This window comes from Pseudomonas putida, assembly GCF_028682395.1.
Classification (GTDB): Bacteria; Pseudomonadota; Gammaproteobacteria; order Pseudomonadales; family Pseudomonadaceae; genus Aquipseudomonas; species Aquipseudomonas putida_AB.
Genome location: NZ_JANHLC010000004.1, coordinates 1 through 56,391 on the forward strand (window position 1 = coordinate 1; position 56,391 = coordinate 56,391).

General features: G+C 63.1%; 54 protein-coding genes and 1 pseudogene (1 of these 55 only partly in view). 32 read left to right on the top strand and 23 right to left on the bottom strand.

What is annotated here, in order from left to right:
• Positions 1–138: 138 nt before the first annotated feature.
• Entirely contained in the window at positions 139–1,632 is a 1,494-nt protein-coding gene (locus tag NPS46_RS11320; RefSeq protein ID WP_274107140.1) for a CoA-acylating methylmalonate-semialdehyde dehydrogenase, read from the bottom strand.
• An 81-nt stretch (positions 1,633–1,713) separates the two neighbouring features.
• Complete coding sequence (locus NPS46_RS11325; protein WP_274107142.1) at positions 1,714–3,060, bottom strand: aspartate aminotransferase family protein; 1,347 nt, start codon at positions 3,058–3,060, stop codon at positions 1,714–1,716.
• 139 nt (positions 3,061–3,199) lie between these two features.
• Between NPS46_RS11325 and NPS46_RS11330 the strand changes: the two genes are divergently transcribed.
• The 6 genes from NPS46_RS11330 (at position 3,200) to NPS46_RS11355 (ending at position 9,611) form a co-directional block, all read left to right on the top strand.
• A complete protein-coding gene (locus NPS46_RS11330; protein WP_274107144.1) occupies positions 3,200–4,120 on the top strand; it encodes a LysR family transcriptional regulator in 921 nt (306 codons plus the stop codon).
• 131 nt (positions 4,121–4,251) lie between these two features.
• A complete protein-coding gene (locus tag NPS46_RS11335) occupies positions 4,252–4,908 on the top strand; it encodes a TetR/AcrR family transcriptional regulator (protein ID WP_274107146.1) in 657 nt (218 codons plus the stop codon).
• Positions 4,909–4,916: 8 nt separating this feature from the next.
• Entirely contained in the window at positions 4,917–5,498 is a 582-nt protein-coding gene (locus NPS46_RS11340; protein ID WP_274107148.1) for an IMPACT family protein, read from the top strand.
• Between the two features lie 514 nt (positions 5,499–6,012).
• Positions 6,013–7,563, top strand: a complete 1,551-nt coding sequence (locus NPS46_RS11345; RefSeq protein WP_274107150.1) for an ABC transporter ATP-binding protein — start codon at positions 6,013–6,015, stop codon at positions 7,561–7,563.
• Positions 7,564–7,581: 18 nt separating this feature from the next.
• Positions 7,582–8,685, top strand: a complete 1,104-nt coding sequence (locus NPS46_RS11350; RefSeq protein ID WP_274107152.1) for an ABC transporter permease — start codon at positions 7,582–7,584, stop codon at positions 8,683–8,685.
• The gene (locus NPS46_RS11355) at positions 8,685–9,611 is read left to right on the top strand and encodes an ABC transporter permease (protein WP_274107154.1); all 927 of its coding nucleotides are present in this window, start codon (positions 8,685–8,687) and stop codon (positions 9,609–9,611) included. Before NPS46_RS11350 ends, NPS46_RS11355 begins: the two co-directional genes overlap by 1 nt.
• On the opposite strand, the gene NPS46_RS11360 is transcribed toward NPS46_RS11355, so the two are convergent.
• Entirely contained in the window at positions 9,608–10,027 is a 420-nt protein-coding gene (locus NPS46_RS11360) for a hypothetical protein (protein WP_274107157.1), read from the bottom strand. The two genes, NPS46_RS11355 and NPS46_RS11360, sit on opposite strands and share 4 nt — an antisense overlap.
• A gap of 87 nt (positions 10,028–10,114) precedes the next feature.
• On the opposite strand from NPS46_RS11360, the gene NPS46_RS11365 reads away from it, so the two are divergent.
• Both NPS46_RS11365 and NPS46_RS11370 read left to right on the top strand, forming a co-directional pair.
• The gene (locus tag NPS46_RS11365; RefSeq protein ID WP_274107158.1) at positions 10,115–10,486 is read left to right on the top strand and encodes a MerR family transcriptional regulator; all 372 of its coding nucleotides are present in this window, start codon (positions 10,115–10,117) and stop codon (positions 10,484–10,486) included.
• Positions 10,483–11,169, top strand: coding sequence for an SDR family oxidoreductase (locus NPS46_RS11370; RefSeq protein WP_274107160.1), 687 nt, complete (start codon positions 10,483–10,485; stop codon positions 11,167–11,169). Before NPS46_RS11365 ends, NPS46_RS11370 begins: the two co-directional genes overlap by 4 nt.
• A gap of 103 nt (positions 11,170–11,272) precedes the next feature.
• On the opposite strand, the gene NPS46_RS11375 is transcribed toward NPS46_RS11370, so the two are convergent.
• Positions 11,273–12,358 (bottom strand): calcium:proton antiporter, encoded by a 1,086-nt coding sequence (locus NPS46_RS11375; protein ID WP_274107162.1) that lies wholly within the window; start codon positions 12,356–12,358, stop codon positions 11,273–11,275.
• Positions 12,359–12,621: 263 nt separating this feature from the next.
• Here NPS46_RS11375 and NPS46_RS11380 point away from each other — a divergent pair, with 263 nt between their 5' ends.
• From NPS46_RS11380 to NPS46_RS11390, 3 genes are all read left to right on the top strand, one after another.
• Entirely contained in the window at positions 12,622–13,704 is a 1,083-nt protein-coding gene (locus NPS46_RS11380) for a BMP family ABC transporter substrate-binding protein (RefSeq protein ID WP_274107164.1), read from the top strand.
• A gap of 56 nt (positions 13,705–13,760) precedes the next feature.
• The gene (locus NPS46_RS11385) at positions 13,761–14,726 is read left to right on the top strand and encodes a 2-oxoglutarate and iron-dependent oxygenase domain-containing protein (RefSeq protein WP_274107166.1); all 966 of its coding nucleotides are present in this window, start codon (positions 13,761–13,763) and stop codon (positions 14,724–14,726) included.
• Positions 14,727–14,840: 114 nt separating this feature from the next.
• Positions 14,841–15,794 (top strand): adenosine deaminase, encoded by a 954-nt coding sequence (locus NPS46_RS11390; protein WP_274107168.1) that lies wholly within the window; start codon positions 14,841–14,843, stop codon positions 15,792–15,794.
• Positions 15,795–15,807: 13 nt separating this feature from the next.
• On the opposite strand, the gene NPS46_RS11395 is transcribed toward NPS46_RS11390, so the two are convergent.
• Complete coding sequence (locus NPS46_RS11395) at positions 15,808–16,731, bottom strand: LysR family transcriptional regulator (RefSeq protein WP_274107170.1); 924 nt, start codon at positions 16,729–16,731, stop codon at positions 15,808–15,810.
• A 119-nt stretch (positions 16,732–16,850) separates the two neighbouring features.
• On the opposite strand from NPS46_RS11395, the gene NPS46_RS11400 reads away from it, so the two are divergent.
• Both NPS46_RS11400 and NPS46_RS11405 read left to right on the top strand, forming a co-directional pair.
• Positions 16,851–17,864, top strand: a complete 1,014-nt coding sequence (locus NPS46_RS11400; RefSeq protein ID WP_274107171.1) for a zinc-binding alcohol dehydrogenase family protein — start codon at positions 16,851–16,853, stop codon at positions 17,862–17,864.
• Positions 17,865–18,062: 198 nt separating this feature from the next.
• A complete protein-coding gene (locus tag NPS46_RS11405; RefSeq protein WP_274107172.1) occupies positions 18,063–18,242 on the top strand; it encodes a hypothetical protein in 180 nt (59 codons plus the stop codon).
• Positions 18,243–18,249: 7 nt separating this feature from the next.
• Here NPS46_RS11405 and NPS46_RS11410 read toward each other — a convergent pair whose 3' ends face one another.
• Positions 18,250–19,437: a multidrug effflux MFS transporter gene (locus NPS46_RS11410; RefSeq protein WP_274107173.1), complete on the bottom strand. Its 1,188-nt coding sequence runs from the start codon at positions 19,435–19,437 to the stop codon at positions 18,250–18,252.
• Positions 19,438–19,651: 214 nt separating this feature from the next.
• Positions 19,652–19,849 (bottom strand): heavy-metal-associated domain-containing protein, encoded by a 198-nt coding sequence (locus NPS46_RS11415; protein WP_274107174.1) that lies wholly within the window; start codon positions 19,847–19,849, stop codon positions 19,652–19,654.
• 146 nt (positions 19,850–19,995) lie between these two features.
• Here NPS46_RS11415 and NPS46_RS11420 point away from each other — a divergent pair, with 146 nt between their 5' ends.
• The 3 genes from NPS46_RS11420 (at position 19,996) to cueR (ending at position 23,248) form a co-directional block, all read left to right on the top strand.
• Positions 19,996–20,376, top strand: a complete 381-nt coding sequence (locus NPS46_RS11420; protein ID WP_274107175.1) for a hypothetical protein — start codon at positions 19,996–19,998, stop codon at positions 20,374–20,376.
• Positions 20,377–20,444: 68 nt separating this feature from the next.
• Entirely contained in the window at positions 20,445–22,841 is a 2,397-nt protein-coding gene (locus NPS46_RS11425) for a heavy metal translocating P-type ATPase (protein ID WP_274107176.1), read from the top strand.
• Entirely contained in the window at positions 22,838–23,248 is a 411-nt protein-coding gene (gene cueR / locus NPS46_RS11430) for a Cu(I)-responsive transcriptional regulator (RefSeq protein ID WP_274107178.1), read from the top strand. The genes NPS46_RS11425 and cueR overlap by 4 nt, the downstream gene beginning before the upstream one ends.
• A gap of 62 nt (positions 23,249–23,310) precedes the next feature.
• Here the strand turns inward: cueR and NPS46_RS11435 are convergent, their stop codons facing one another.
• On the bottom strand, positions 23,311–24,207 hold the full coding sequence (locus NPS46_RS11435) for a PA4780 family RIO1-like protein kinase (protein ID WP_274107179.1): 897 nt from the start codon (positions 24,205–24,207) through the stop codon (positions 23,311–23,313).
• A gap of 551 nt (positions 24,208–24,758) precedes the next feature.
• Here NPS46_RS11435 and NPS46_RS25335 point away from each other — a divergent pair.
• Both NPS46_RS25335 and NPS46_RS25340 read left to right on the top strand, forming a co-directional pair.
• Positions 24,759–25,691, top strand: a pseudogene (locus NPS46_RS25335) (cache domain-containing sensor histidine kinase); the annotation flags it as partial.
• A 129-nt stretch (positions 25,692–25,820) separates the two neighbouring features.
• The gene (locus NPS46_RS25340; protein WP_425312734.1) at positions 25,821–26,549 is read left to right on the top strand and encodes a methyl-accepting chemotaxis protein; all 729 of its coding nucleotides are present in this window, start codon (positions 25,821–25,823) and stop codon (positions 26,547–26,549) included.
• A 41-nt stretch (positions 26,550–26,590) separates the two neighbouring features.
• Here the strand turns inward: NPS46_RS25340 and NPS46_RS11445 are convergent, their stop codons facing one another.
• The gene (locus NPS46_RS11445; RefSeq protein WP_274107181.1) at positions 26,591–27,376 is read right to left on the bottom strand and encodes an AraC family transcriptional regulator; all 786 of its coding nucleotides are present in this window, start codon (positions 27,374–27,376) and stop codon (positions 26,591–26,593) included.
• Between the two features lie 83 nt (positions 27,377–27,459).
• On the opposite strand from NPS46_RS11445, the gene NPS46_RS11450 reads away from it, so the two are divergent.
• Positions 27,460–28,485, top strand: a complete 1,026-nt coding sequence (locus NPS46_RS11450) for a bile acid:sodium symporter family protein (protein ID WP_274107182.1) — start codon at positions 27,460–27,462, stop codon at positions 28,483–28,485.
• Here NPS46_RS11450 and NPS46_RS11455 read toward each other — a convergent pair.
• The gene (locus NPS46_RS11455; protein WP_274107183.1) at positions 28,472–29,749 is read right to left on the bottom strand and encodes an acetyl-CoA C-acetyltransferase; all 1,278 of its coding nucleotides are present in this window, start codon (positions 29,747–29,749) and stop codon (positions 28,472–28,474) included. The genes NPS46_RS11450 and NPS46_RS11455 overlap by 14 nt on opposite strands.
• Positions 29,750–29,869: 120 nt before the next feature.
• On the opposite strand from NPS46_RS11455, the gene NPS46_RS11460 reads away from it, so the two are divergent.
• The 7 genes from NPS46_RS11460 (at position 29,870) to NPS46_RS11490 (ending at position 36,651) form a co-directional block, all read left to right on the top strand.
• Positions 29,870–31,222: a 3-oxoacyl-ACP reductase gene (locus NPS46_RS11460; protein ID WP_274107184.1), complete on the top strand. Its 1,353-nt coding sequence runs from the start codon at positions 29,870–29,872 to the stop codon at positions 31,220–31,222.
• Positions 31,223–31,224: 2 nt separating this feature from the next.
• On the top strand, positions 31,225–32,079 hold the full coding sequence (locus NPS46_RS11465; protein WP_274107185.1) for a MaoC family dehydratase: 855 nt from the start codon (positions 31,225–31,227) through the stop codon (positions 32,077–32,079).
• A gap of 65 nt (positions 32,080–32,144) precedes the next feature.
• The gene (locus NPS46_RS11470; RefSeq protein WP_274107186.1) at positions 32,145–32,450 is read left to right on the top strand and encodes a MazG-like family protein; all 306 of its coding nucleotides are present in this window, start codon (positions 32,145–32,147) and stop codon (positions 32,448–32,450) included.
• Positions 32,447–33,196 (top strand): methyltransferase domain-containing protein, encoded by a 750-nt coding sequence (locus NPS46_RS11475; RefSeq protein WP_274107188.1) that lies wholly within the window; start codon positions 32,447–32,449, stop codon positions 33,194–33,196. Before NPS46_RS11470 ends, NPS46_RS11475 begins: the two co-directional genes overlap by 4 nt.
• A 24-nt stretch (positions 33,197–33,220) precedes the next feature.
• Complete coding sequence (locus tag NPS46_RS11480; protein WP_274107189.1) at positions 33,221–33,844, top strand: DUF4136 domain-containing protein; 624 nt, start codon at positions 33,221–33,223, stop codon at positions 33,842–33,844.
• Positions 33,845–33,871: 27 nt separating this feature from the next.
• Positions 33,872–34,423 (top strand): DUF4136 domain-containing protein, encoded by a 552-nt coding sequence (locus NPS46_RS11485; protein ID WP_274107190.1) that lies wholly within the window; start codon positions 33,872–33,874, stop codon positions 34,421–34,423.
• Between the two features lie 269 nt (positions 34,424–34,692).
• On the top strand, positions 34,693–36,651 hold the full coding sequence (locus NPS46_RS11490) for a pilus assembly protein TadG-related protein (RefSeq protein ID WP_274107191.1): 1,959 nt from the start codon (positions 34,693–34,695) through the stop codon (positions 36,649–36,651).
• On the opposite strand, the gene NPS46_RS11495 is transcribed toward NPS46_RS11490, so the two are convergent.
• Positions 36,648–39,377 carry a PAS domain-containing sensor histidine kinase gene (locus tag NPS46_RS11495; RefSeq protein ID WP_274107193.1) on the bottom strand — a complete coding sequence of 910 codons (2,730 nt, stop codon included), beginning with the start codon at positions 39,375–39,377 and terminating at the stop codon, positions 36,648–36,650. The genes NPS46_RS11490 and NPS46_RS11495 overlap by 4 nt on opposite strands.
• A complete protein-coding gene (locus NPS46_RS11500) occupies positions 39,374–39,817 on the bottom strand; it encodes a TadE/TadG family type IV pilus assembly protein (protein WP_274107194.1) in 444 nt (147 codons plus the stop codon). Before NPS46_RS11500 ends, NPS46_RS11495 begins: the two co-directional genes overlap by 4 nt.
• 75 nt (positions 39,818–39,892) lie before the next feature.
• Here NPS46_RS11500 and NPS46_RS11505 point away from each other — a divergent pair, with 75 nt between their 5' ends.
• Positions 39,893–40,363, top strand: coding sequence for a prepilin peptidase (locus tag NPS46_RS11505; protein ID WP_274107195.1), 471 nt, complete (start codon positions 39,893–39,895; stop codon positions 40,361–40,363).
• Between the two features lie 125 nt (positions 40,364–40,488).
• Complete coding sequence (locus NPS46_RS11510) at positions 40,489–41,277, top strand: response regulator transcription factor (RefSeq protein ID WP_274107196.1); 789 nt, start codon at positions 40,489–40,491, stop codon at positions 41,275–41,277.
• Positions 41,278–41,290: 13 nt separating this feature from the next.
• Here NPS46_RS11510 and NPS46_RS11515 read toward each other — a convergent pair whose 3' ends face one another.
• Genes NPS46_RS11515 through cpaB form a run of 8 tightly spaced genes read right to left on the bottom strand, consistent with a single transcriptional unit; the run spans position 41,291 to position 48,720 of the window.
• On the bottom strand, positions 41,291–41,563 hold the full coding sequence (locus NPS46_RS11515; protein ID WP_274107197.1) for a DUF3613 domain-containing protein: 273 nt from the start codon (positions 41,561–41,563) through the stop codon (positions 41,291–41,293).
• A gap of 18 nt (positions 41,564–41,581) precedes the next feature.
• Positions 41,582–42,304 carry a tetratricopeptide repeat protein gene (locus tag NPS46_RS11520; RefSeq protein ID WP_274107198.1) on the bottom strand — a complete coding sequence of 241 codons (723 nt, stop codon included), beginning with the start codon at positions 42,302–42,304 and terminating at the stop codon, positions 41,582–41,584.
• A 13-nt stretch (positions 42,305–42,317) separates the two neighbouring features.
• Complete coding sequence (locus tag NPS46_RS11525; RefSeq protein WP_274107200.1) at positions 42,318–43,205, bottom strand: type II secretion system F family protein; 888 nt, start codon at positions 43,203–43,205, stop codon at positions 42,318–42,320.
• Between the two features lies 1 nt (position 43,206).
• Positions 43,207–44,052: a type II secretion system F family protein gene (locus NPS46_RS11530; protein ID WP_274108053.1), complete on the bottom strand. Its 846-nt coding sequence runs from the start codon at positions 44,050–44,052 to the stop codon at positions 43,207–43,209.
• A 32-nt stretch (positions 44,053–44,084) separates the two neighbouring features.
• Positions 44,085–45,359 (bottom strand): CpaF family protein, encoded by a 1,275-nt coding sequence (locus tag NPS46_RS11535; protein ID WP_274107202.1) that lies wholly within the window; start codon positions 45,357–45,359, stop codon positions 44,085–44,087.
• Positions 45,356–46,543: an AAA family ATPase gene (locus NPS46_RS11540; protein ID WP_274107204.1), complete on the bottom strand. Its 1,188-nt coding sequence runs from the start codon at positions 46,541–46,543 to the stop codon at positions 45,356–45,358. Before NPS46_RS11540 ends, NPS46_RS11535 begins: the two co-directional genes overlap by 4 nt.
• The gene (locus tag NPS46_RS11545; RefSeq protein ID WP_274108055.1) at positions 46,540–47,751 is read right to left on the bottom strand and encodes a type II and III secretion system protein family protein; all 1,212 of its coding nucleotides are present in this window, start codon (positions 47,749–47,751) and stop codon (positions 46,540–46,542) included. The genes NPS46_RS11540 and NPS46_RS11545 overlap by 4 nt, the downstream gene beginning before the upstream one ends.
• Before the next feature lie 33 nt (positions 47,752–47,784).
• Complete coding sequence (gene cpaB, locus NPS46_RS11550) at positions 47,785–48,720, bottom strand: Flp pilus assembly protein CpaB (protein WP_274107206.1); 936 nt, start codon at positions 48,718–48,720, stop codon at positions 47,785–47,787.
• Between the two features lie 266 nt (positions 48,721–48,986).
• Between cpaB and NPS46_RS11555 the strand changes: the two genes are divergently transcribed.
• Together NPS46_RS11555 and NPS46_RS11560 are read left to right on the top strand one after the other, a co-directional pair.
• Entirely contained in the window at positions 48,987–49,232 is a 246-nt protein-coding gene (locus tag NPS46_RS11555) for a Flp family type IVb pilin (RefSeq protein ID WP_274107208.1), read from the top strand.
• A 61-nt stretch (positions 49,233–49,293) separates the two neighbouring features.
• Positions 49,294–49,710: a response regulator gene (locus tag NPS46_RS11560; RefSeq protein WP_274107210.1), complete on the top strand. Its 417-nt coding sequence runs from the start codon at positions 49,294–49,296 to the stop codon at positions 49,708–49,710.
• Between the two features lie 68 nt (positions 49,711–49,778).
• On the opposite strand, the gene NPS46_RS11565 is transcribed toward NPS46_RS11560, so the two are convergent.
• Both NPS46_RS11565 and NPS46_RS11570 read right to left on the bottom strand, forming a co-directional pair.
• Positions 49,779–51,449, bottom strand: coding sequence for a ShlB/FhaC/HecB family hemolysin secretion/activation protein (locus NPS46_RS11565; RefSeq protein ID WP_274107212.1), 1,671 nt, complete (start codon positions 51,447–51,449; stop codon positions 49,779–49,781).
• A 186-nt stretch (positions 51,450–51,635) separates the two neighbouring features.
• Positions 51,636–52,958, bottom strand: coding sequence for a collagen-like triple helix repeat-containing protein (locus NPS46_RS11570; protein WP_274107213.1), 1,323 nt, complete (start codon positions 52,956–52,958; stop codon positions 51,636–51,638).
• A 404-nt stretch (positions 52,959–53,362) separates the two neighbouring features.
• On the opposite strand from NPS46_RS11570, the gene NPS46_RS11575 reads away from it, so the two are divergent.
• Positions 53,363–53,812: a DMT family transporter gene (locus NPS46_RS11575; RefSeq protein WP_274107214.1), complete on the top strand. Its 450-nt coding sequence runs from the start codon at positions 53,363–53,365 to the stop codon at positions 53,810–53,812.
• An 18-nt stretch (positions 53,813–53,830) separates the two neighbouring features.
• Here NPS46_RS11575 and pbpC read toward each other — a convergent pair whose 3' ends face one another.
• Positions 53,831–56,143: a peptidoglycan glycosyltransferase PbpC gene (gene pbpC / locus NPS46_RS11580; protein WP_274107216.1), complete on the bottom strand. Its 2,313-nt coding sequence runs from the start codon at positions 56,141–56,143 to the stop codon at positions 53,831–53,833.
• Positions 56,144–56,253: 110 nt separating this feature from the next.
• Here pbpC and NPS46_RS11585 point away from each other — a divergent pair, with 110 nt between their 5' ends.
• On the top strand, positions 56,254–56,391 hold the start of the coding sequence (locus tag NPS46_RS11585; protein ID WP_274107218.1) for a hypothetical protein. 156 nt of this gene lie beyond the right edge of the window; 138 of the gene's 294 nt are visible here — the first part of the coding sequence; its start codon is at positions 56,254–56,256; its stop codon lies off the right edge, out of view.

Sequence of the window (56,391 nt, forward strand, 5' to 3'; positions counted from 1 at the left end):
CTGCGCCGGAAGTGGGGCGAATTATAGACTCACAGATTCTGCCGTCAACCCCTATTTTCATAATTCTGTCATATCGGTCAAATAAGCGCCTAAAAGCACAAGGCCGACCCTCCGGGCCGGCCTTGTGCTTTCTACTGCTTATAAGCTGGGAAACGCAAACTGCGAAGCTTCATGGCTTGCCCGTTGCGGCCAGCGCTGAGTAATCGCCTTGCGCCGCGTGTAGAAACGCACGCCATCGGGGCCGTAGGCGTGCAGGTCGCCAAACAGCGAACGCTTCCAGCCGCCAAAACTGTGATACGCCACAGGCACCGGCAACGGTACGTTGACGCCCACCATGCCGACTTCGATCTCGTCGCAGAACAACCGCGCTGCTTCACCGTCACGGGTAAAGATGCAGGTGCCATTGCCGTATTCGTGATCGTTGATCAACTGCATGGCCGCTTCCAGGCTGTTCACCCGCACGATGCACAGCACCGGGCCGAAGATCTCCTCTTTATAGATACGCATCTCGGGCGTCACGCGGTCGAACAGACAACCACCCAGGAAGAAGCCCTCTTCGTGGTCCTTGACGCTTAACCCGCGGCCATCGACCACCAGTTGCGCACCGGCACCCACGCCGTCTTCTATATAGCCACTGACCTTGTCGCGGTGCTGCCCCGTCACCAGCGGCCCCATATCCAGGCCGCAGGACGTACCCGCACCAATCTTCAAGGCCTCGATCTGCGGCACCAGCTTCGCCACCAGCGCATCGGCGACCTGGTCGCCCACACAGACCGCCACCGAAATCGCCATGCACCGCTCGCCGCACGAGCCATAAGCCGCGCCCATCAGGGCACTGACCGCATTGTCCAGGTCGGCATCCGGCATCAGTACCGCGTGGTTCTTCGCGCCGCCCAATGCCTGCACGCGCTTGCCACGCTTGGTACCTTCGGCATAGATGTATTCGGCAATCGGGGTCGAGCCGACAAAACTCAGCGCCTTCACTTCCGGCGCCTCGATCAGCGCATCCACTGCAGCCTTGTCACCGTGCACCACGTTCATTACGCCTTTGGGCAGCCCGGCCTCTTGCAGCAGTTGCGCAATCAGGAGCGTAGAACTTGGATCGCGCTCCGAAGGTTTGAGAATAAAGCAGTTGCCGCAAACGATCGCCAACGGGTACATCCACAGCGGAACCATCGCCGGAAAGTTAAATGGCGTGATACCCGCAACCACCCCCAACGGCTGAAAGTCAGACCAGGCATCGATGTTCGGCCCGACATTACGGCTGTACTCGCCCTTGAGCACTTGCGGCGCAGCACAGGCATACTCGACGTTCTCGATCCCACGCTTCAGTTCGCCCGCCGCATCTTCAAGCGTCTTGCCATGTTCTTCGCTGATCAACTGGGCGATCTGCGCTTCATTCTGCTCCAGCAGTTGCTTGAAGCGGAACATCACCTGGGCGCGCTTGGCCGCCGGCGTGTTGCGCCAGGCCGGGAAAGCGGCCTTGGCCGAATCAATGGCCTGTTGAATGGTCTCGCGGCTGGCCAACGGTACCTGATGAATAACCTGCCCCGTCGACGGGTTGTAGACGTCGGCCATACGACCATTATCGCTGACCAGTTGGCCATTGATCAGATGTTGAATTGCACTCATGCCACGCTCCTGAAAATGATCCACAGAGGCGAATGGCTTCGCCCCTGCCTAGAAAGAAGAGATTTCGCGACCCCGGCGACCTCAGTCGACCTGGTTCAGCGCTTCGCCGACCGCATCGAACATCCGATCCAGATCCTGCGGCTTGCTATTAAAGGTTGGCCCGAACTGAAGGGTGTCGCCGCCGAAGCGCACATAGAAGCCGGCCTTCCACAATTTCATCGCCGCCTCGAACGGACGCACGATGGCATCGCCGTCGCGCGGTGCGACCTGAATCGCACCGGCCAGGCCATAGTTGCGGATGTCGATGACGTTCTTCACGCCCTTGAGCCCGTGCAGCGCATTCTCGAAGTGCGGGGAAACTTCCGCGACCTGCTGCACCAGATTTTCCTTTTGCAGTAGGTCGAGTGCGGCCAGGCCTGCCGCGCAAGCCACCGGGTGCGCTGAATAGGTGTAGCCGTGGGGGAACTCCACCGCGTACTCAGGCGTAGGCTGGTTCATAAAGGTCTGATAGATCTCGCTGCTGGCAATCACCGCGCCCATCGGGATCGCGCCGTTGGTGACCTGCTTGGCGATGCACATCAAGTCCGGGGTCACGCCAAAACTGTCGGCGCCGAACATCGAGCCCGTACGACCAAACCCGGTGATCACTTCATCGAAGATCAGCAGGATATTGTGCTGGTCGCAGATTTCGCGCAGGCGCTTGAGATACCCCTGCGGAGGCACAAGTACACCGGCGGAACCGGCCATGGGTTCGACGATAACGGCGGCGATATTGGAGGCGTCGTGCAACTCGATCAACTTGAGCATCTCATCGGCCAGGGCAATACCACCCTGCTCCGGCATCCCCCGGGAAAACGCGTTGCTCGCCAACAGGGTGTGCGGCAAATGGTCGACATCCATCAGTTGGCCGAACATCTTGCGGTTGCCATTGACGCCACCCAGGCTGGTGCCTGCCACGTTCACCCCGTGATAGCCGCGTGCCCGGCCGATCAGCTTGGTCTTGGTCGCCTGGCCTTTTAGACGCCAGTAGGCGCGGACCATCTTCACTGCAGTGTCCGCGCACTCGGAACCGGAGTCGGTGTAGAACACGTGGTTGAGCGTTCCTGGCGTCAGATCGGTGATCTTTTCCGCCAGTTGGAACGACAGCGGGTGACCGAATTGGAACGCTGGCGAGTAGTCCAGTGTGCCCAGTTGCTTGGCCACGGCTTCCTGGATTTCCTTGCGGGTATGCCCGGCGCCACAGGTCCACAGACCGGACAGCCCATCATAGATTTGCCGCCCCTTGTCATCGGTCAGGTAGCTGCCCTGGGCCGCCACGATCAGCCGCGGATCGCGCTGGAAATTGCGGTTGGCGGTGTACGGCATCCAGTGGGCATCGAGCTTGAGTTGGCTGGCCAGAGAAATGTTGGCGGATTCAGGCAAGTTCATGGAGCAAACCTCGCAGGGCAATAAGCGGCGCAGGGATGGGAAAGCGTTCTTGCAGCTAAATTGCCACGGGGATAAAGTCGGTGAAATCCAACTCTTCTAACCTTCAGGCAGGCGATCACTAAACTATGAGCCACGCACAATGAGCAGTCGCCGTCCCGATCCCCTGGCCCAAGTCAGCGATTTTGATATCCGCCTGCTGCGCATCTTCCGCAGCGTGGTGGAGTGCGGCGGCTTTTCCGCCGCCGAGAGCGTGCTGGGCATCGGCCGCTCAGCAATCAGCCAGCAGATGAGTGATCTCGAACAGCGCCTGGGGCTGCGCCTGTGCCAGCGCGGACGGGCCGGTTTCTCACTGACCGAGGAAGGCCGCGAGGTCTATCAGTCTTCCTTGCAACTGCTCAGTGCCCTGGAGAGTTTTCGTACCGAGGTCAACGGACTGCACCAGCACCTGCGTGGCGAGCTGACCATTGGCCTGACCGATAACCTGGTCACTGTGCCCCATATGCGCATCACCCATGCCCTGGCGCAATTGAAGGAGCGTGGCCCGGATGTGCAGATTCAGATCCGCATGATCGCGCCCAATGAAGTCGAACAAGGGGTGCTCGACGGCCGCCTGCATGTCGGCGTCGTTCCCCAGGCCAGCGCCCTCTCGGGGCTCGAGTACCAGCCGCTCTACAGCGAGCGCTCATTGCTCTACTGCGCGGTCGGCCATCCGCTGTTCTATGTCGACGACCGGCAACTCGAAGACCAGCGCCTCAATAACCAGGACGCCATCGCCCCGACCTTCCGCCTGCCCGCCGAGATCCAGGCCCATTACCAGGCCCTGCGCTGCACGGCCAGCGCCTCGGACCGCGAAGGCATGGCCTTTCTGATTCTGACCGGGCGCTATATAGGCTACCTACCCGATCACTATGCCCAGCTCTGGGTCCAGCAAGGCCGCCTGCGTGCATTGAAGGCCGAGGAGCGCTTCTATGACCTGAGCCTGGCCTCGGTCACGCGCAAGGGGCGCCGCCCACACTTGGTGCTGGAGAGTTTTCTCGAAAGCCTTGCTGCCACCCGTTGACCTGCCAGGCACGCCAGCCATGCCGCCCCGCCGAACAGCCTTCGACCTTTTACAGCCTGCAGGCTTGTCGGATCAGCGCAGGTGCGTTATCTGTTCATCGGTTGCACCCACCGATCTGCACGGAATCATTTATGAGCCTTGAAGTCCCAGCCCACGCGGGCAAACCTGCCAGCCGCATTCGCCAGAAAAACGAAGAAGCGATCATTCGGGCCGCCGAGAACGAATTCGCGCGCCATGGCTTCAAGGGCACCAGCATGAACACCATCGCGCAGAATGCCGGGCTGCCCAAAGCCAACTTGCACTACTACTTCACCAACAAGCTTGGCCTGTATATCGCCGTGCTGAGCAATATCATCGAGCTGTGGGACAGCACCTTCAATCATCTGCGGGCCGAGGACGATCCGGCCACGGCACTGACGCACTACATCCGTGCCAAGATGGAGTTTTCCCGACGCCAGCCCCAGGCTTCGCGGATCTTCGCCATGGAGATCATCAGTGGCGGCGAGTGCCTGACCGAATACTTCAGCCAGGACTACCGCGCCTGGTTCCAGAGCCGCGCCGATGTGTTTCGCAGCTGGATTGCAGCGGGCAAGATGGACGACGTCGATCCGGTCCACCTGATTTTTCTGTTGTGGGGCAGCACCCAGCACTATGCCGACTTCGCCACGCAGATCTGCCGCGTGACCGGCCGCAGCAAGCTGACCAAACAGGACATGCAGGAGGCCGGTGACAACCTGATCCGCATCATCCTCAAAGGCTGTGGCCTGACACCTGCCACGACGAACTGATAACGGCCATGTCCTTTACCCTTGCCGGCCTTTGCGAGTACCGCGAAGACATTCGCAAAAGCCGCTTTGTCGCCCTGGCCGCGCCCATCGCCAGCGCGGCCGAAGCGCAGGCCTTTCTCGAGCGGCACAGCGACCTGGCGGCCTCACATAACTGTTGGGCCTGGAAACTCGCCGAGCAGTACCGCAGCAGCGACGATGGCGAGCCTGGCGGTACGGCCGGCCGGCCGATTCTGGCGGCTATCGAGGCGCAGGACTGCGACCAGGTCGCGGTGCTGGTGATCCGTTGGTACGGCGGCATCCAGCTCGGGACCGGCGGCCTGGCTCGGGCCTACGGCGGCAGCGCGAACAAGTGCCTGCAAGGTGCCGAGCGAGTGCCGCTGATCCATCGTGTGAACCTGACCTGCCAGTGCACCTTCAGTGAACTGGCACTGCTCAAGGTACGACTTGCCGATCTCGGCGGCCTGGTACTCGAGGAGCACTTTGGCGCCAACGGCGTTGAACTGCGCCTGGCCCTTGGCGAAGCTCAGATCGACACTCTGCAACAGCAACTGGCCGACCTTAGCCGTGGACGTATCCGTCTAACCCGTTAAGCGCCCCCGCCATCCCGCAGGCATTACCCACAATCGCTGTGACGCCGCCTGTGGATAAGCTGAGTACACCCCGCTACAGCCCTTGCACAGCAAGGCGTTGAGAAAACCGATCAATTTTTGATCAGCGCCCTTCAAAAACACCCATTTGCTAATTGAAACAGCCACATACGCGGCCTTTATCGCGAACGGAACATAGCCGCCCAGGGCTTTATGCCAGGAATTTGCACTTGCACACAGGAACTGTGGAATAACCTGTGGATAACCCGTAGATGCCTGGCGCGGTTGCAGGGACTGACACGCCTGCCGACATCTGTATGTTTTTTAACCAAGCGCCCTCCTGCACCGAAGCAGTGCCTAGTCCAGGCCATGCACTGTGCAGGAGCGAACCTACTCGCGATCCTTGCCCCACCAGAGGAATAGAAAGCACGCACCTACAGGGTCTGGATATTTTCCTGACCTGATGGCCAGGAAATTGCTTTAGCTGCGGTAACGCCCTTCGCCACCCGAGCCCGCGATGCCCACTCCAGACTCAACGCCGCGCCTGCAACTGCGCGCAATCACCAAGCGCTACCCCGGCTGCCTGGCCAATGACGGGATCGACCTGACGATCCAGCCCGGCGAGATCCATGCACTGCTCGGCGAAAACGGCGCCGGCAAAAGCACGCTGATGAAGATCATCTATGGTGTCACCGCCTGCGACTCAGGCGAGATGATCTGGCAGGGCCAGCGCCTGCAGATGCGCAACCCGGCCCAGGCCCGCAGCCTGGGGATCGGCATGGTGTTCCAGCACTTTTCGTTGTTCGAGACCCTGAGCGTCGCGCAGAACATCGCCCTGGCCATGGGCGCCGCGGCGGGCTCACCCAAGCAGCTGGAACCGCGAATCCGCGACGTCTCGCAGCGCTACGGCATGGCCCTGGAACCCGAGCGACTGGTCCATAGCCTGTCCATCGGCGAGCGCCAGCGGGTCGAAATCATCCGCTGCCTGATGCAGGACATTCGCCTGCTGATTCTCGACGAACCGACCTCGGTGCTCACACCCCGCGAAGCCGAGGAGCTGTTCGTAACCCTGCGCCGCCTCGCCAGCGAAGGCTGCAGCATCCTGTTTATCAGCCACAAGCTCGGTGAAGTGCGCGCCCTTTGCCATAGCGCCACGGTCCTGCGCGGCGGCCGGGTGGCGGGGCATTGCCAACCGGCGCACTGCACCGATCAACAATTGGCGCGCCTGATGGTCGGTGACGCCGCTGCGCTGATCGCCGACTACCCCAAGGCCGAAGGTGACGCGGCCTTTCTCGCGATTGAGCAGTTGTCCTGGCGCAATCCCGATCCCTTCGGCTGTTCCCTGGAAGGCATCGACCTACAGGTGCGCAGCGGCGAAATCGTCGGGATTGCCGGCGTCGCCGGCAATGGCCAGGACGAACTGCTAGCCCTGCTCAGTGGCGAGCAATTGCTCGCGGCAAGCGACGCAGAGGCCATCCGTTTTGCCGGCCAGCCTGTCGGCCATCTGCGCCCGGATGCCCGCCGCCAGCGCGGCCTGGCTTTTGTCCCCGCCGAGCGCCTGGGCCACGGCGCAGTACCGAGCATGAGCCTGACCGACAACACCCTGCTCACGGCCTTCCAGCAGGGCCTGGTCAGTCGGGGCCTGGTCCAGCGCGGCAAGGTGGTGCAATTGGCCGAGGAGATCATCCGCCGCTTCGGCGTGAAAACCCCGGATGCAGCGACCGCAGCACGCAGCCTCTCCGGCGGTAATCTGCAGAAATTCATCCTGGGTCGCGAAATCCTCCAGCAACCCCGTCTGCTGGTCGCAGCGCACCCGACCTGGGGCGTGGATGTGGGCGCGGCGGCCACTATCCACCGCGCGCTGATCGCGCTGCGCGACTCCGGGGCGGCCATCCTGGTGATCTCCGAAGACCTCGATGAGCTGTTCCAGATCGGCGACCGCCTCGCGGCCTTGTGCAGCGGGCGACTCTCTGCGCTCAAGCCAACCCTCGACACCCACCTGGTGGAAGTCGGCGCCTGGATGGCCGGGCAATTCTCTCCCACACACACGGTCCCGACCCAGGCCTGACTTGACGGAGTACTTCCCATGCTGCTTTCCCTCGAACCGCGCGGCCAGCAATCGCGGGTCATGCTCTGGTGTTCGCCGCTGCTGGCCGCTGGCCTGACCCTGGCCTGTGGCTCGCTACTGTTCATGCTCCTGGGGCATCCGCCGCTGCTGACCTTGCACACGCTGCTGATCGCCCCGATCAGCGACTTCTATGGCCTGGGCGAATGGCTGGTCAAGACACTGCCCATCCTGCTCTGCGCCCTCGGTCTGGCCGTGGCTTATCAAGCCCGGATCTGGAACATCGGCGCCGAAGGCCAACTGCTGCTGGGGGCCCTGGCCGGTAGCGCACTGGCGGTCAACCTGATCGATATGCAGAGCCGCTGGGCCCTGGTACTGGTCCTGTGCGGCGGAACCCTAGCCGGTGCCGCCTGGGCCGGGCTGACGGCGTGGCTGCGCACGCGTTTCAATGCCAATGAGATCCTGACCAGCATCATGCTCAACTACATCGCCCTGAACCTGCTGCTGTTCTGCGTACACGGTCCGCTGAAGGACCCGGCCGGCTTCAACTTCCCCGAATCGGCGATGTTTGGCGACGCCAGCCGCCTGCCTTTGCTCAGCGAAGAAGGCCGGGCCCATGCCGGGGTGTATTTCGCCCTGCTGGCCCTGATAGCGGTCTGGGTGTTGCTGCAACGTAGCTTTGTCGGTTTTCAGATCAAGGTGCTCGGCCTCGATCAGCGGGCCGCCGGGTTTGTCGGCTTTCGCCACAAGCGCCTGATCTGGCTGGCGCTGCTGATCAGCGGGGGCCTGGCCGGGCTCGCCGGCGCCTGCGAAGTCAGTGGTCCGATTGGTCAACTGGTACCCCAGGTTTCGCCAGGCTATGGCTATGCCGCCATTACCGTGGCCTTTCTCGGCCGCCTCAACCCCATTGGTATTCTGTTTTCCAGCCTGCTGATGGCACTGCTGTATCTGGGCGGCGAGCATGCGCAGATGAGTCTGAACCTGCCCCAGGCAATCACTCAGTTGTTCCAGGGCATGATGCTGTTCTTCCTCCTGGCCTGCGATGTCCTGATCCTCTATCGCCCTCGCCTGAAACTGCACTGGACGCGCCGCGCGCCGGTCGCCACCACCGTGGGAGCCCTGTGATGGACCTCGACCTGCTGAGCAATATTCTCTATGCCATGGTGCGCTGCGGTACGCCATTACTGCTGGTCGCCCTGGGCGAGCTGATCTGCGAAAAGAGCGGCGTCCTCAATCTGGGTCAGGAAGGCATGATGCTGTTTGGCGCAGTGATCGGGTTTATCGTCGCGCTCAACAGCGGCAATCTCTGGCTTGGCGTACTGCTGTCCATGGCGGCCGGGATGCTGTTGTCGGCGCTGTTTGCCCTGGTCGCACTGGTATTCAACGCCAACCAGGTCGCCACGGGGCTGGCCTTGACCATTTTCGGCGTAGGACTCTCCAGCTTTATCGGCGCCGCCTGGGTCGGCAAGCCCCTGGCCGGGTTCGAGCCGCTGGCGATTCCCCTGCTCAGTTCCATTCCGTTGATCGGACGCATGCTGTTTGCCCAGGACCTGCTGGTCTACCTGTCCTTCGTTCTGTTTGCACTGGTGGCCTGGGCACTGCTCAAAAGCCGGATCGGCCTGATTATCCAGGCGGTGGGCGAGAACCCCGATGCCGCCAGCGCCATGGGCTTGCCGGTGCTGCGCGTGCGCATGCTGGCGGTGCTGTTCGGCGGCGCCATGGCGGGGTTGGCCGGCGCCTACCTGTCCCTGGCCTACACACCGATGTGGGCGGAAAACATGAGCGCCGGGCGCGGCTGGATCGCCCTCGCGCTGGTGGTCTTCGCCAGTTGGCGCGTCTGGCGTCTATTGCTCGGGGCCTACCTGTTCGGCCTCGCCAGCATCCTGCACCTGGTCGCCCAGGGCCTGGGGCTGGCGGTGCCGTCCAGTCTGCTGGCCATGCTGCCGTATGTGGCGACCATCATGGTGCTGGTGCTGCTGTCACGGGATGCCTTGCGCACCCGGCTCTATGCACCGGTTTCCCTCGGCCAGCCCTGGCAGCCCGGGCACTAGGCCGTTGCCAGGCGCGCTGCCGGGCGGTCACGCACCGGCAGGCTCTGGGCAATCCCCCAGGCCAGTTCGAAGAACATAATCACCGCGATCAACGGGCTCGCCCCCTGGCTCAACGCATACAGCTGCCAGGTGGCGAACAAACCACGCCCAACCGCGTCATAGCGGCCAAATGCCTGCTGCGGATCACGGATACGCAACACCGACCAGACACAAACAATCGACCCCATCAGGTTGGCCATCAATCCATGAATAGGTTCGAATGCCGGCGGTGCTTCCAGGCCCAGGCTCAGCGACCACTGGCCCAGCCATCCGTAGACAGCGGCAAAGGTCCAGGGGGTGACAAAAGCTGCGGTGACGATCAGGTCATACCAACCACTGGCGCGGGTGAGCTGACGGTACTGGCGTGTAGTCCACATAGTTTGTGCTCCATCGGCATTTAGGAAGCACCTACGCTAAAGCCTGGAGTATGCTCCAAGGTCAAGCCCTCTCGGAGCTCCCTTCCCATGCGTATCGGCGAACTTGCCCAGGCCAGCGCCGTCAGCCGCGACACCCTGCGTTTCTATGAGCAACGCGGACTGATCGCCGCCCGACGCAGTGCCAACGGCTATCGCGACTATCCAGCCGAAATGCTGCAGTTGGTGCTCTATATCAAGACCGCCCAGCGCCTGGGCTTCAGCCTGGGCGAAATCGGCAACAGCGTGGCCGGGCTGTGGAACGCCCCGGACCCGGACCACGCTGTCAGCCAGTTGCTGCAAGACAAGTTGAACCTGATCGAAACCCGCATCGCCGAACTGAGCGAACTGCGCGGCGAACTGCAACGACGCCTGCAACAGAGTTGCCCCCTCAGCCCCACTTATCCAGGAGTTGCCCCATGAGCACTGTAAAAACCGCGTTGATTATCGGCGCCTCCCGTGGCCTAGGCCTGGGTTTGGTCAAGACCCTGTTGGCCGACGGCTGGAACGTCACCGCCACCGTGCGCAACCCGCAACACGCCGAGGCGCTGCAAGCGCTGGGCAAGGTGCGGATCGAAGCGCTGGAAATGAACGACCAACAGTCCGTAGCGGCCCTGAATCAGCGCCTGTCCGGGGAAGTTTTCGATCTTCTGTTCGTCAACGCCGGGGTCAAGGGCCCGGACGACCAGGCACCCGCCAAGGCCAGCCTGGCCGACGTCGGCCTATTGTTCCTGACCAATGCCGTCGCTCCCATCGCCCTGGCCCAGCGCTTTGTCGGGCAACTACGCAAGGACAGTGGCGTGTTGGCCTTCATGAGCTCCGTACTGGGCAGCGTCACCATGCCCGACGCGCCGGACCTGGCGCTCTACAAAGCGAGCAAGGCTGCGCTCAATTCCATGACCAACAGCTTTGTCTGCCAGTTGAACGACCCGCGCCTGACCGTGCTGTCCCTGCACCCGGGCTGGGTCAAGACCGATATGGGCGGCGATGGCGCGGACCTCGATGTCGCCACCAGCACCCGTGGCCTGATCGATCAGGTCAATGCCTACGCGGGTAAAGGCGGGCACTACTTCCTCAACTACAAGGGCGAAACGATCGCCTGGTAAAGCGGTAAACCGCAGCGGCAAGCTTGAAGCGTGATACCACGGCGCTTTTAGCGTGCCGCTTGCGCTGCTGCAGGCAGGGCAAAGCTGAATCTTCGGATCGCGCTTACAGACCCAGCAACGAGAGCATGATAAAGGTCGCGAACAGCACGAAATGGGTCATGCCTTCGATAGCATTGGTCTCGCCGTCGTTGAGGTTGATCGCACTGACCACCAGGGTTATCAGCACCATCACTGTCTGCACCGGCGTCATCGCCATCTGGAATGGCTGGCCGGTGTACAGGGCCATGGCCTCCATCACCGGCACCGTCAGAATAACCGTCGACAGCGACGCTCCCAGGGCGATATTGACCACCGACTGCATGCGATTGGCCAACGCTGCGCGTAACGCCGTCAGAATCTCCGGTGCGGCGGAAATCGCTGCCACCACAATAGCCGTCATCACCGGCGGCGCACCACTGCCTTCCAGGCCCAGGTCGAGAGCCTTGGACATCACCTCGGCCAGCGCACCAATCACGACGACCCCGAACACCAGGACCCCGACCGACAGGCCCAGGCTCTTTGACGTCTCTTGCGGCTGCCGCGGGTTGCGCTTTTTTTCCGAGTAGCTGTAGCTGAAAAAGTAACTGTGCGGCCCGACCTGCATCCGCAAAAACAGGGTGTACAACACCACCATCGCACCAATGGTGAAGGCTGAATACTTCTTCCAGTCCGCCTCGGGAATAAACTCCGGCACCACCATCGAAACCCCCATGGCGGTCAGGATCATGACGCTGTAGGTCCGCGCAGAATCGTCATTGTAAGACTGCTCGCCATGCTTGATCCCGCCCATCAGGGCCGCCAGGCCGAGGATGCCATTGATATCGAGCATCACCGCCGAATAGATGGTGTCGCGCACCAGGGTCGGCGAGGCTTCATTGCTCATCATGATCGCCAGGATCACCACCTCCACCAGCACCGCTGCCAGGGTCAGGATCATGGTGCCGTAGGGATCGCCAACTTTATGGGCCAGTGATTCAGCATGGTGGGCGACCCGCATCGACGCGCAGACGATCGCCGCGACCAACACCAGAGCCCCCACCAGCGCCACTATCTGGCCGTTATTGAGCAGCCAGTGCTCAAGCGCGAAGGCCGCACCGGCAACCAGCAGCGCCATCAGTAGCATTTTTTCCTGCCGCAGGAGTGTCAGCATCTCGGTTCCCTGGAAGACGACGGGCTCGCCGAGCCCGCCACAAAATATTTCGTTACACCTTAGCGCACCAGCGCCTGGCAGCGGTGGCTCGTATTGCACCGGATTGCAGCCTCATCAAGCCGCCGTCTCGATGACCACAGCAGCACCTGTAGGTATGAGCGCCTTTCCCCTCGGCTTGCTGTCCCATTGGTCAGCTTTTTGCATTGCCCTTCGAGCCCTTCAAGGCCAGCCGGCCCCGACAACAACATGGAGTTCGAACGTTCATGCATACACGTCCCTTGAAACAGCTGCTCTGCGGCCTTGCCGCCGCCATCGGCCTGAGTACCAGCCTGGGCGCCAGCGCCGCCGATCCGTTGAAGGTGGGCTTCGTCTATATCGGCCCCATCGGCGACCACGGCTGGACCTACCAGCATGAACAGGGCCGCAAGGCGTTGATGGAAAAACTCGGCGACAAGATCACCAGCAACTACGTCGAGAACGTCGCCGAAGGCGCCGACGCCGAGCGGGTGATTCGCAATATGGCCAAGGACAAGTACGACCTGATCTTCACCACGTCCTTTGGCTACATGAACCCGACCATCAAGGTCGCCAAGCAATTTCCCAAGGCCACCTTCGAGCACGCCACCGGCTACAAGCAGGACAAGAACGTCGGCACCTACCTGGCCCGAACCTATGAAGGCCGCTATGTCGGCGGTTTTCTTGCCGCCAAGATGACCAAGACCCGCAAGATCGGCTATGTCGCCTCCTTCCCGATCCCGGAAGTGATCCGCGATATCAACTCGATCCAGCTGGCCCTGAATAAATACAACCCCGGCACCGAGATCAAGGTGGTCTGGGTCAACTCCTGGTTCGACCCGGGCAAGGAAGCCGACGCCGCCAACGCGCTGATCGACCAGGGCGTCGACGTGGTGTTCCAGCACACCGACAGCCCGGCCCCGATCCAGGCTGCTGAACGGCGCGGGGTCTATGCCGTGGGCTACGCCTCGGACATGGCGCACTTCGGTCCCAAGGCCGTATTGACCTCCATCGTCAATAACTGGGCGCCGCACTATATCCAGGCCACCCAGGGTGTAATCGACGGCACCTGGAAATCCCAGGACTACTGGGGCGGGCTAAAGGAAGGCACGGTCCAGTTGCCGATCAGCCCCCTGGTACCTGCCGAAGTCAAAGCCGAGGCCGAGCAGATTATCGCCAGCATCGAGAGCGGCGCGTTCCACCCATTCACCGGGCCGATCAAGGATCAGGCCGGCGTCGAGAAAATCCCGGCCGGCGCCAGCGCGAGCAACGCCGAGCTGGCCTCGATGAACTATTACGTCGAAGGCATGAGCGCCGAGATGCCCAAGTAATCCGCTGCCCGGGGCCTGCCTGCACGCACGGCCCCCTCGACACTCAGGATCGGCCCATGAACACACTTCCCATCATTGATATCAGTGCCCTCTATCAGGAGGATCCCCAGGCCTGGAGCACGATTGCCGCCCAGATCGACCACGCCTGCCGGGTGTGGGGCTTCTTCTATATCAAGGGGCACCCCATCACCCCGACGCGCATCGAACAATTGCTCGAACAGGCGAAAACCTTTTTCGCCCTGCCCGACGCCCGCAAGTTGCAGATCGATATCACCCAGACCCGTCATCACCGTGGCTATGGCGCCATCGCCACCGAGCAGCTCGACCCGAACAAGCCCAGCGACCTGAAAGAAACCTTCGACATGGGCCTGCACCTGCCCGAGGATCACTCCGAAGTGATCGCCCGCAAACCGCTGCGCGGGCCCAATCGTCACCCCGACCTGCCTGGCTGGCAGCCCCTGCTGGAGCAGCACTACAGCGATATGCAGGCACTGGCCCAGACCCTGTTGCGCGCTATGACCCTGGCCCTGGGCATCGAGCGGGACTTCTTCGACCGGCGCTTCGACGAGCCGGTCAGCGTGCTGCGCATGATCCATTACCCACCGCGCCAGAACGCCAGTTCGGTGGAGCAGCAGGGGGCCGGCGCCCATACCGATTATGGCTGCATCACCCTGCTGTATCAGGACACGGCCGGCGGCCTGCAGGTCCGGAATGTCCAGGGCCAGTGGATCGATGCCCCGCCAATCGAGGGCACGTTTGTCGTCAATCTCGGAGACATGATGGCGCGCTGGAGCAATGACCGTTATCGCTCCACGCCGCACCGGGTCATCAGCCCGCTGGGCGTGGACCGCTACTCAATGCCGTTCTTTGCCGAACCGCATCCCGATACCCGGATCGAATGCCTGCCCGGTTGCCAGGACAGCCAGCATCCAGCCAAGTACCCGGCCACCACCTGCGCCGACTTCCTGCTCTCACGCTTCGCCGACACCTACGCCTATCGCCGTGACCAGGCGGCAAGCTGACGCGCCACCTGGTCAGCTTTTAGCCATGAGCCGCGCTGGCCCCTGTAGAATACTGGCCTTTGGCAGGCACCCGCCCCCGGGTGCCTGTCTGACTGCACCTGATGAGAAGCTTCTATGTACGACTGGCTCAATGCCCTGCCCAAGGCCGAACTGCACCTGCACCTCGAAGGTTCCCTGGAACCCGAGTTGCTGTTCGCCCTGGCCGAACGCAACAAAATCGCCCTGCCCTGGAACGATGTCGACAGCCTGCGCAAGGCCTACGCCTTCAACAACCTGCAAGAGTTCCTTGACCTCTATTATCAGGGTGCCGATGTCCTGCGCACGTCCCAGGATTTCTACGACCTGACCTGGGCCTACCTGCTGCGCTGCAAGGCGCAGAACGTGATCCACACCGAGCCCTTCTTCGATCCGCAGACCCACACCGATCGTGGCATTCCCTTTGAAGTGGTGCTCAACGGCATCGCCAGTGCCCTCAAGGATGGCGAGCAGCAACTGGGCATTACCAGCGGCCTGATCCTCAGCTTCCTGCGCCACCTGAGCGAAGACGAAGCGCAAAAGACCCTCGACCAGGCATTGCCGTTTCGCGAAGCCTTTGTCGCCGTCGGCCTGGACAGTTCGGAAATGGGCCATCCACCGAGCAAGTTCAAGCGCGTCTTCGACCGTGCCCGCGACGAGGGTTTCCTGACCGTTGCCCATGCCGGTGAAGAAGGCCCGCCGGAGTACATCTGGGAAGCCCTCGACCTGCTGAAGATCCAACGGATCGACCATGGCGTGCGGGCCATCGAAGACGAGCGGCTGATGCAGCGGATCATCGACGAACAGATCCCGCTGACCGTCTGCCCGCTGTCGAACACCAAGCTCTGCGTATTCGACGATATGGCCCAGCACAACATCCTCGATATGCTCGAGCGCGGCGTAAAGGTCACGGTCAACTCGGACGATCCGGCCTACTTCGGCGGCTATGTCACCGAGAACTTCCACGCCCTGCACACCCACCTGGGCATGACCCAGGATCAGGCCCAACGTCTGGCGCAGAACAGCCTGGATGCGCGCCTGGTCAAACCCTGAGCCCGCGCCTCGCTCAACCCTTGTGCCCAGCGGGCGCCTGGCGCGAGATCTCGGCGCAGTAGTGCGCCAGCTTCTCGCGTAGCAACTTCACCGGTTTGCTCAATTGCGCCCGATGGGCGCAAAGCAGGTTGAGGGGCGCCCGCTCGCAGAGCAGCCCGGGTAACAGCACCCGCAGGCGCCCGGCCTGGACATCGGCCGCCACATCCAGCCACGACTTGTAGGCAATCCCGACGCCGCTGACCGCCCAACGCCGCACCACATCGGCATCGTCGCTCAGGCGGTCGCCGCTGACTGTCAGGTTTACCTCACGCCGGCCCTCGGAAAAACTCCAGCGGTCATGGACCCGGCTACCCAACATGTACAGCAGGCAATTGTGCTGGGCCAGTTGCTCCAGCTGCCGGGGTTCGCCCGCGCGCGCCAAGTACTGGGGTGAGGCGCACAGCACGCGGCGGTTGTCGGGCGCGACCGGCAATGCCACCAGGCTGGAGTCCTCGGGTTCGCCATAGCGCAGGGCGATATCCACCGGCTGGCGAAACAGATCGGCAATCCGGTCGCCCAACAGCAGACGCACATTCAGGCGCGGATGCTCGCGCTGGAACTCATCGAGCCAGGGCAGCAATACATTGCGGCCGAAATCCGAGGGTGCCGAAAGTTGCAGCACGCCGCTGACCTGTTCCTGGTCGCTGGCCAGCAGGCGCCGGCCCTCTTCCAGCGAGCCTAGGGCGGCCCGCGCATACTCGAGAAAACCCTCGCCCTCGGCAGTCAGGCGCAAGCTGCGGGTCGAACGGGCGAGCAAACGCGCGCCCAGTTGCAGCTCGATACGCTTGAGCGCGGCACTCGCCACCGCAGGCGAGAGATCCATCACGCGCGCGGCAGCGGACAGGCTACCGAGGTCGGCGGCCCGTACAAACAGCTGCAAATCATCGAAGCGCATCATCGACCGCCCTCGGCATTATCAAAAAAATATTGAAAGAGACTGCCGTTTTAGCCGGTTTTATCCCCTGGGGAAATAGGCAATCATCGGCCCATTCATTGCCCCGTCACGAGGTTCGTCCCATGAAAGCCGTTGCCTACTACGCCAGCCTGCCCATCAGCGACCCCCTGTCTTTGCAGGATCTCGAATTGCCGGAACCTGTCGCCGGGCCCCGCGACCTGCTGGTCGAGGTCAAGGCCATCTCGGTCAATCCGGTCGACACCAAGGTCCGCCAGAACGCTGCACCGCAGCCGGGTGAAAGCAAGGTGCTGGGCTGGGATGTCGCGGGCGTGGTCAAGGCCGTGGGCAGTGAAGTCAGCCTGTTCAAGGTGGGTGACCGGGTGTTCTACGCCGGCTCCCTGACCCGTCCGGGGGCCAACAGCGAGTTGCATGTCGTTGACGAGCGGATCGTCGGCCCGATGCCTACCCGCCTGAATTTTGCCGAGGCCGCCGCCTTGCCTCTGACCACAATCACCGCCTGGGAATTGTTGTTCGAGCGCCTGAAAGTGGCCGAAGGCTCGACCGATCGCGGGCAAAGCCTGCTGATCGTCGGCGCAGCCGGTGGTGTTGGCTCGATCCTGACCCAACTGGCCAGCCGCCTGACAGCATTGAAGGTGATCGGCACCGCATCACGCCCGCAAACCCAGGAGTGGGTAAAGGGCCTGGGGGCCGACCTGGTGATCGACCACCGCCAGCCGCTGAGCGAAGAGCTCAAGCGCCATGGTGTGGAACACGTGACCCACGTCGCCAGCTTGACCCAGACCGACCAGCACCTGGACCAACTGGTCGAAGCACTGATTCCCCAAGGCCAACTGGCCCTGATCGACGACCCCAAGGCCCTGGATATCGGCAAGCTCAAGCGCAAGAGCCTGTCGCTGCACTGGGAATTCATGTACACCCGCTCGATGTTCGAGACCGCGGACATGATCGAGCAGCACCGCCTGCTCAAGCGCGTGGCCCAACTGATCGATGCCGGCACCCTGCAAACCACCGTGGGCGAGCATTTCGGCACGATCAACGCGGCCAATCTGCGCCGCGCCCACGCCTTGCTCGAAAGCGGCACAGCCAAGGGCAAGATCGTGCTGGAAGGTTTCTAATTCCGCGCTGACTCGCGCTAGCCAGTGCTTTGCGTAGCGGTTGCCGCCAAGCGGCAGCTGCCACGGCTTCAGCGCGGCCCTTTGTAGCCGCTGCCGCACGGCGATAAAACACCGCCAATCCGACAGTTTTGCTTTGTCATCATTACGACCACATAGAGGACTACACTGGGCGCCTTTGCCAACCAGAGGTCATCAGCCATGAAGATTCTGATTAAAGCGTTAGCAAAATCCCCAGCCGGCCCGTGGCAGGTCCAGCTCGACCGCCATGCCGTGACCTTTCGCAGCGAAGCAGAGGCCCGTCACTTCGTCAGCACACTGCAAACCCGCCTCCACGCCTCCCACACCCTGCCCCTCGAACCGCGGCGCGTCGCCAGTTGAACCCCTCTCAGGCCTGGGCCGCGCTAGCGACCTGGGCCCGGCGGGTAAACAGCGCCATGGCGACGGTCAGCCCCCCGCACAAGGTCATCACCAGGGCCATCGGCACCGCTGTCCCATCATGCAACACGCCCACCAATGAGGCCGCCCCGGCCGCCACACTGAATTGCAGGCACCCCAGCATCGCCGAGGCACTGCCGGCGCGCGCGCCCTGGCCACTCATGGCGCAGGCCGACGCATTGGGCATGATGCAGCCCAGGCTGGAAATACAGATAAACAGTGGCACTAGCAACGGCCAGAGCGCCGCCGGCTGCAGGCTGCTGATTGCCAGCAGGACCAGGCCCGCCGCCAGGTACACCCAGACAAAGCGCGACAACAGAAAAGCCGGGCCACGCTTGGACAACAACCGCGCATTGACCTGAGCCACCAGGATAAAACCTGCCGCATTGCTGCCGAACAACCAGCCGTAATGCTCGGCAGGCACCCCGTAGAGCTGGATAAAGACAAACGGCGAGCCGGCGATATAGGCAAACATCCCGGCAATCGCAATGCCACCGGTCAGCGCATGGCCCAGGAACACCCGATCCGACAACAGCCGGCCGTACTGGCGCAAGGCACCGGACAGCGGCAAACGCGGCTGGTCGGCCGGCATGCTCTCGGGCAGGCCCAGGGCCACGGCCGTCGCGGCCAGCGCACTGAAGAGCGTCAAGGCGATAAAGATCGATTGCCAGCCATACAGGTTGACCAACACGCCCCCCAACATCGGCGCCAAGATCGGCGCCAGCCCCATGACCAGCATCAGTTGCGAGAAAACCTTGGCCGAACCCACCGCGTCGCATTTGTCGCTGACAATCGCCCGCGAAATCACCATCCCCGCGCAACCGCCCAGAGCCTGAATAAAACGTGCGGCGATCAGCGTTTCAAGATTGGGGGCAAAGGCACAGGCCAACGAGGCGAGGGTAAAGAGCACTACGCCGACCAACAGCGGCACGCGGCGGCCAAAGCGGTCGGCCACCGGGCCATACGCCAACTGGCCAATGGACAGCCCGAGGAAATAGACCGCCAGGGTCAGCTGGATATGTTGTTCATCGGTGCCCAGCGCCGCGGCCATGGCCGGGAAACCCGGTAGATAGAAGTCGATGGCCAGTGGCGCAAAAGCACTCAAGGCCCCGAGAATCAGGATTGTACGTAGGTTCATCAGGCATCCAGGGAGATCGCGCGGTCGACTAGTTTATCCGCGTGGGGAGGCCTTGAACATTCGGTTAGGTCACTAACGAAAAAAACCGGCCCTGATGAGGCCGGGCAATGGCATGCGGTTGAGGGGCTGGCGCTCGGAAAAAGCCCGGAGAAAGCCCTTGCCCCGTCGCCCCAGCCGTCGGCCGGAACGACCTGACGGCATTGGCTTCTGGCTGTCAGGCGATGGTCACCGGGTAGCCTTTGTCCTTGATCAACTGCGCGACATGCTCGGCCGCCAGTTCACTCTGTACCCGTACTTCGCCCTTACTCAGGTCGATCTCGACGCTGGCCTGTGGATCGCCGGCCTGCACAGCCTGGGTAACGGACCGCACACAATGGCCACACGACATACCTTGAACGTTGAATACTTGCATGACGCTACTCCTTCAGTGAGATTGACCACAGCTTCAACCCTGCCACAGGGGCAAGGTCAAGTTCTGGATTACTCTGCCGGGCTGGCAATCGACAACCGCCTAAGCCAAGCTTCGCCTTCAACGATCCGACAGTAGGAGATTCAGCCATGCGCTGGTCCATTTTTAGCCTGCTCGCCCTTCTCGGCTTCGCTGCCCTGCCCCCAGCGGCGAGCGCGGGCCAGGACTACGGCGTGCTCATCATTTCCCGCGAGCGCCTGGAAGTCCCTACCACCTGTGAAATCGGCCTGTACGTCAATGGGCAACTGGCCGGCCGGCTGTTTCAGGAACAATCCACCTCCTTCAACTTCCCGCCCGGCTCGATCGACATGCGCCTGGGCCTGCTGCCCGGCCAGGTCGCGGGTTGCCAGCAAGGCATGCTGACCCCGCAAAGCCAGAACCTGACCCTCAAGGCTGGTGATGTCCTCAAATATCGGATTGCCATGGGCGCGGACGGTATGTACCTCAAGCGCGCGTCACTGGGTTACTGACAGAGGGCTTGACCTTACCAGTGGGTTAAGGTTGATCCTCTGGGTAATTTCTCAGGGAGTATCACCTTATGTCCCAGTTTATTGACTTCGACCTACCCATTGCCGGCATGACCTGCGCCAGTTGCGCTGGCCGGGTCGAGCGTGCCTTGAGCAAGGTGCCCGAGGTCCGCGCCGTCAGCGTCAACCTCGCCACCGAACACGCCCGCGTCGAAGCGCCGGCCGACAGCCTGCCCAGCCTGCTGCAGGCGGTCGAACAGGCCGGCTACAGCGTGCCGGGCAGCAGCCTGGAACTGGAGATCGGCGGCATGACCTGCGCCTCCTGCGCCGGTCGCGTCGAGCGCGCCTTGAGCAAGGTGCCAGGGGTGCGCAGTGTCAGCGTCAATCTGGCCAATGAACGCGCCCACCTGGAGTTGCTCGGCCAGGTCGACCCCGGCCGGCTGATCGCCGCCGTGGCCGCCGCCGGTTATACCGCCAGCCAACGCCAGAGCGAAGATCTCACCCAGGCTGCCCAACAGCGGCGCCTGAACCGCGAGCGCTGGTCGCTGATCCTGGCCCTGCTCCTGGCCTTGCCACTGGTCCTGCCGATGCTGGTGCAACCCTTTGGCCTGCACTGGATGTTGCCTGCCTGGGCGCAGTTTGCCCTGGCGACGCCGGTGCAGTTTATCTTCGGTGCGCGGTTCTATGTCGCGGCCTGGAAGGCGGTCAAGGCCGGCAGCGGCAATATGGACCTGCTGGTGGCCCTGGGCACCAGCGCCGGCTACGGGCTGAGCCTCTACCAATGGGCCGTGGCACCAGCCGGCAGCATGCCGCACCTGTACTTCGAGGCTTCGGCGGTGGTGATCGCCCTGGTCCTGCTGGGCAAATACCTGGAAAGCCGCGCCAAACGCCAGACCGCCAGCGCCATTCGCGCCCTTGAAGCCTTGCGCCCCGAGCGAGCGATCCAAGTGGTCGATGGGCGCGAACAGGAAGTGGCCATCAGCGCCCTGCGCCTGGGCGACATCGTGCTGGTCAAGCCCGGCGAGCGCTTCCCGGTCGATGGTGAAGTGCTGGAAGGCCAGAGCCATGCCGATGAGGCCTTGATCAGCGGCGAAAGCCTGCCGGTGCCCAAGCAGCCCGGCGACTCGGTCACCGGCGGAGCCATCAATGGTGAAGGTCGCCTGCTGGTCAAGACCCAGGCCCTGGGCGCCGAAAGCGTGCTGGCACGCATCATTCGCCTGGTCGAAGACGCCCAGGCCGCCAAGGCCCCGATCCAGAAGCTGGTAGACAAGGTCAGCCAAGTCTTTGTGCCCACCGTGCTGGTGCTGGCCCTGGCGACGCTGATCGGCTGGTGGCTGTACGGCGCCCCGCTGGAAACCGCATTGATCAATGCCGTCGCCGTGCTGGTGATTGCCTGCCCCTGCGCCCTGGGCCTGGCCACGCCGACGGCGATCATGGCCGGCACTGGCGTGGCCGCGCGCCACGGCATCCTGATCAAGGACGCCGAAGCCCTGGAGCGTGCCCATGATGTCAGCGCCGTGGTGTTCGACAAAACCGGCACCCTGACCTCCGGCACGCCGAAAATCGCCCACCTGGCAGCCGTCGAAGGTGATGAAGCGCAGATCCTGCAACAGGCCGGTGCCCTGCAACGCGGTAGCGAGCACCCGCTGGCCAAGGCCGTACTGGATGCCTGCGCCGAGCGCGGGCTGTTCGTGGCCGATGTGACCGCCAGCCAGTCGCTGACCGGACGCGGCATTGCCGGCACCCTGGACGAACGCCGCCTGGCCCTGGGCAATCGGCGCCTGCTCGATGAGAGCGGCCTGGCGCCCGGCAGCCTCGCCGACTCGGCCGCCGCCTGGGAAGCCGAAGGCCGCACCCTGTCCTGGCTGATCGAACAGAGCCCCGCCCCCCGGGTACTGGGCCTGTTTGCCTTTGGCGACACCCTCAAGCCCGGCGCCCTGCAAACCATCCAGGCGCTTAACGCACGCCAGATCAGCAGTCACCTGCTGACCGGCGACAACCGTGGCAGCGCCCGCGTGGTGGCCGAGGCCCTGGGCATCCGCGATGTGCATGCCGAAGTGCTGCCGGCCGATAAGTCGGCCACCGTGCTCGAGCTGAAGAAAACCGCCGTGGTGGCGATGGTGGGCGACGGCATCAACGATGCGCCGGCGCTGGCCGCCGCCGATATCGGCATCGCCATGGGCGGCGGCACCGACGTGGCCATGCACGCGGCCGGGATCACCCTGATGCGCGGTGATCCACGCCTGGTCCCCGCGGCCCTGGAAATCAGCCGCAAGACCTACGCCAAGATCCGCCAGAACCTGTTTTGGGCCTTTGTCTACAACCTGATTGGCATTCCACTGGCAGCCTTCGGCCTGCTTAACCCGGTGCTCGCCGGCGCGGCCATGGCCCTGTCCAGCGTCAGCGTGGTGAGCAACGCCCTGCTGCTCAAGACCTGGAAGCCGGCCGAACTGGAGAAACCCGAATGAATATCGGCCAGGCGGCGCGCCAGAGCGGGCTGAGCGCCAAGATGATTCGCTATTACGAGGCCATCGGCCTACTCAAGCCGGCCGCCCGGACTGACAGCGGCTACCGCCTGTACAGCACGGACGATCTGCACACCCTGGCCTTTATCAAGCGTTCGCGGGACCTGGGCTTTTCCCTCGAGGAAGTCGGCAAGCTGCTGACCTTATGGCAGGACCGCCAGCGGGCCAGCGCCGATGTAAAGGCCCTGGCGCGCCAGCATATCGAGGCGTTAAACCACAAGATCAGCGAGCTGGCCGGGTTGCGCGACACCCTGCAAGAACTGGTCGAGCACTGCCAGGGCGATGACCGACCGGACTGCCCGATCCTCAAGGATCTGGCCTCCGGCGCCTGCGGTGGCTGCGAGCACTGAGCGCACAGGCCCTTTATCCCCAGGTATTAAAAATCCGGCCGAGGCCGGATTTTTAATGGCGCTTACTGCTGCATCCACGGCGGCGGTGGTTCTTCCGCCTTGCCCGGTGGCGCATCGTCCGCCGAGCGGATCGCCTGGCGACGCTCTTCGTCGAACCGTGCGGCTTCGATCTCGCGCATCACGCCACCGACATCCGCCAGCTCTTGCGACTCATCGAACTCGCCCGTCAGCACGCTGCCAGGGTGCAAGGTGCCCGCTTCATACAGCGCCCACATCTCCTTGGCATACCGGGTCTTCTTCAGCTCCGGGGCAAAACGCCCGAAGTAGGAAGCCATATTGCCAACGTCCCGTTCCAGCATGCTGAAGGCGTGGTTGTTGCCCGCCGCATCGACCGCCTGGGGCAAGTCGATGATCACCGGGCCGTCCGGCGTCAGCAGCACGTTGAACTCGGACAGGTCACCGTGCACCAAGCCGGTACAGAGCATCAGCACGATCTGCGAAATCAGGAAGGCGTGGTACTCACGGGCCTGGTCGGGCTCGAGGACCACATCGTTCAGACGTGGGGCAGCATCGCCATACTCGTCCGCCACCAGTTCCATCAACAGCACGCCTTCCAGGAAGTCGAACGGCTTGGGCACCCGCACGCCGGCACCGGCCAGGCGGAACAGGGCCGCCACTTCGGCGTTCTGCCAGGCGTCCTCGGTTTCCTTGCGCCCGAACTTCGAGCCCTTGGCCATGGCCCGGGCCTGACGGCTGTTGCGTACCTTGCGACCTTCCTGATACTCGGCCGCCTGGCGAAAGCTTCGTTTGTTCGCCTCCTTGTAAACCTTCGCGCAACGCAACTCGTTGCCGCAACGGACCACGTAAACAGCTGCCTCTTTGCCACTCATGAGTGGGCGCAGCACCTCGTCGACCAGACCGTCCTCGATCAGGGGTTCAATGCGTTTTGGAGTCTTCATCAGCTTTTATTGTGGGTCCTTTATTACCGAACACGCGAACGTCACCCGTTATACGGCAATCCACTCATCGCGGGGAGATGCTGGCGCCACTTCAACGCAAAGCACGCACGCGAGGGAGGTGTTTCAGCCGGCGTTTTGTACTGGATGCAGGATAGCCGAGCCATCCACCCATACCACCACCCTTGCGATCTATCACTATCCGTCGCCATCACCACATAACGATCAAAATAGATGTGGAAATATTTCTAAAAAACCCTCAATTTTCCTCGCCTGCCGCCGAATTTAAAGGGGCTAGCCGGGTTTTGTCGAACACCGTCGCCCTAAGGCGCCCGCAGCTCCCGTCATGACGCTATCGACACTTAGTGTGGATCCACACGTAAAACTCTGGAGCGCGAATGAATATCAAGCAAAAACTCACCTGGGCCTTTGCGGTCATCGCGTGCCTGCCAGTCGTACTGGTTGCCACGCTGGTGGTCATGAACCTGCGCAGCGAAGCGCGCAGTGACTTTGTCGATGGCAGCGGGCGGGAAATCCGCCAGGTCGACAACGCCATGCAACTGTTTTTCGAAGGCATCAGCCAAAACGTTGATTACCTGGCCCAGCACCCGCTGATCAAAAACGCCGACGGCAGCGTCAAGAGCCGGGTCGCCGCCACTGCCGCCCAGTTGCCCGACAGCGAACAGGATAAACAGATTTTCGCCCTGTTCAGCGCCCTCGCGGCCAGCCATCCGGCCTATGCCTACGTGTCCTATGGCTTGAGCAACGGTGGTTACGCGTTCTGGCCCGGCGACCCGAACATGAGCAACTACGACCCGCGCACCCGCCCCTGGTACAAAACCGCCATGGCCAACCCCGGTAAGACCGTGCGCTCCGAAGCCTATTACTGGGCGGGCGACGACGCGGTGCTGGTCAGCACCGTGCGCGCCGTAGCCAACCAGTTGGGCGCCCAGGGCGGCGTGGTGAATATCGACGTCTCGCTCAAGCAACTCACCGAGATCGTCAAACAGATCAAGCTGGGCGAAACCGGCTACCTGATGCTGCTGGAAAACAACGGCACCGTCCTGGTCGACCCCACGCAGCCACAGCACAACTTCAAGGCCCTGGGCAGCCTGGGCGAGGGTTATTCCGAACTGGCCGGGGCCGGCAAAGGCCTGGTCGAGGTCAAGCTCAATGGCGAGCGCTATATGGCCAATATCTGGCCCTCGGAGCAACTGGGCTGGACCTTTATCGGCCTGATCAAACAGAACGAAGTGATGGGCCCAGCCACCCGCCTGACCTGGATGATCGCCCTGATCGCGGCCGTGCTGGCGGTGATCTTCGCCCTGGTCGGCACCAGTTTCGCCAGCCTGATCGTGCGCCCGATTCGCAGTGTTGCCAGTGGCCTGGAAGGTATTGCCCAGGGCGAGGGCGATCTGACCCGGACCCTGACCATCCACGGCAAGGACGAAACCGCGCAACTGGCCAGCTGGTTCAACCAGTTCCTCGCGGCCATTCGCAGCCTGATCCAGCATATCGGCCAGGCGGCGAACAAGATCCTCGATACCTCGCGCAGCTCCACCCGCGTGTCCCACGACATGGCCGAGGCCGCCGGGCGCCAACGCGAAGCCGTGGACATGGTGTCCACCGCGTTCCACGAAATGGTCGCCACCGCCAACGAAGTCGCCCGCTCATGCAGTCAGGCCGCCGAATCGGCCGACAGCGGCCAGCGCCAGGCCCGCGAAGGCCAGCAGCAGATCGACGCGGCGGTCAACAGCGTCGACCAACTGAGCCAGGAGCTGGAGCAGTCGGCGCAGTCCATGCAGCAACTGGAGCGCGACAGCAACGATATCCAGTCAATCCTCGGCACCATTCGTTCTATCGCCGAGCAGACCAACCTGCTGGCCCTGAACGCGGCCATCGAAGCGGCCCGCGCCGGTGAGCAGGGCCGAGGCTTTGCGGTGGTGGCCGATGAGGTTCGCGCCCTGGCCAAGCGCACCGCCGACTCCACGGCGGAAATCGACGGCCTGCTCGGCAACCTGGCCCGCCGCACCAGCGAAGTGACCCAGCAGATGCACGCCAGCCTGGAAGTGTCCCAGCAGTCGGTCAGCCGCATCGGCATGGCGCGCACCAGCTTCGGGCAGATCCGCGAGTCGGTGGACGTGATCCGCGATATGAACACCCAGATCGCCACGGCCGCCGAAGAGCAGCATCAGGTCGCCGAAGACATTAACCGCCATATCAGCCAGATCCATGGCGATGCGCAGTTGGTGGCCGACCTGGCCAACTCGGCGCGCCTCGACTCGCAAAGCCTGGCCGGGCTGTCCAACGAGCTGGATGCACTGGTCAAGCGCTTCCGTACCTGAGCATAGCCGGGGGCGGGATCCGTCCCGCCCTCCGGCCTTCGCTAGAGCAACTCGCCCGGGGTAAAACCGAACAGCCCCTTGAACGCCGCGATAAACGCCGACGTCGAGTCATAACCGCTGCCCAGCGCAGCCTGGGTGACACTGCCGCCGTCCTCCAACAGGCTGAGGGACGACAGCAGGCGCATCCGCTGGCGCCAGCCACGGAAGCTCAAGCCAGTCTCGCGCTGGAACAAGCGCATCAGGGTTTTCTCCGACATTCCCAAGTCCTGCGCCCAGTCGCTCAAACCACGGCTTTGCTCCGGCTGTTCGATCAACGCATTGCACAACCCCAGCAAACGCGGGTGACGGGGCAATGGCAGGGAAAAACCGACTTCCGGCAAGCGCGCCAGTTGATCGAGCAGGACCTGGACCAGCCGCGCTTCTTCGCTGTCGCCCTGGGGATAATCGGCGGGCAGCCGGCAGAAGGCCTTGATCAACTCCCGCGCCAACGGCGTGACCTCCAGGACCCGACACCGCGCCGGCGCCCAGTTGCAGTCCGCGCTGCGCACATACAGGCTGCGCATTTCCGCCCGCATGGAAGTCACCACCTCATGCTCCAGCCCGGCCGGAATCCACACGCCCCACTGCGGCGGCGCAAAGAAACTGCCTTCGGCGGTGTGCACGCCCAGCACACCACTGATCGCATAGGAAAACTGCACCCAGTCATGCTGATGGCGCGGGGTCCAGGAGCCCGCATTCAGGCTTTCGGCCCGGGCATAGAGGGGGCGCGGCAAGCTGTCCAGGCTGGGGATCAACCGCTGGGGACCACGCTGTCCGTTAGTCGGCATTGATTGGCCTTATGTCGCAAGACGGCAGATAGCGTGGACGTTAGGCTAAGTCATCAATTCTTACAATATCTGCGGTAAGCCCTATGCCTGTGCTCAAACATCTCAAACGCGTGGTCACCGACTGGTTTCTCTGCGGCATGCTGCTGGCGACTTTGCTGGCCTACCTGTTTCCCGGCTTTGGCAGCACCGGCGGCGGAATGCATGCCGAATGGGTAATCAATATCGGGGTGTTCCTGGTGTTCTTCCTCCATGGGATCAACCTGTCCAGCGAACAGATCGTCCACGGCCTGAAAAACTGGCGGCTGCACCTGATGGTGCAGGGCTTCACCTTTGTGGTGTTCCCGCTGATCTGGCTGCTGGGTAACCAGGTGCTGGGCTCGCACGTGCCGGCGCTGTTGATGCTCGGCTTCCTCTATCTGTGCGCACTGCCTTCGACCATCTCTTCCTCGGTGGCCCTGACGGGCACCGCTGGGGGCAATGTGCCGGCGGCGATCCTCAATGCCAGTCTGTCGAGCGTACTGGGGATTTTCCTCACGCCCTTGCTGGTCAGCCTGGTGGTCGGCACCGGTGCGGGCGGCATTGACCTGGGTTCGACCCTGCTCGACCTGTGCGCCATGCTGCTGTTACCGCTGGTAATGGGGCAGTTGCTGCGCCCCTGGTTCGGGAAGTTTTTCGGGCGCCACAAGCGCTACACCAATATCGTCGACAAGCTGGTGATCCTGCTGCTGGTCTACGCTGCGTTCTGCAACTCGATGGTCTCGGGCATGTGGCAACAGCAAGGTACGAGCGTGATCCTCAGCGCCTTTATCGGCAGCGCGATCCTGCTGGCGATCATCCTCTGGCTGACCACCCGCACAGCCCGCGCGCTGAAATTCGGCAACGCCGACGAGATTGCCGCAGTGTTCTGCGCCAGCAAGAAGTCCCTGGCGGCCGGCGCCCCCATGGCCGCCCTGATCTTCGGCAGCAACCCCGGGCTGGGGCTGATTCTGCTGCCGATCATGATCTACCACCCGTTGCAGTTGATCGTCTGCTCGGTCATGGCCGAGCACTACGCCAACCGCAGCCGTCAGGCGACCACGCCGGCCAATGCGGCACTCAGCGCTCGATAATCGCCGTCACGCCCTGACCACCGGCGGCGCAGATCGAGATCAGGCCTCGGCCCTGCCCCGCCACATGGAGCAGCTTCGCCAGGTTGGCGACGATCCGCCCACCGGTGGCCGCAAAGGGATGGCCGGCGGCCAATGAGCTGCCTTTGACATTGAGCCGGCTGCGGTCGATCGACCCCAGCGCCCCGTCCAGGCCCAGGCGCGTGCGGCAGTACTCGGGGTCTTCCCAGGCCTTGAGCGTGCACAACACCTGGGCGGCAAAGGCTTCGTGAATCTCGTAATAGTCGAAGTCCTGCAGGCTCAGGCCATTGCGCGCCAGGAGCCGTGGTACGGCATAGGCCGGCGCCATCAGCAGGCCTTCCGCGCCGTTGACAAAATCCACCGCCGCCGCCTCGCCATCGCGCAGGTACGCCAGCACGGGCAAACCGCGCGCCTTGGCCCATTCCTCGCTGCCCATCAGCACCAGGGAGGCGCCATCGGTCAACGGCGTCGAGTTGCCGGCGGTCAGGGTGCCCTTGTCGCTGCGCTCGAATACCGGTTTCAAGGCGGCCAGTTTTTCCAGGGTCAGGTCCGGGCGCAGGTTGTTGTCGCGGCTCAGGCCGAGGAACGGGGTGAGCAGATCGTCATGCCAGCCCTCGGCATAGGCCGCCGCCAGTTTCTGGTGGCTGGCCAGGGCCAGTTCGTCCTGTTCGGTGCGGGGGATGTTCCAGGTCTGGGCCATTAATTCACAGTGCTGGCCCATGGACAGGCCCGTGCGCGGCTCGCCATTGCGTGGCAGCTCAGGCTTCAAAAAGCCGGGGCGTAGCTGCAAAAGCAGCTTGAGTTTGTCGGGCAGGGTCTTGCTGCGGTTGACCTGTAACAACAGTTGGCGCAGATGCTCATTGACCCCAATCGGCGCGTCAGACGTGGTATCGACGCCACCGGCAATGCCACATTCGATCTGCCCGAGGGCGATCTTGTTGGCCACCAGCAACGCCGCTTCCAGGCCGGTGCCGCAGGCCTGCTGGATATCGTAGGCCGGGGTCTGGGCCGACAACCGCGAGCCGAGCACGCACTCGCGGGTCAGGTTGAAATCCCGGGAGTGCTTGAGCACCGCCCCGGCGACCACCTCACCCAGACGCAGGCCATGCAGCTGGTAGCGCTCGATCAGGCCCTCCAGGGCCGCAGTCAGCATCGCCTGGTTGCTGGCCGTGGCATAGGGCCCGTTGGAGCGGGCGAAGGGAATGCGGTTACCACCGATAATCGCGACGCGACGCAACACACTCATGAAAAGCTCCCTATATTTGACTGGCATGGCCCCACAAGCGTAGGCCTTATCCCGCGCAGCGAACGACTGTCGCTTCCTCGTGGTCAACCCCTTTGAACCCTGGTAGCCGGAGTGTGTTCCATGTCTGACCGTTATATCGACTTTGCCAACTCAGGCCTGGGCCAGCGTCTGGTCGGCGCCCTCGGCCTGCCGGCACCCAGCCGCCTGGAGCGCTGGCAAGCCGGCCGGCTGCGGCCCGTCGACGGCGCCCTGCTGCTGGGCGGTGGCGTCCTGGCCGAACAGGTCGCCAGCTTTGCGCTGCGCCTGACCGACAGTGTCTATGGCTACGGCTCCGAGCCCCTGGCAGCGACCGCCTGGCTCCCCGGCCACGGGCCCAGGCTCAAGGCCGTGGTGTTCGATGCCGGCGAGTTGCGGAGCACCGAAGCCCTCAAGCAACTGCGCGAATTTTTCCAGCCGCTGCTCAAGCACCTCGACCACTGCGCCCATCTGGTGATCCTTGGCCGCGCCCCGGAGTCACTTGACGAGCCGTTCGCCGCCAGCACCCAGCGCGCCCTGGAAGGCTTCAGTCGCTCGCTGGCCAAGGAGCTGCGCAACGGTGCCACCCTGCAATTGCTCTATGTCGGCACTGGCGCCGAAGCCCAGCTGGAAGGCGCGCTGCGGTTTTTCCTTTCCCCCAAAAGTGCCTTCGTCAGCGGCCAGGTCCTGCGCCTGCAAGCCTGCGACACCCAGGTAGCGGACTGGACCCGCCCCCTGGCCGGGCGCAAGGCCCTGGTGACCGGGGCCGCACGCGGCATTGGCGCGGCCATTGCCGAGACCCTGGCCCGCGACGGCGCCCAGGTCTTGCTGCTCGACGTGCCCCAGGCCAGCGCCGAGCTCGATGCCCTGGCGGCCCGCCTGGGCGGGCGCAGCATCGCCCTGGATATCTGCGCCGATGAAGCGCCAGCGCAGTTGCTCGAATGCCTGCCGGACGGCGTCGATATCGTCGTGCACAACGCCGGCATCACCCGCGACAAGACCCTCGCCAACATGACCCCGGACTTCTGGGACGCCGTGCTCGCGGTCAATCTCAAGGCGCCGCAGGTGTTGACCCAGGCCCTGCTCGACAGTGGCACCCTGCACGACCACGGTCGGGTGATCCTGCTGGCCTCCATCAGCGGGATCGCCGGCAACCGCGGGCAGACCAACTATGCCGCCAGCAAGGCCGGGCTGATCGGCCTGGCCCAGGCCTGGGCACCCTTGCTGCATGGCCGAGGGATCAGTATCAATGCCGTGGCACCGGGTTTTATCGAAACCCGGATGACCGCCGCCGTACCCTTTGCCTTGCGCGAGGCGGGGCGGCGCATGAGTTCCCTGGGCCAGGGCGGCCTGCCCCAGGATGTCGCCGAGGCCGTGGCCTGGCTGGCCCAGCCGGGTTCGGGCGCAGTCAGCGGCCAGGCCTTGCGCGTGTGCGGGCAAAGCCTGCTGGGAGCCTGACCATGAACATGCAGTGGCAAGAACTGGACAGTCCACCCCCACTGCCCGGCCTGTATCGGCGGGCCGCGCTGCGCCGCCACATCAGCGGCACAGACCTGCCCCACAGCGGCCTGCGCTGCTGGGTCGATATCGAGCCCGGGCGGCTGGCTGCCTACCGCGCCGTTTGCGGTTTCAGCGACAGCCCGCTGCTGCCGCCCACTTACCCACACATCCTGGCCTTCCCCCTGCAAATGCAACTGCTCACGGCGTCGGCGTTCCCCTTCCCGCTGCTGGGCCTGATCCATCTGAGTAACAGCATCAGCGTCCTGCGCCCTCTGGGTGGCCTGGGCCGCCTGCACGTCGGCGTCTCGGTGGAAAACCTGCAACCCCATGCCAAAGGCGCGACATTCGACCTGATCACCCAGGCCGACGATCAACTTGGCCCGCTCTGGCAGGCACGCAGCCGCCTGCTCTGCCGTGGCGTGGCGCTCCCCGGCACGCCGCTTGAGCCGAGCGCGGCCAGCGCGGCGGCCTTGAGCGAGCTGACCCACTGGCCGGCGCCGGCCGGTATCGGTCGACGCTATGCCCGGGTGTCCGGCGACTACAATCCGATCCACCTGAGCGGCATCAGCGCCCAGCTGTTCGGTTTCCCCCAGGCGATAGCCCACGGGCTATGGAACAAAGCCCGAACCCTGGCCGCCCTGGCCGAGCATCTGCCGGCGGCCAATCTCGAGATCGCCGTGGACTTTCACAAACCGGTGCGCCTGCCCAGCGAAGTCATCCTCCACAGCAGCGCCCCCGGCTCCAGCGGCGAGCTGCGCCTGGCAGGCAGCGGCGGCCTGGAACACATGCACGGCCAATGGCGGTCGGTGGGCTGAACGCACGCGGGTGTCTTGCGTCGCCCGCCAATCCCCCTGAAGCTACGCACCTTCAGGAGACCCCCATGAACCTCGACGAATTGACCCAACGCCTGCATCGCATCCGCGACCAGAATGCCTGGCGCCCCTTCCACAGCCCGAAAAACCTGGCGATGGCCGCCAGCGTGGAAATGGCCGAACTGGTGGAAATATTCCAGTGGCTGACCGAAGACCAGTCGCGCCAACTGCCAGCGGACAAGCTGGCCCACGCCGGCCAGGAAGTCGGCGATATCGTGCTCTACCTGTTGCTGCTGTGCAGCGAATTGGGGCTGGATATGGAGCAGGTGGTGCGCAGCAAACTGGCCGACAGCGAACGGCGTTTCCAACCATGAGCGACCGTCATTTCGATCAATTGGCCACGCGCTTCGCCGAAAAAATCTACGGTGGGGCCAAAGGCGCGATCCGCCTCGCGGTGCTCCAGGCCGACCTGGCCGAGAGCCTGCCCGAGCGGCCCTTGCGCGTGCTCGATATCGGCGCGGGGCTGGGACACATGTCCCTGTGGCTGGCCGAACGTGGCCACCAGGTGACACTCGCCGAACCCGCCGAACCCATGCTCGAAGGCGCCCGCCAGCGCTTTGCCGACGCCGGCCAGAGCGCGACCTTTATCCAGGCGCCCTGGCAGGAACTGCTGGGCCAGCTCACCGAACCTTATGACCTGGTGCTCTGCCATGCCGTGCTCGAATGGCTGGCCGAGCCCCACGCGATCCTGCCGGTGCTGCACCAGTTGACGGGCAAGGACGGCTGGCTGTCACTGGCGTTCTACAACCGCGATGCGCTCATCTACCGCAATTTGCTCAAGGGGCACTTTCGCAAGATGCGCAAGAACGACATGGCCGGCGAAAAACAGAGCCTGACGCCGCAACAACCGCTTGATCCGCGCGAATTGGCAGCGCAACTTGAAGGCCTCTGGCGAGTCGAAAGTCAGAGTGGCGTCAGGGTGTTCCACGACTACATGCCGGTGGAGTTCCAGGCCCGTGCCGAACTGCTCGACCTGCTGGAAATGGAGCTGGCCCATCGTCGTCACCCAAGCTTTGCGGGACTGGGGCGTTACCTGCACTGGATCTGCCGCCCGGTCTAAGCAACGCCGTACTCGGAGGATCGAATGAAGCGTCGTTTTGCGTTCATCGCACTGGGCCTGCTACTGGGCCTGGGCGGGTGTCAGGGCAGCAACCCCTACACGGCCGAATCCAGGCCCATGCCCCCGGCACCGCCGGAAGCGGCCCGCACGCTCGACCTCAGCGCCTATCCGGCGCCGGTCCGCGACTATGGCCGCTACCGCAGCTGGGCCTGGCTCGACAACCGGCTGCCGGCCGGCAGCGCCTGGGCCGACTCCGCCCAGGTGGCCGATGCCGTGGGCAATGCCCTGGACCAACGCGGCCTGCGCCCGGCCCTGCCCAATCGGCCGGCCGATTTGCGCGTCAGTGCCGACCTGCACCTGGAAAAACGCCTGCGCCAGGAGCGCGACGACTATCCTTATACCGGAGCCTATGGCGGTTACGGCGGCGGCCCATGGGGCAATCGCTATGGCGCCTACGCCAGTGTCCCGCTGGTACGCACCTACGAGGTTGAAGTGGTGGTGGTACGCATCCATCTATTCGATGGGCAAAGCGGCCAGGCGGTCTGGAGCGCCACTGCCGAGACCAGCAGCAAGGGCAGCCTGTCCGAACGCGCCGATGCCCTGCGCAAGGCGCTGGAGCGCGCGTTATCGGCCTATCCGCCCAACTAGATTCAAGTGTTTCAAAGGAGTACATCTATGTTCCGTTCGCTCGCTGTACTGGCCATGGCCCTGTTGCTCGCAGCTTGCCAGACCACCCAGGTGAACCATGACTTCGACGCCAGCCGCGATTTTGCCAGCTACCGCAGTTGGAGCTGGAAAGACCCGGCACTGCGCTACAGCCCCGACGACCCACGGATCAAGAGCGACCTGACCGAACAGCGCATCCGCCAGGCCGTCGCCGACCAGTTGGACCAGCGCGGCCTGCGCCCCGCAACGGGCAAGGCGGATCTGCAGGTCCAGGCGTATCTGATTGTCGAAGACCGCCAGCAGCAGGTCAGCACCAACTACGGCGGCGCCTGGGGTGGTCCGTGGAATGGCTACTGGGGCGGGCCGATGTACAACGAAACCCGCAGCATCGACTACAAGGTCGCGACCATCCAGATCGACCTGCATGACGGCAAGGACGGCAAGCTGGTCTGGCGCGGCAGTGCCGAACAGGTCCTCAACAATGCCCCTGGCCCGAACGAACGCAGCGCGGCAATCCGCGCCACGGTGGCCAAGGTCCTGGCCAATTATCCACCGCGTTGAGCGTCTCTCGGGCGGCAACAGCGCGTAGCCGTTGCCGCCCGGCGACATCCGAGTACGCTGCGCGGGCAAAGCCGCCTCGCGCAGTGAGGCATCGCGCAAACACCGAGCTACGACAGCAACGGTTTTAGCCACGCCTTGCAGCGTAGCGCCCGCCACTCCGTCAGTCGGCTGCCCCGCCCCTGGCTCTGCCGCCGCTTCCAGCCTTGTCTACACTGCTCTGCAACCATGGAGAGAATGCGCTCGGCAATGCGCCGGCAAAGGAGTGCTCGATGTCTCCCCCGCTCCACTCAAGGCTCCCTTCAAGACAGCCGAACCTGCCCTCCCGGCAACGCGGCGCCATCGGCCTGATCGCGGCCGTCACCCTGGGCTTTTCGTTGCTGTTTCTGCTGCTGGTGGTCGACAGCGGCCGGCTCTACATGGAGAAGCGCAAGCTGCAACGCATCGCCGATACCGCCGCGCTGGAGGCCGTCAGCCGCAAGGGCACCTGCGTCGCACCGGCATTGACAGCCACCGCCTATGCCACCCAGAGCGCCACCCGCAACGGCTTTACCGTCACCAGCAACAGCCCACTGACCGTCGCCTGCGGCAGCCTGGTGACCGGCAGCGACAACCTGCGCACCCTGGCCGTCGACCCGAGTAAATCGAGCGCGGTCAGGGTCATCGTCAGCCGCCCGGTGGTCACCAGCGTAGCGGCAGGCGTGGCCGCATTGTTCGCGGGCGGCACTCCCAGCCTCAATACCCGCCTGACCGCCACCGCCGTGGCCGCCGCCCCGGCGCCCTTGCTTGCCCAGTTGAGTATTCGCAGTACGGTGGCCGACGTCAGTTTGCTCAATCCCCTTTTCACCGCCTTCCTGGGCAGTTCAGTTAATTTGAGCGTCGCCAACTGGAACAGCCTGCTGGCCACCAATGTCAGCCTGCTGAATTTTCTGGATCAGTTGGCAATCAAGTTGCAGGTCCAGGCCGGTAACTACACGCAATTGCTCACCACCAATGCAACCATCGGCGATCTGATCACTACAGTGGCCACGGTGGCCCAAGCCAATGGCCCCAGCGTCGATCTAACGAACGCACTGACCGGCCTCAAGCTCGCAGCGATCAATCCTGCCGCTCTGAACCTGGGAGACATCCTGAAGCTACAGACCGGTACGCAATCTGCCGGGCTTGATACCCAGGTGAACCTCTTCCAGTTGATCGAGGGCTTTGTGCAGCTCTCCAACAACAAAAGCTCCGTCGCCGCCAGTTTGCCGATCACGGTCCCGATTGCGGGGCTAACCCTGACAACGCAAGTAAAGGTCACCGAGCCACCGCAACTCTCGATGATCGGCAACCCGCTACTGGCCCAGCAGGCTCCCCAGGGGCCCAATCAAATCTATGTGAGAACCGCACAGGTAAGAACACTGATTTCACTGAATCTGGGTATAGTCGGTACTCTCCTGACTTCGCTCAACACCTTGCTCTCACCCATTATTGGCCTGCTCAATACCGCATTGAGCCTGGACGTTGGTTGCGTACTGGGAGGGCAGTGCGTTAAAACCGACCTACTACTATTTCCCAATGGCACAAACCTCGATATCAGCCTGGAGGCTGGCCGGGGGAGCAGTTATGTAACCGGCTACACTTGCGTCAGCGACACCAATAAGAGTCTCTCGATCAGCGCGACCACCTCGGTGGCCAATCTCATGATTGGTCGTGTTACCTCAGCGAACTGGCTCTCCTCCACTTCTCCCCTTACCGTGGCGCCCCTGCCTTTGATAGATATCGGATCTCGAGTCTGCAATGGTCTATTTGGCAGTTGCGGTGCACGCACGTCCTACACTGGGGGCGGAACCGACTTGATGATCAATAGCTCCGTACTGGCAACAACCGCAACCAATACCTTTATCAACCCACCCAATATCGGGCAGCAGTACACCCCGGCCTACCCCCCATTCGTACTGACTGCCAGCGGCGCACTGGCCAGCATGAAAGGCACAGTGAGCGGTATTTCGCTCATCCAGCACGCACCGACGCTCAACCCCGGAATTCTGGGCGTTTTGCTCAATACGCTGACAGGTCTGCTTTCACAAGCGGTCACCTTGCTTTCAAGCACTCTCAGCGGAATATTGAGCCCACTGCTGGATACGCTAATCGACAACCTTCTTGTCGCCCTGGGTATCGAGGTGGGGAAAATCCAGGTCGACGCCAACCTCAGTTGCGGCCAGCCCGGTCTCGCCTATCTGGTGATCTAACCCACCACCAACGGCAATTCTATGCAGAAGCGCGCGCCATCGGGGCCATTCTCTACGCTCAGGTGCCCACCCATGTTATCGATGATCCCGTAGCTGACGGACAGCCCCAATCCGGTACCGACGCCCACCGGCTTGGTGGTGAAGAACGGCTCGAAGATCCGCTCCAGGAGCCGCGGATCGATGCCCCCTCCGTTATCCTCGACCCAAAAACGCACCCATTGCCGATCATGTTCGGTGCGCAAGGCGATCCAGGGCTGGAAATCGCGGTTGGCCTCACGCTTGCTCAGCAGCGCATCGCGGGCATTGACCAGCAGATTGATCAACACCTGTTCAAGCTGATCGACAAAACCGCGCACCTGCAACCCGGCCGTGATTTCGCCCAGGCGAATCTCCACGCCCTTGCCCCTCAGCCCCTCGGCCAGCAGCGACAACGTACCTTCTACCGCCTGCCCCGGATCGAAAGGTTGCTGCTCGATTTCCGAACGGCGGCCGAACACACGCATATGGTCCACCACCTTCGCGGCACGCTGGACCTGGGCGTCGATCCGGCTGAGCTTGTCCTGCAGGTAGTCGGTTTCCAGTGCACCGTTTTCGAGGCGCTTGAGCACATTGACAATCGCCATACGCATCACATTGAGCGGCTGGTTGATTTCATGGGCCAAGCCCGTCGCCATCTCGCCCAGGGTGGCCATTTTCGCGCTCTGAGTCAGTTGCTGCTGGGACCGGCGGACCTCGGTGTTGTCCCGACCCACCGCCTGGATCTCCACCAACCGCCCCTGTTCATCGAACACCCCTCGGTCCGACCAGACCCACCAGGCATGCTCGCGCCCGGGCAGTTGCAAGCTGATCTCAGCACTGCTGACCGGCTGTTCCGGCGTCAGTTGAGCCAGGCGCTCCAGAAACGCCGCACGCTGCTCGGTGGAGAGCCAGCTCCCCAGGTCGACCCCGGGCAGTTGCTGCGCCGAGCACTCCAGGTAGCTGGCCAGCGGCTGGTTGCCAAAGGTCAGAATCAGGTCGGGACGGTAGCGACAGATCATTGCCGGTGAGTCTTCGACCAGGATCCGATAACGCTCCTCGCTCTGCCTGACCTGCTCGGCGGCCAGCGTCGCCTCGGTGATATCCAGCCAGAGACCGACGGCCTCCACTGGCAAGCCCAGGTCATCGCGCAACAGCTTGGCCTCGTCGAGCAACCAGTGATAAGTGCCCTGCCTGTCACGCAAGCGATAGCGGCTGCGCACCGTGCCTTCACGGAGCAATTGCCGACAGCGCTCGAAGTACCGCGCGCGGTCTTCGGGGTGAATCCACTCGATCAGCGTCGTTACCGTGCAGTCGGCCAAGCTCCAGCCAAACAGCGGTAGCAGGCTGGCGCTGAAGAACGCAGGCTGCAGGGCGCCTTCGACGTAGCGCTGGACATAGATCACCGCCGGCGAACTCGCGATCAGGTTATCCAGCCGCGCATGGGCAGCGGCGGCTTGCTGCTCCTGGTTCTTGATATCGCTGATATCCAGCATAAACCCCACCACGCGCCGGCCAGCGCCGTGCCCCAAGGCCTGGCCCTGGATCCGGCACCAGAGCAAGGGCAGCGTTGGGTCGGTCCGCTGGATTCGCACGCACAGCAGCAGGGTCTTGCCCTGCTCGACCAGCGCCTGCAAATGACTGTCCAGTTCTTCGCGATCGGCCGGATGCACCCGCTCCCGCCAATCGGCCAGCGGAACGCGCCCCACCTCCAGCCCCAACAACAGGCTCAAGGGCAGTGCGAGCAACAACTGCGCACTGTCGGGCAACAACTCCCACCAACCGGTGCCCAACAGATCCTGCAAGGACTCCAGACGCTCAAGCTGTTGGCGATGGCGCTGCTCGCGCTGACGATTGAGCACGGGCCCGGCCAGGGCGGCCGCCAATTGCAGCCAGTCGCGCGGACGCAACGCCGCCGCGCGCTGCTGCACGGGATAGAAACCACAAAGCAGCCAGGCCGCCACTCCCTGCTCGTCGCTATAGGGCACCAGATAGCTTTCGGCATTGGCGAAGGCATCCTGCAGCCGCGGATAGTTCCCCATACCGTAGCCCTGGGCCAGATGGACCGGCTGGCTGCCATCGAGGCTGTCCAGGCCGGCCGGCAACTGCTGGCCGACCTGCCACAGACGCGGCGCCGAATGCCCCGTGAACTGGCTGCGAATGACCCAGTGCCGCCCCGACTCATCGAGCATCGCCAGCGCAATACACGGCACGTGCCATTGCTGCGCAATAGCCTGCAACTGCTCTTCGAGCACCGCCTCCAGCCGCGCCAGACCGCACAGGCGCAACTGCTCCTCGATCTGCACCGCCAGGCGCTGCGATTGCTCGCGCGCCTCGGTCTCGTGGTGTCCGCGCAGCAAGTCACCGATATCCAGCAATTGCAGCAACCAGCCGCCTGGACGCGGCTCGATCCAGCCCCGCCCCTGCAACACCTTGCCGGCCGGGCCGAGAAAGTCCAGGTCCAGGCTCTGTCCCTGCCAGTCGTTCGGGCTGCCCTCAAGGCTCAGAGCGCTGTGCGGCAATACATAATCGGCCAAGGGGCGCGGGCTGACGCTGTCGGCCTGGGGCAACAAGGCATGACGCAGCGGGCCGACGAGTTGCAGGACCCGCCCTTGCTCGTCCAGATGCACCTGCAAAGCCGGGCTCAGGGCCGGCGTGCGGTCCTGGACGCGCCCGAGCAAGCGGCCGAAAAGCTTGTCGCCCGCACTCAAAACTGCAGGCTCGCTTGCGCGCTCAAGGTTGCGGGCAGATTGGGCACGGTGCCAATGCCCGGCAGGCTCAACAGGGGGATAATTTGTGCCAGCTTGGTCTTGGGATAGTCGATGCGAACCGTCAGCAACTTGCCGGACGTGTAGGTCGCACTGGCATCGGTATTCACATTGAAGTTCACCGACGACGGCAGCGCGCCCAATTGCTGGGTCAGGACCGCCTTGGCCCGGGTAACGATCACGGTGTTGTAATTAGCCGTATTCGGGTCCAGTGCCACGCTCTGGCGAACCGCTTCGGCGGTGGCCGCGTTGAATGATTGCATCAGCAACAGCGGCAGGCTGTAGCTGACCAGCCCATAGAACACCGCGAAAAAGATGATAAACACCAAGGCAAACTCGATTGCCGCGGCACCTTTCTGTTTACGGGGGAGGTGTGTTTGCATGTCCGCGTCTACCCTGACGTCTGCGCATACAGATCAGCATAGAATCATTCATCAAAAAGGGACTTTTTTTACCTGATGCATAGCCTTGTTCTGCTTGCCTGGCTCCTTGCTTGCGCCTTGCAGGATCTGCGAGAGCGCCAGGTCGCCAACCTGCTGACGCTCGGCGCCTGCACCCTGGCCCTGGGATATCTGCTCTGGAGCGGACACACCTGGCTGGGAGCCCCTGCCGTCGAGGGCGGCTGGGCCTTTGCCCTATCCCTGGCCTTCACCCTGCCCGGCTACGCGCTGGGACGGCTCGGTGCCGGTGACGTCAAGCTGCTCGCTGCGCTGGGGCTCGCCACCAGCATCGACTACCTGCTGGGCACGTTTATCGGGGCTGGCCTGTCCAGCCTGCTGTGGTTTCTGCTTGCGCCAAAACTATGGCCCTATATAGCTCAACGACTTAAAGCACATCTGCACCAGATCGCCCCGAACACGTCAAAAAAACACCCTTTCGTACCTTTCCTTTTCGTAGGTTTTTTCGCAACTTGGCTGTGCTTCCACTAGTCGAAAACGTCAGCCGTGTTTATGTACAGAGTGGGATTGTGCGTCTACTTTTAAGCTGAGTTCTGCAGGCGTGCCTGCGAACAATGGAACGGACAGCAGTCAGCCCGCCCTGCATGGAGTTGCATGTGAACAAACCAACCCCTCCCTTAAAAGTCTTGGTAGTCGATGACCAGCCCATGATTGTCGAAGAACTCTGCGAGTTTCTCGAAAGCAACGGTTTCCTCTGCATCGCCTGCCATTCCAGCCGCAAGGCCATCGAGCACTTTAATCAGGACCCGGAAATCGGCCTGGTGCTCAGCGATCTGCATATGCCCGATATGGATGGAATCGAGTTGATCCAGGAGCTCCAGCGCCTGGCTGGCAAGCAGCGGGCCTTCGAATCCATCATGCTGACCGGCCAGGCCGACAAGCAGGATGTGATCAAGGCCCTGCGTGCGGGGATCGCCGACTACTACCAAAAGCCGGTCGACCTCGAAGACCTGCTCAAGGGCCTGCAACGCCAGGAGGTCCTGTTGCGCGAGCGCCAGAGAACCGAGCAGCTCGGCCACCTGAACCAGAAGCTGCAGTTTCTCGCCGAGTCCATCGACGACCTCTACCACGACCTCAATATGGTCCGACGCCCGCCGCTGCAGGGTTCCACACTGAATACCGGCGACGAAGCGGGCGAAGCCGACGCGCTGGAAATTCCGGCGATTTTCAATCAGCTGTCACCGCGCCAACTGGACGTGGCACGCCTGGTCGGCAAGGGCCAGACCAATTACCAGATCGCCTGTGAACTGGGCATCACCGAAAACACCGTGAAACTCTACGTGTCCCAGGTCTTGCGCCTGACCCATATGCATAACCGCACCCAACTGGCGCTTGCCCTGGCACCGAACAACTCGGGACTGCGCCATCGCGTCACGGCGCATTGAGCGCCGTGACGACTCAGTTGCTCGAACTCTGCAACTTGCCACCTTCATCCTGTTTGTAGTACTCCGGAATTTCATGCTGGAAGCTGTTCAGCCACCGCTGCATGGCCTGCTCGCGCTCGGCCTGGGTCGCGGGCTGGCGGATCGGCGAGGCGACCTGCGCGCGGTTCTGCAGTTGCAGCCAAAGCTCAGTCTGCGCCTGCTGCGGCGACGACGGCCCCTCGTCGAGCGCCGCAGCGGCCAGGGGCAAAGCCAGTAGTAGCAGAGCGCTCAAGAGTCGGCATTGCATGGTTCCATCCTCCAGGATCTAACGCACATCAGTCGGCGGTACAGCCACCACGGCCGCCACCCGTTCACTGGCCGCCGGCGCTCTCGGCGCCTGCTCCTTGAGCTGCTGCGCACGGGCCTGCGCCTGTGTGACCTGCTGCGGCCCGAGGCCGGCACGCGTGACCAGTTCGGCCGCCTGCTTCCAGTTGTCCTGGTAGATCAGCAGCGTGACCAGGTTTTGCGCGGCCAGGCTATTGCCCTGCTTAAGCTCCATGGCCGTGAGGAACTCAAACCGCGCGTCGTCCAAACGCAGTTGGTTGAGATAGACCACCCCCAGGTCATTGCGGATTTTTTCGTCGGTCGGCGTCAGTTGTGCGGCCCGCTGCAGGTAAGTCAGGGCCTGGCGATTGTCACCCCGCGCCGCCGCCAGTTGCCCGAGCCCATGCTCGCCTTCGGCAGCCAGGCAGCCACCCAGCAGGCTGCGGTACAGCGGCTCCGCCTCACTGCGCCCTAGCAGTCGATAGACCCGGGCCTTGCGCAGGCGCACATCGGCCAGGTGGTCCGGCAGGCTCTGCAGGTTGGCCAGGCTGGCGTGGAGCTTGCCTTCATTGGCCATATCGTCGGCCAGGTTCATGGCCAACTCCTGCTCCGAGCTCGGCTTGGCACAACTGGCCTGGCCAGTCAGGGCCTGCCAGGGCGCCTGGCCATTGGTGGCGCAACCACTGAGCAAGAACAGCCCCAGTACAGCAATCAGTCCCTTCATGCGCTCACGCCCCCTAGGCAGTGCTAAAAGCCTTGGCTATCGCCATAAACCCCGGTCCGGCCAACACGATCAGCAGTGCCGGAAACAAAAACAGCATCATCACCACCGACATCTTCGCCGACAGCTTGGAGATATATTCCTGCAGCCGAGTCAGCCGCCGATCGTCGAGCAGTTGCTTGAGTGATAGCAGCGATTTCATCGCCCCGCCGCCCTGCTGGATCAATTGCTGAAGAATCACACAGGTATCGTTGAATTCATCGACCGCCAGCAGATTCGCGGTCTTGGCCAGTTCTTCGCTCAGTTCCAGCCCCGAATCGACCCGCGCCAGCAGCAGGCGCAGCTCGGCCGACAGCTGTGGCAGCAAGAGCCGCGCCTCGTTGCTCAAGACCCGCAAGGCCTGCTCCACGGCCATGCCCGACTCGAACAGAATCCGCAGCAAAGGTATGAAGGTCGACACCTCCTGGGCAATCTGCTCCTGACGACGGCGAGCCGCCGACGCCAGCACGCGCTTGGGCAACAAGTAGCCCAGCCCGAGGGCACACAGCAGGGAAATCCAGCCCTGCTCGAAGGTCGGGAAAAACAGGTTCTGCACCACCAGGACAAGCACCAGCGCCAGCACCGGCATGCCGATCTGGCAGGCGGCGTAGAACGAGCGCTGGCTGGCCTTGCGCCAACCAATGCGATTCAGCAGGGTCTGGGTTTCCGTGTCCAGGCTGACCGAGCGCCGCCCAAACGAACTATCCCCCAAGACCCGCATCCAACTGCCCAGCTTGTTGTCACGGCCCACCTGCCCCAGCAGGCGTTGCGAGACTTGTCGGGTGCGCTGGCGCTCGTTGAGCACGCCGCCGATGACCACACCGGTCGCCGCCAGCAGCAACAGAGCGCACACCAACAGGGCCATCTCAAACGCTCCGCATCATGCGCCACAGCGCCAGACAGCCGAACGCCTGCAAGCTGAAGGCGCCCAGCAACAGTTTCTGCCCGCCGCTGTCCCCCCACATGTTCATCAGATAAGCCGGATTGGCCAATAGGAAATAGCCCGCCACGCTGACCGGCAACAACGCCAGCACGATGGCGGTGACCCGGGTTTCACCGGTCATGGCGCGCAACTGACGAGCCGCCTGTTCGCGTTCGCGAATCAGCTTGATCAGGTTCTCCAACAGCTCGCTGGCATTGCCGCCAAAGCGGTGGTTAACCTTGAGCCCCAAGGCAAACAGACGGAATTCATCCCGCTCGTAAAGCTCGGCGAAGTCATGCATGGCATCCGGCAAGGCCACCCCCAGTTGGACATTGCGTTCGACCCGACTCATGGCGCCTTTCAAGGGGTCACCGGCGGCGCTAATCCCACCGATCACCGCATCGGCCAGGGTGCGCCCGGCCTTGAGACTGCGCACCGTGTAATCCAACAAGGTGGGCAACTGCTCAACCATTCGCCGGACCCGACGCCGGTACCGCCAGGCAATAAACACACGCAGGCCCAGCGGTGGCAGCACAATCGCGGCCAGCAGGCCAAACCAGCTCCACATCAGCCACCCCAGTAACGCGATAAAGGCCCACCCCAGCAGCCACAGGTTCATCCGCTCATCCGGGCGCCCCAGGCCAGCTTGCAGAAAGCCTCGCTCTAGGGCAGTCCAGCGACTCTTTTCGACGATCAGTTGCGGCTGTCCCTGGGCCAGTCGGCTCAGTACCCGATCGGTTCCCGCCTTACGCATGCCCCGGGCAAACAGATAGGCCGCGGCCGCCAGCATCAGCAGGCAGATCGCTCCCAGCAGCAGGGCAATCACGACGACCTGGCCAGCGACTCGCGCCGCAGCTTGTCACCGGCCGGATTGATCGCATCACGCAGAAACCCGAAGCCGGTGCGCCGGTCGAGCAGGAACAGGGTGTTGGTCACATAGACATCGTCACGCACCCCCACCACTTCGACCACCTCACTGACACAGCGGCGACCATCGGGCATGCGTGTCAGCTGGATTACGATATCGAGCGCGGCACAGATCATTTGCCGCAGGGTCTTCTCGGCCACCTGATAGCCGGTCAGGCCCACCAGGGTCTCCAGGCGCAGCAATGCATCCTGGGCATTGTTGGCGTGCACCGTGCTCATCGAACCGTCGTGCCCGGTGTTCATCGCGGTCAGCACATCGAGCACTTCAACGCCGCGAATCTCGCCGAGGATAATGCGATCCGGGCGCATCCGCAGGGCGTTGCGGATCAGGTCGCTGGACTTCACCTCGCCATGGCCCTCGGCATTCGGCGGCCGGGTTTCCAGGCGCACGACATGGGGGTGACCCAGTTGCAGTTCGGCAACATCCTCGATGGTCACCAGCCGCTCACGCGGGCTGATCAACTGGCTGAGGATATTCAACAACGTGGTCTTGCCGGTGCCGGTACCGCCACTGATCAGAACATTGCACCGCTTGCCCACCGCCTCCTGGAAAAACTCGAAGATCGCCTGATCGATGGTCTGCATCGCCACCAGGTCACTGCTCTTGAGCATGTCCTTGCGAAACTTGCGAATCGACAGGCACGGCCCGTCCAGGGCAATCGGCGGGATAATGGCGTTAACCCGGCTACCGTCGGGCATGCGCGCGTCGACCATCGGCGAAGACTCGTCCAGGCGCCGCCCCAGGGGCGCCAGAATCCGTTGCATCACCCGTTCCACGTGGTGGGCATCGATAAAGCGCAGGTCGCTCTGGTGGAGGACGCCGTCACGTTCGAAAAATACCCGGTGCGGCCCGTTGACCAGAATCTCGGTGACCGCCGGATCGCGCAGCAGCACCTCCAGGGGGCCGAAACCGGTCAACTCATCAACGATCTCCTCGGCCAGGCGCTCCATTTCATACCGCGAGATCGCCAGGTGCAGGCGCGAGACATACTCGGCGACCTTGTCGATGACAAATTGCGCCAGCACCTGACGCGAGCCTTCCAGCAGGTTTTTTCCCGACTCCTCGATGGCATCGATCATGTAGCGATGCAGCACCAGCTTGAGCCCTTCGTGGTCGGTGTTACCGGTGTTCGGCCGCGACGTGGCACCGAACAGTTTCTCGCCGTTCATTTCTGCCCCCAGAGCCGTTTCAACAGGCCAGTGGGCTTGACCATGCCCTCGGAGCGCTTGGCCAGGCGTTCGCCCAAGGTACGCAGGCCCTGGGTGAGGGCTTCGCGTGGCGCCAGCTCAAAGAGCGTCTGGCCCTGGTTCTTGGCATTGAGACGCACCTCCGGGCTCAATGGCAGCACTGCCAGCACGTCCAGGCCGAAGGTCTTGCCCAGGGCTTCGGAGTCCGGTGCCACACCGCGCACATAGCGGTCGACCAGCAGCTTGGCGTGGTCAAGTTTCATGCCCTTTTCACGCCACTGATTGAGTACGGCGAGGTTGCGCCGACAGTCCAGCACACTCTGGTCGGTGTACCACAGGAGCTTGTCGCAATGGCTGACAAAGGTACGCAGGGCATCACTGTCCGACTGCCCGCTGAGGTTGACCACGATATGTTGGAAATGCTGGCGCAAGGCGCTGAGCAACATGTACAGCTCGGCGGCGCTGGTGCGCTTGAGTGGCTCATCGCCCGGTGCGTAGGCCAGGATCCGTAAACCTTCCGCGGTACTGGTAAAGGCGCTGTCGATCAGCGTGGTATCGAGGCGCCGCAGATGACGCAGGGCATCGCCGAACTGGAACGAACTTTCCAGGCCCAGCAAGGCCAGGCTGTCACCGCGCGGCAGGCCCAGGTCCAGCAACAGGGTCTGCTGCCCGCTTTTTTGCACCACCAGCGCCAGATGGCTGGCAAGCAAGGCGCCATCGGCGTTGCCCTGGGTACCGTAGAGCACGGTCAGCCCGCCCAGCAGCGTATTGGGCGCCACCGGCGGCAGGCGCTTGCTCAAGCGCCGGACCAGGCCGGCCACCTCACTGGAACGCGAGCCATAGGCAACGAAATCCCGTGCGCCCGCACGCATGGCGTTAAGCACCAACTGGTTGTCCATACCGTCGCCCAGCGCAACGATGGCCAGCATCGGCTTGGCTTCCAGCGCACCCTCGATCAGCGCGCTCTGGGCCACCACATGCTCGCGATCCAGGCCGACAAACACCAGGCTGGCGAAGGTCACATCGACCAGGGCGAGCAACTCGTCAAGGCTGCCCATGCCGGCACTGACCACCTGCCCCAGGGGCGCCAGCGCGCCCTGCAGCCACTCAAGGTCGGTGTCGTTGCGCGTGATGGCAAGAAAGGTTTGGCTCAGGCTCTGGCTCATTGCGATAACCCGCTACGGCGATCGAAATTGCCGTTTTCCAGGAAGAACAATCGGTACCAGTTCGGATCGTAGTTGCGCAGTTTCTCTCCCGGCAGCGACGGCAACTGTGCATTGGCCGACAGCGGCTGGACCAGGTGCGGGGTGACGATCATCAGGAGCTCGCGTTCTTCGCGACTGATCGACGAGTCGCGGAAAAACGCGCCGAGAATGGGAATATCGCCCAGCCCCGGAAACTTGTTCACCTGGGAGCTGTTGCGGGTGCTGATCAGGCCGCTGATCACAAAACTCTCACCATCGGCCAGGGAAATACTGGTATCGGTGCGGCGGATGGTCAGCCCCGGCACGATGGTGCCCGCGATGGTGACGGTATTGCTGTAATCGAGCTCGCTGACTTCCGGTGCGACTTTGAGAGAAATGCGATCACGCCCGATGATGGTCGGCGTCAGAGTCAGGCGGATGCCGAACTCCTTGTACTCGATGGCCACCGTATCGCTGCCGCTGCTAGGCACCGGAATCGGGATCTCGCCACCGGCCAGAAAGCTCGCGCTTTGACCACTGAGCGCCACCAGGCTGGGGCGCGCCAGGGTGTAGGCAAAACCGCTGCCTTCCAGGGCATTGATCATCGCCATGGTCTTGCCGCCGAACCAGGCAAAGTTGAAGACGCCGTTATCCACCGGCAGCTTGGGCGTCACCACGCCACCGACGCTCGGCAGGGTATTGGGTGCACCAAAGAGGAAATTACCGCGTGAACCGACCAGCGCCGTACTGGCCTCCTTGAGCTTGGTTCGGCTGACCTCGACAAAGCGGATATCGGTCTGCACCTGACTCGGCAATGTCGGGTCGTCGGAAGGCGATAGCGCCGTGCTGGTCAGCGCCGCGGTGGCACTGCCCTGGACAAACACCATGCTTTGGCGCGGCGCACTTGAGCAGGCGGTCCAAAGCATCAGGCTGGTCGCGCCAGCACCGACCCCCGTCAGCAAAAACGCGCCGTTATCGGACAACAACTGCACATCGGCAATTTTCGGATCGCCCACGGCGACCCGGGTGATCGCCACGGGCGAACGGATTTCCTGCTGGTTACCCTGGTCGACTTCAAGCACCGCCGGCATCTGCCCCAGCCCCGCGCAGTTGGCCGCAGCCGCCAGTGCGGACGGCGCCGTCGGCACCGCCAGGAACAAGGCCCACAACAGCGGTGTGAGTATCTGCATGGAATGACGACTCATGGGCAGTTTCCTTGCGGATCAGGGAGTTTGTTGGCTGACTTGATTGCCACGGATCACTTCGATGCCACGGCGACCCGAGCCACCCGAGCTGCCCCCGGCCGCGGGCAGCCTGGGCGGCCCGGCCAGTGCCAACTGGGTGAACTGGTAAAGACTGCGGTTGGCGTTTTCCAGGTTGGCACTGGCCGCCGTATCACCCGACCAGTAGTGCGCCAGGCGCTGCTCCTCGGCACTGCGCACCGCCAGGCGCAGGCTACCCACCTGAACCGCCAGCAGGAAACGGCTGAGCAAGGGCTCGGGCACCGCCAGCACCACGGTGCGGGCGGCGGCACGGCGCTGATCCTGCTGGAGCCGCTCTTCAGGGGTGGCGGCCGGCGCGGCCGGCTTGCCGTCATTGGCCAGGCCCAACTGATCGCCCACCGCAAGCACACGCATGGCGGGCAGCGCCACCTGGGACGACGGCTGGGGGTTGAGGGCGTTCTGGGGCAAAAACAGCAGGACATCGACATAGTCGCCGGGCATCAGTCGCCCACCCGCCCCCGTCACTTCATCGACCGCCAGGCTCAGGGCCCGCTCATCGCTGCGGATCATCCGCGCCAAAGGCCCACCGGCTGTCAGGATTTCATCGCTCAACCAACTGCCCGCCGTCAGCCCTCTCATGGGCATGCGCCCCACCACCTGGTCCAGGTTGGCCAGGCTTCCGGCCGGCGCTACATGGAGTTTTTCCACGGCCAGATCGTCGGCTGTCAGGGCAATAAAAGGAGGGACATCGCGCACCAGCACCACGACCGGCACCCGGGTTGGATCTTCGACGGCATTCGTCAGAGGTGCGCTGGGCGCAACGGCTGGAGGCGCTGTTTCGGTAGGCTGTCGACTGAGAACCAGCCCCCAATAGCCGGCAATGATCGCCCCGATCAACAACACAGCGGCAAGGCCCATGGTCAGGCGACTGTTCATTACGGCTCTCCCTTTCCTACTGCACAGCATCAAGCAAAAATCTTCGCCATCAGGCAGCGATGAACATGCAACTATTTGGCTATTTGAAGGTAGTCCAACTAGGACGAAACGCCATTACCGCATCGGAATTTTCTACTTTAGTAAGTATCGCAAATGAGCCCAGACGCTTTCACCGGCGGCAAAAGCATTAATACTTTCCAACTAGTCAGTTCTTACAGTTGCTAGCCCGTAGTTTGTTGACAATGCTGTATTTGCATGAGGAAAACATGTTGCGCTATGGCGGTATCAGCGTTGGCGTGGGCCACGCAAGGAGAACGACAATGTTCCGTGAAACGATGACCAAACTGTATGTAAAGACCTACCTTCTGCTCAAAGGCAAAGAAGCGGCGTCAGGTATTGAATACGCCATTGTCGCCACCATGGTCGCTGTCGTACTGGCCACGTTCGTCACGCCGATCAGCAGCCATATAAAATCCATTTTCACCTCCATTCAGACCTCCATCGGCACCTGAGCCAAACAGCAATTGAACGTGATTTGCCCCTGCGTCACTTACCCCGCGACAGGTATCGCCCATGAATCCCTCAGTACCGCCGCCGCGCCAGCAGCTGCTTCTTGTGGATGACGAAGAAGATGCCCTGCTGGAGCTGGCGGAGTTGCTGGAGGGCGAAGGGTTTTGCTGCTTTACCGCGACCTCGGTCAAGCTTGCCCTGCATCATCTGACCCGCCATCCGGATATCGCCCTGGTCATTACCGACCTGCGCATGCCCGAGGAAAGTGGCATCTCGCTGATCAAGCGCCTACGTGACCATACGGCCCGCGAGCACTTGCCAGTGATTGTCACGTCCGGCCATGCCGATATGGAGGATGTCAGCGATATGCTGCGCCTGCAGGTACTGGACCTGTTTCGCAAACCCATCTATCACGTGCGCTTGCTGGAAACCCTCGACAACCTGTTCCCGCCACCGCGCCTGCAACTGGCCCGCCACTGATTCCCTGAGGTACATGACCTGTAGACGCGAGGCTGCTCGCGCCTACAGTAGGGTGTGTCTGGCAGGCACTACAGCTGATAGCTGAAGCTCAGGGTAAATCGCGGGCTGCGGTTGAAGCTGTCCAACGCTTTGTCAGACATCGGCTTGGCCATTTCCAGCGCGATGTTGTAGTAGCGCGCATCGCCAAAGCGCAGGCCCAGGGCCGCCGACGACATGTCTGCGCCTTGCAGGTTGAACTCGTTGTACCAGGTCCGCGCTCTGTCCAGCACCACGTAGGGTTGGAGCATCTTCACCCACTCACCGTCGCGACTGAAGGTGTAGTTGAGCTCATAGGCCAGGCCCCAACCCTTGTCGCCCATGGCCTGGTCCGTCGGATAGCCGCGGCCGAAGTTCTGCCCACCAAAGGTCGCGCCTTCACTTTCCGGCAGGTTGTCGTTACTCCAGTACAGCGCCGCCGAGATGACCCCCTGCCACTTCTCGAAGAAACGATCACTCTGCACGCCGGACAAGCGCAACCGGAAGAAATCCAGGTCATAGAGTGTGTTGGTGGCCTTGGCTCCCATGGCATCGAGGCCCTGGTAGATCCCGGCGCTGAGAATACGCAACTGGCTGGCATCGGATTTGCGCCAGTCCGTCTCGATGGCCAGCGCGCGAATATCGGTTTCCAGGGTCAGCGCAAAAGGAAACCCCACGCCCTGGTAACGGGTCTTGTCGTTGACCCCATAGAGCCGCGAACCCAGGCTCCACCACTGGTCCTGGGAGGCGATCAAAGGGTAGCTCAGACCAATCGAAAAGCGGTCGTTCTCGCGCCGAGCCCTCAGTTCCTGGCCATTGCCGGCCTGGATCCGGGTCGAGGGCTCGGCACGATAGCGTGCACCGTACAGGCCCAGTTGCAGGCCTTCGCTACCCAGGTACTGGCCATAGTCGAGGCGATAGTAATGTTCCTTGTCGTCCCCCGGCGGAAACAGTCCGCTCAGGCTCAGTTGCTCAGCCATGGCGGTCTGCGAGTTGCTGCTGACACCCAGCAGCGCCTGCACACCGTCACGGCTGCCATCGGTCAGGCTCATGCTGCTGGTGAAGGGCTTGCGACTGGCCACAGCGATCAGGCTGGAGGCACCGTCGGTGGTGCCGGGCGGCGGCACCTGGGCTTGCAGGGTCACACCTGGGACGCGGCTCATCAGGCTGGTGTAGCGATCGAAGGTCTTGCGCGTCAGCGGCCGCTCGGCCTTGAGCTTGGCCACCAGTTCGTCCAGATAGGCCGACACCGGGCCAATATCGCCCTGCAATTGATAGTCGCGGATATAGCCCTCGACCAGGACCACCCGGACCAGCCCGCCTTCAAAGTGTTGCTGCGGCAGGAAGGCGTAGGACAGCAGGTAACCGTCCTCCTGATAACGCCGGGTAATACTGCGAGTCGCCTCGATCAGTTCGCCGAGCGTGGTGGGATGGCCCATCAACGGCTGATACAGCGCCCCGAGTTCCTCCAGCGGGTAACGTGTGCCGCCTTCGATCTGCACTTGGCTGATCGTCACCCGGGTGCCCATCATCATCGGCTGGGCGCTGCTGGCCGAAGGCTGCGGCAGGTTCAGCTCTGGCGTCTTCGGGCGATAGGCATCGGCAGGCAGGTTGGGGGTAGGCAGATTGCGAATCGTGTCGTTGCTGTTGAGGAAATTGGGCAGGGTGTCAGCATTGACGCAGGAGCACACCAGCATAAACAGCGAAGGAACAATAACGCGCATAGGACACTCCATGGCCAGACCGCGGCGGTCATGCAAGCGTGGCGGGCTCACCACCCTCCCTTGTCGGACCTCGGGCCTGGAGCATGATCGCCACACGAAAAAAGACGAGAGAATCATAAGAGTCTCTCGTCCCAACCAAGCGTAGGCGCTGTAGGAGTGGCCGTCGAATCGACCAGGTGCATTCAGTTATTTTTTGCCGCCCAGGCCATTGAGCAGGCCGCCCACCAGACCGGTACCGCTTGAACCGCCAGCGCTCGCGCCGACACCTGCTCCAGCTCCAGCACCCGCCCCAACGTTAACGCCACCCAGCGACGCACCCACCTGGTTAACCAGCCCGCCGACATTGCCGACGGTCTGGCCGAGGCCGCCGGCCAAGCCGGTGCTGCTGCCACCACCAATGCTAGCGCCCACGTTGCCGACTGCAGTGCCAGCCTGGGTCACCAGATTGCCCACCGAGGCGCCGATACCCACACCGGCGCCAGCGCCGACCCCACCCGATACCGAGCCACCCAGGCCGCCGATATTTTGGGTCAGGCCAGTGACAATGCCAGTCACCGGGGCCAGTGCATTACCGCCCAGGCCACCCGAGCCGGAGCCTGTGCTACCGCCAGTACCCGAACCGGGGTTATTGACATAGCCGCCGGCAGTGCCGGTGGTTTCACCCAGGCCACCCAACAGGCCGCCAACCAGGGAGCCCAGAGGATTGTTACCCGTGGCCCCGGAAGCCTTGTCACCGGCGCCCTTGACGGTCGAACCCACGCCTTTGAGCAGCGAGTCCACCGGAGTGCCCAGGCCAGTCGCATCACCCACCTTGTCGGTGGTGCTCTCCACCATGGCGATGACCGGCACCAGTTTGTCGCCCACCTCTTTGGTCGCCGAGCCCAGCGGGCCGGTGGTGGTTGCAGTGCTGAGGGTATCGCCGAGCATGGTGACCTTCTCACCGACGCCATCGACCACCGTGCCGACCTTGCCGACCACTTGCGGTACCACCGGCAACTGACCCACCGGCGAAGTCGCGGAAAATGCCGTAACGCCCTGGCCCAGAGCCGAAACACCCTCACCCAGATTGGCGGTGGCTGCGCCTACGCCGCTGGCCGTAACGCCCAGCGCGTTGCTATCGGTGCCCAGCGTGCCGAGACCTTTACCCACGGCGGTGCCCAGGCTGGTGACCGCGTCGCCGGTCGAGGAGACCAGGCCGCCCACGCCACCGGTCAGCGCGGTGCTGCCCAATACCGGGATGGTGCCGATGGTATCGCCCAGGCCACTGACACCGCTGCCGACGCCGGCAACGGTAGTACCCACATCGCCGGCGACCTGACCGGTTACCAGAGGGCTGGATTGGACAGTCGGCCCTGTTGGGTCGGTGCCGCCACCGCCGCCAGAGCCACTTGAAGCCACATGACTTTTCGAACCGCCACCGCCGCTGCTGCAACCAGCCAGGCCAACAGCCAAAGCCAACACCAGAACTGAACTTGCCTTGAACCAGACGTTTTGAGTTTGCGCTTTCATGATTGTTATTCCTTGCACCTGTCGAGTCTTTGGAAGCCGTCGGGTTCTAATGCCAAACGTTCTTCCTCCGTGGTGACTACATAAAAGCTGCAAGCGCTGATACAGACAATTCGCAACTTGGTATTAACCCGTTATATAAAGCCCACCCCACTCGACCCAACAACTAACACCAAAGTTATAAATAATGACTTAGCCCTTATATAAAAACCTTGAAAATCAAGGCCCGGATTTTGTGTCAAACAACCCGAACACCGCTATCAATACGGAAGTTATATATACAATTAATAGTATTTAAATTGAGTTCTCTCTGACTTACCGCACTCACCATGCGCGACACAACGCGCCCCCGAAACAGCTGGCCCTTGCCTTATACTCAGGCGCCCCTTCCCTGCCTGGAGAACCTTATGCCCGCCCCCGTCTGGTGGATGCTCTGCCTGCCGTTTGTCGCCGGTGCCTTCCTGCCCCTGCAAGCCGGGATCAACGGCCAACTGGCAAAGCACGTTTCGAGCGTTCTGGCCGCGGCCATGATCTCGTTCGCCGTGGGCACCCTGGCGCTATTGCTCCTGGTCATGGCGCAACGTGAAGTCCCCGGCCTGAACGCCTTGAAAAGCCTGACCTGGTGGCATTGGAGCGGAGGCTTGCTGGGCGCGTTTTTTATCACCACCGCCGCCTTCGCTGGCCCCCGTATCGGCGCGCTGCTGTTTATGGCCCTGGTGCTGGCCGGACAACTGGCCATGGCGCTGGCGCTGGATCACTTCGGCTGGGCCGGCTTTCGCGAAACCCCGATCAGCCTGGGCAAGGTCGCCGGCCTGGTCTTGATCCTCGCCGGGGTCTTCCTGATTCGTCGCGGTTAAGCCCGCTCGCGACCGTTCTCAGTCGACCACGCTGAACTCGACCCGGGCGGTTTGTCCGCCCTCATCGAGCACGCTCAGCTCATAGAAACCCTCTCGGTCAAACGTGGCATTGAGGCTGTCTTGGTCGGCGCTGTTGCCCAGCGGCGCGCCATTGACGAACCACCAGCGCCGACCACTGCCGCCCAGGGCCGAGACCTTCAGGCGCAGCGCCTCAAGGCTCGCTGCCGGCCGCCGCAAGCGATCGCCCTGGCGCACACCGACAATCGACAGTGGCGGCGTTGAGGCCAGTTGGGCTGGAGGGCACCGCGGATCATTGCCCGGCAGCCGCGCCGCGCGCCGCTCGGCACGCGCCAGCCAGGGTTCCAGCGGCGCGGGCCACAGCGCCACTTCACGCGACACGGCACCAGGACAAGTCGAGGCGACCTGTTGGCCACGATCATTGACCCAGATGCGCTCCAACAACCCCAACCCCAAGGGCTGGTCCTGGGCCAGCAGGGTGGGCGGCGTGGTGCTGTCCAGCGTCCAGGCAAAACGCTGGCGTCGACAGTTGGGATCATCACGGCTCATAGGCTGGCCCAGTGGCCAGCAGATCGCCGCAACGCCGATATTGGCCGGAACGGCCTGGACAGGGGCTACCAGGCCACGTTGGCTGTCACGGTTACTGAGCACATCGTGCACCTGCAACATCAGCGGCGCCGCCGACGCCAGACCGAACTGCCCCGGCACCGGCGTGCCGTCCGGGCGACCGATCCAGACGCCGATCAGATAGCGTGGCCCCACCCCGATTGCCCAGGCATCGCGAAAGCCATAGCTGGTACCGGTCTTCCAGGCCAGTTGCGGACGCTGGACCAACTCGGCCCGCGGATCACGATCCGGACGCGCCTGGCCACTGAGGATCCTGCGCACAATCCACGCCGCGCCGGGCGATAACAGCCGCCGCTCCTGCAGGGACTCGTCAGGCTGCAAGCGCGGGCGAGCGCTCATTCCCTCACGGGCAAAGGCGGCATAGCCACCCACCAACTCCTCCAGCCGACTCCCCGTACCGCCCAGAATCAACGCCAGATTCGGCTCGGCCAGCGCCGGCAACGCCAGGGGCACGCCGGCGTTGCGCATCTGCGCGGCAAAGCGTTTGGGCCCGTAGGCTTCAAGCAACTGCACCGCCGGCAGGTTCAACGACATCGCCAGTGCACTACTGGCCGAGACGGCACCACTGAAACCGGCGGAAAAATTGCCCGGTCGATAATCGCCATAGCGACGCGGGACATCCTGCAGCAACGACTCGGAATGGATCAGCCCCTCATCCAGGGCCATGCCATAGAGAAACGGCTTGAGGGTCGAACCTGGCGAGCGCAGGGCGCTGATCATGTCGACATGCCCAAAGCGTCGCGGGTCGTTGATATCCACCGAACCCAGGTAGGCGCGCACCGCCATGGTCTGCGTCTCGACCACCAGGATTGCCGCCGATGTCCGCTCCGGCAGCCGCGCGCGCCAGCCCAGGAGCAAGTCTTCGAGGCGCCGCTGCAGGCTGGCGTCCAGGTTCGTGCGGATCAGCGCCGGGCTATCGCTGCGGTTCAGGCGCCGGGCCAGCAGGGGCGCCAGGCTCGGTTCCAGGCGTGGCGCCAGCAGCAGGGGCTCTTCCAGCGCTTCGTCCACCGCTGCCTGGGGCCAGACCTGATACTCCGCCAGCCGGCGGAGCACCTTGTCCCGCGCCACCTGGGCGCGGGCCGGATGCCGATCCGGGCGCAGACGGCTCGGCGCCTGGGGCAAGACGGCCAGCAACGCCGCATCGGCACGGGTCAGTTGCTGTGGCGACTTGCCCAGGTAGGCCCAACTGGCAGCCGCCACACCTTGCAGGGTGCCGCCAAAAGGCGCGCGGTCCAGATAGAGCGCCAGGATCTGCGTCTTGCTCAGGTGCCATTCCAACTGGGCGGTGCGCCACAACTGACGCAGTTTGCCATGCCAGGTGCGCGAGTGCGGATCGAGCAGGCGGGCGACTTGCATCGACAGGGTGCTGCCACCGGACAGGACCCGGCCTCCCGTAAAGTTTTGCCACGCTGCACGCCCCAAGGCCAGGGGATTGACCCCGGGATGTTGGTAGAACCAGCGGTCCTCGTAGGTCAACAACGCCTCGATGTAGTAAGGCGAAACCTGCGCCGGCTCCACCGGATACCGCCAGACACCCTGGGCATCGGCAAAACGCCAGAGCGGCGTTCCGTCCTCGGCCAGCACCACCCTGGCCCGATCATCACCCGGCAGGGGCAACGGCCAGATACGATCCGCCAGCCAGAGAGCGGCCAGCATCAGTAGCAACCCCGCGACGCCACGTTTCACCGCACGCGCCTTCAAGGCAACGCTCTATGCTGAAGGGAACTCGCCAGGGCCAATAATGGCCAAAGACTCAGGTCCGGCACACAAGCCGGCCCTTTCATCGGGATACGCATATGCAGGTAGAAAGCTTTTTCGAATGGCTGGGACAAGCACTGGGCTCGATTATCCGGTTTATCGTCGATGGGTTGAGCGGGGTTTTCAATGGGCTGGCTCACGCAGGCGGCAACTTTGTCGAAGGGCTATCCAAGGCG

Coding starts and splice junctions, on each gene's coding strand:
- NPS46_RS11320 (WP_274107140.1), bottom strand. CDS start 1,632: ATGAGTGCAATTCAACATCTGATCAATGGCCAACTGGTCAGCGATAAT.
- NPS46_RS11325 (WP_274107142.1), bottom strand. CDS start 3,060: ATGAACTTGCCTGAATCCGCCAACATTTCTCTGGCCAGCCAACTCAAG.
- NPS46_RS11330 (WP_274107144.1), top strand. CDS start 3,200: ATGAGCAGTCGCCGTCCCGATCCCCTGGCCCAAGTCAGCGATTTTGAT.
- NPS46_RS11335 (WP_274107146.1), top strand. CDS start 4,252: ATGAGCCTTGAAGTCCCAGCCCACGCGGGCAAACCTGCCAGCCGCATT.
- NPS46_RS11340 (WP_274107148.1), top strand. CDS start 4,917: ATGTCCTTTACCCTTGCCGGCCTTTGCGAGTACCGCGAAGACATTCGC.
- NPS46_RS11345 (WP_274107150.1), top strand. CDS start 6,013: ATGCCCACTCCAGACTCAACGCCGCGCCTGCAACTGCGCGCAATCACC.
- NPS46_RS11350 (WP_274107152.1), top strand. CDS start 7,582: ATGCTGCTTTCCCTCGAACCGCGCGGCCAGCAATCGCGGGTCATGCTC.
- NPS46_RS11355 (WP_274107154.1), top strand. CDS start 8,685: ATGGACCTCGACCTGCTGAGCAATATTCTCTATGCCATGGTGCGCTGC.
- NPS46_RS11360 (WP_274107157.1), bottom strand. CDS start 10,027: ATGTGGACTACACGCCAGTACCGTCAGCTCACCCGCGCCAGTGGTTGG.
- NPS46_RS11365 (WP_274107158.1), top strand. CDS start 10,115: ATGCGTATCGGCGAACTTGCCCAGGCCAGCGCCGTCAGCCGCGACACC.
- NPS46_RS11370 (WP_274107160.1), top strand. CDS start 10,483: ATGAGCACTGTAAAAACCGCGTTGATTATCGGCGCCTCCCGTGGCCTA.
- NPS46_RS11375 (WP_274107162.1), bottom strand. CDS start 12,358: ATGCTGACACTCCTGCGGCAGGAAAAAATGCTACTGATGGCGCTGCTG.
- NPS46_RS11380 (WP_274107164.1), top strand. CDS start 12,622: ATGCATACACGTCCCTTGAAACAGCTGCTCTGCGGCCTTGCCGCCGCC.
- NPS46_RS11385 (WP_274107166.1), top strand. CDS start 13,761: ATGAACACACTTCCCATCATTGATATCAGTGCCCTCTATCAGGAGGAT.
- NPS46_RS11390 (WP_274107168.1), top strand. CDS start 14,841: ATGTACGACTGGCTCAATGCCCTGCCCAAGGCCGAACTGCACCTGCAC.
- NPS46_RS11395 (WP_274107170.1), bottom strand. CDS start 16,731: ATGATGCGCTTCGATGATTTGCAGCTGTTTGTACGGGCCGCCGACCTC.
- NPS46_RS11400 (WP_274107171.1), top strand. CDS start 16,851: ATGAAAGCCGTTGCCTACTACGCCAGCCTGCCCATCAGCGACCCCCTG.
- NPS46_RS11405 (WP_274107172.1), top strand. CDS start 18,063: ATGAAGATTCTGATTAAAGCGTTAGCAAAATCCCCAGCCGGCCCGTGG.
- NPS46_RS11410 (WP_274107173.1), bottom strand. CDS start 19,437: ATGAACCTACGTACAATCCTGATTCTCGGGGCCTTGAGTGCTTTTGCG.
- NPS46_RS11415 (WP_274107174.1), bottom strand. CDS start 19,849: ATGCAAGTATTCAACGTTCAAGGTATGTCGTGTGGCCATTGTGTGCGG.
- NPS46_RS11420 (WP_274107175.1), top strand. CDS start 19,996: ATGCGCTGGTCCATTTTTAGCCTGCTCGCCCTTCTCGGCTTCGCTGCC.
- NPS46_RS11425 (WP_274107176.1), top strand. CDS start 20,445: ATGTCCCAGTTTATTGACTTCGACCTACCCATTGCCGGCATGACCTGC.
- cueR (WP_274107178.1), top strand. CDS start 22,838: ATGAATATCGGCCAGGCGGCGCGCCAGAGCGGGCTGAGCGCCAAGATG.
- NPS46_RS11435 (WP_274107179.1), bottom strand. CDS start 24,207: ATGAAGACTCCAAAACGCATTGAACCCCTGATCGAGGACGGTCTGGTC.
- NPS46_RS25340 (WP_425312734.1), top strand. CDS start 25,821: ATGGTGTCCACCGCGTTCCACGAAATGGTCGCCACCGCCAACGAAGTC.
- NPS46_RS11445 (WP_274107181.1), bottom strand. CDS start 27,376: ATGCCGACTAACGGACAGCGTGGTCCCCAGCGGTTGATCCCCAGCCTG.
- NPS46_RS11450 (WP_274107182.1), top strand. CDS start 27,460: ATGCCTGTGCTCAAACATCTCAAACGCGTGGTCACCGACTGGTTTCTC.
- NPS46_RS11455 (WP_274107183.1), bottom strand. CDS start 29,749: ATGAGTGTGTTGCGTCGCGTCGCGATTATCGGTGGTAACCGCATTCCC.
- NPS46_RS11460 (WP_274107184.1), top strand. CDS start 29,870: ATGTCTGACCGTTATATCGACTTTGCCAACTCAGGCCTGGGCCAGCGT.
- NPS46_RS11465 (WP_274107185.1), top strand. CDS start 31,225: ATGAACATGCAGTGGCAAGAACTGGACAGTCCACCCCCACTGCCCGGC.
- NPS46_RS11470 (WP_274107186.1), top strand. CDS start 32,145: ATGAACCTCGACGAATTGACCCAACGCCTGCATCGCATCCGCGACCAG.
- NPS46_RS11475 (WP_274107188.1), top strand. CDS start 32,447: ATGAGCGACCGTCATTTCGATCAATTGGCCACGCGCTTCGCCGAAAAA.
- NPS46_RS11480 (WP_274107189.1), top strand. CDS start 33,221: ATGAAGCGTCGTTTTGCGTTCATCGCACTGGGCCTGCTACTGGGCCTG.
- NPS46_RS11485 (WP_274107190.1), top strand. CDS start 33,872: ATGTTCCGTTCGCTCGCTGTACTGGCCATGGCCCTGTTGCTCGCAGCT.
- NPS46_RS11490 (WP_274107191.1), top strand. CDS start 34,693: ATGTCTCCCCCGCTCCACTCAAGGCTCCCTTCAAGACAGCCGAACCTG.
- NPS46_RS11500 (WP_274107194.1), bottom strand. CDS start 39,817: ATGCAAACACACCTCCCCCGTAAACAGAAAGGTGCCGCGGCAATCGAG.
- NPS46_RS11505 (WP_274107195.1), top strand. CDS start 39,893: ATGCATAGCCTTGTTCTGCTTGCCTGGCTCCTTGCTTGCGCCTTGCAG.
- NPS46_RS11515 (WP_274107197.1), bottom strand. CDS start 41,563: ATGCAATGCCGACTCTTGAGCGCTCTGCTACTACTGGCTTTGCCCCTG.
- NPS46_RS11520 (WP_274107198.1), bottom strand. CDS start 42,304: ATGAAGGGACTGATTGCTGTACTGGGGCTGTTCTTGCTCAGTGGTTGC.
- NPS46_RS11525 (WP_274107200.1), bottom strand. CDS start 43,205: ATGGCCCTGTTGGTGTGCGCTCTGTTGCTGCTGGCGGCGACCGGTGTG.
- NPS46_RS11530 (WP_274108053.1), bottom strand. CDS start 44,052: ATGCTGGCGGCCGCGGCCTATCTGTTTGCCCGGGGCATGCGTAAGGCG.
- NPS46_RS11535 (WP_274107202.1), bottom strand. CDS start 45,359: ATGAACGGCGAGAAACTGTTCGGTGCCACGTCGCGGCCGAACACCGGT.
- NPS46_RS11540 (WP_274107204.1), bottom strand. CDS start 46,543: ATGAGCCAGAGCCTGAGCCAAACCTTTCTTGCCATCACGCGCAACGAC.
- NPS46_RS11545 (WP_274108055.1), bottom strand. CDS start 47,751: ATGCAGATACTCACACCGCTGTTGTGGGCCTTGTTCCTGGCGGTGCCG.
- cpaB (WP_274107206.1), bottom strand. CDS start 48,720: ATGAACAGTCGCCTGACCATGGGCCTTGCCGCTGTGTTGTTGATCGGG.
- NPS46_RS11555 (WP_274107208.1), top strand. CDS start 48,987: ATGTTGCGCTATGGCGGTATCAGCGTTGGCGTGGGCCACGCAAGGAGA.
- NPS46_RS11560 (WP_274107210.1), top strand. CDS start 49,294: ATGAATCCCTCAGTACCGCCGCCGCGCCAGCAGCTGCTTCTTGTGGAT.
- NPS46_RS11565 (WP_274107212.1), bottom strand. CDS start 51,449: ATGCGCGTTATTGTTCCTTCGCTGTTTATGCTGGTGTGCTCCTGCGTC.
- NPS46_RS11570 (WP_274107213.1), bottom strand. CDS start 52,958: ATGAAAGCGCAAACTCAAAACGTCTGGTTCAAGGCAAGTTCAGTTCTG.
- NPS46_RS11575 (WP_274107214.1), top strand. CDS start 53,363: ATGCCCGCCCCCGTCTGGTGGATGCTCTGCCTGCCGTTTGTCGCCGGT.